50 protein-coding genes, 1 tRNA gene and 1 other RNA gene (2 of these 52 running past the window's edge) are annotated in these 56,920 nt (G+C 72.2%); 38 read left to right on the top strand and 14 right to left on the bottom strand.

Features of this window, described 5'->3' with window-relative positions:
• From WBQ80_RS06130 to WBQ80_RS06110, 5 genes are all read left to right on the top strand, one after another.
• Nucleotides 1-398, top strand: the 3' portion of a protein-coding gene (locus WBQ80_RS06130) for an SDR family NAD(P)-dependent oxidoreductase (RefSeq protein WP_336571320.1). It extends 382 nt beyond the left edge of the window; the window shows 398 of its 780 coding nt (coding positions 383-780); its start codon lies beyond the left edge, outside the window; its stop codon occupies nucleotides 396-398.
• Between the two features lie 34 nt (nucleotides 399-432).
• Nucleotides 433-1,815: a M24 family metallopeptidase gene (locus tag WBQ80_RS06125; RefSeq protein ID WP_337282491.1), complete on the top strand. Its 1,383-nt coding sequence runs from the start codon at nucleotides 433-435 to the stop codon at nucleotides 1,813-1,815.
• An 11-nt stretch (nucleotides 1,816-1,826) separates the two neighbouring features.
• A complete protein-coding gene (locus WBQ80_RS06120) occupies nucleotides 1,827-2,909 on the top strand; it encodes a zinc-dependent alcohol dehydrogenase (RefSeq protein WP_336571322.1) in 1,083 nt (360 codons plus the stop codon).
• Nucleotides 2,910-2,971: 62 nt separating this feature from the next.
• The gene (locus WBQ80_RS06115; protein ID WP_336571323.1) at nucleotides 2,972-4,030 is read left to right on the top strand and encodes a 2,3-butanediol dehydrogenase; all 1,059 of its coding nucleotides are present in this window, start codon (nucleotides 2,972-2,974) and stop codon (nucleotides 4,028-4,030) included.
• Between the two features lie 17 nt (nucleotides 4,031-4,047).
• Nucleotides 4,048-5,022 carry a zinc-dependent alcohol dehydrogenase gene (locus WBQ80_RS06110; protein ID WP_336571324.1) on the top strand — a complete coding sequence of 325 codons (975 nt, stop codon included), beginning with the start codon at nucleotides 4,048-4,050 and terminating at the stop codon, nucleotides 5,020-5,022.
• Between the two features lie 73 nt (nucleotides 5,023-5,095).
• Here the strand turns inward: WBQ80_RS06110 and WBQ80_RS06105 are convergent, their stop codons facing one another.
• On the bottom strand, nucleotides 5,096-6,175 hold the full coding sequence (locus WBQ80_RS06105) for an SDR family oxidoreductase (protein WP_336571325.1): 1,080 nt from the start codon (nucleotides 6,173-6,175) through the stop codon (nucleotides 5,096-5,098).
• 340 nt (nucleotides 6,176-6,515) lie between these two features.
• Between WBQ80_RS06105 and WBQ80_RS06100 the strand changes: the two genes are divergently transcribed.
• The 6 genes from WBQ80_RS06100 to WBQ80_RS06075 all read left to right on the top strand — a co-directional run bounded on the left by WBQ80_RS06100 (nucleotide 6,516) and on the right by WBQ80_RS06075 (nucleotide 14,579).
• A complete protein-coding gene (locus tag WBQ80_RS06100) occupies nucleotides 6,516-7,529 on the top strand; it encodes an ABC transporter permease (protein ID WP_336571326.1) in 1,014 nt (337 codons plus the stop codon).
• 75 nt (nucleotides 7,530-7,604) lie between these two features.
• Nucleotides 7,605-8,708, top strand: a complete 1,104-nt coding sequence (locus WBQ80_RS06095; protein ID WP_336571327.1) for a substrate-binding domain-containing protein — start codon at nucleotides 7,605-7,607, stop codon at nucleotides 8,706-8,708.
• Nucleotides 8,709-8,812: 104 nt separating this feature from the next.
• The gene (locus WBQ80_RS06090) at nucleotides 8,813-11,350 is read left to right on the top strand and encodes an ATP-binding cassette domain-containing protein (protein WP_336571328.1); all 2,538 of its coding nucleotides are present in this window, start codon (nucleotides 8,813-8,815) and stop codon (nucleotides 11,348-11,350) included.
• Between the two features lie 4 nt (nucleotides 11,351-11,354).
• The gene (locus tag WBQ80_RS06085) at nucleotides 11,355-12,392 is read left to right on the top strand and encodes a ketopantoate reductase family protein (protein WP_336571329.1); all 1,038 of its coding nucleotides are present in this window, start codon (nucleotides 11,355-11,357) and stop codon (nucleotides 12,390-12,392) included.
• Nucleotides 12,389-13,468: a ketopantoate reductase family protein gene (locus WBQ80_RS06080; protein WP_336571330.1), complete on the top strand. Its 1,080-nt coding sequence runs from the start codon at nucleotides 12,389-12,391 to the stop codon at nucleotides 13,466-13,468. Before WBQ80_RS06085 ends, WBQ80_RS06080 begins: the two co-directional genes overlap by 4 nt.
• A 37-nt stretch (nucleotides 13,469-13,505) precedes the next feature.
• Nucleotides 13,506-14,579, top strand: coding sequence for a ketopantoate reductase family protein (locus WBQ80_RS06075; protein ID WP_337282490.1), 1,074 nt, complete (start codon nucleotides 13,506-13,508; stop codon nucleotides 14,577-14,579).
• Here WBQ80_RS06075 and WBQ80_RS06070 read toward each other — a convergent pair.
• Both WBQ80_RS06070 and WBQ80_RS06065 read right to left on the bottom strand, forming a co-directional pair.
• Nucleotides 14,564-14,866, bottom strand: a complete 303-nt coding sequence (locus tag WBQ80_RS06070) for a Dabb family protein (RefSeq protein ID WP_336571331.1) — start codon at nucleotides 14,864-14,866, stop codon at nucleotides 14,564-14,566. The two genes, WBQ80_RS06075 and WBQ80_RS06070, sit on opposite strands and share 16 nt — an antisense overlap.
• Entirely contained in the window at nucleotides 14,863-15,765 is a 903-nt protein-coding gene (locus WBQ80_RS06065; protein ID WP_336571332.1) for an NAD(P)-dependent oxidoreductase, read from the bottom strand. Before WBQ80_RS06065 ends, WBQ80_RS06070 begins: the two co-directional genes overlap by 4 nt.
• A gap of 179 nt (nucleotides 15,766-15,944) precedes the next feature.
• Here WBQ80_RS06065 and WBQ80_RS06060 point away from each other — a divergent pair, with 179 nt between their 5' ends.
• A complete protein-coding gene (locus WBQ80_RS06060; RefSeq protein ID WP_336571333.1) occupies nucleotides 15,945-16,688 on the top strand; it encodes a cupin domain-containing protein in 744 nt (247 codons plus the stop codon).
• A 27-nt stretch (nucleotides 16,689-16,715) separates the two neighbouring features.
• Here WBQ80_RS06060 and WBQ80_RS06055 read toward each other — a convergent pair whose 3' ends face one another.
• Together WBQ80_RS06055 and WBQ80_RS06050 are read right to left on the bottom strand one after the other, a co-directional pair.
• The gene (locus tag WBQ80_RS06055) at nucleotides 16,716-17,399 is read right to left on the bottom strand and encodes a GntR family transcriptional regulator (RefSeq protein WP_336571334.1); all 684 of its coding nucleotides are present in this window, start codon (nucleotides 17,397-17,399) and stop codon (nucleotides 16,716-16,718) included.
• Nucleotides 17,396-17,920, bottom strand: a complete 525-nt coding sequence (locus WBQ80_RS06050) for a VOC family protein (protein ID WP_336571335.1) — start codon at nucleotides 17,918-17,920, stop codon at nucleotides 17,396-17,398. The genes WBQ80_RS06055 and WBQ80_RS06050 overlap by 4 nt, the downstream gene beginning before the upstream one ends.
• Nucleotides 17,921-18,082: 162 nt before the next feature.
• Here WBQ80_RS06050 and WBQ80_RS06045 point away from each other — a divergent pair, with 162 nt between their 5' ends.
• Entirely contained in the window at nucleotides 18,083-20,269 is a 2,187-nt protein-coding gene (locus WBQ80_RS06045) for an alpha-ketoacid dehydrogenase subunit alpha/beta (RefSeq protein WP_336571336.1), read from the top strand.
• Nucleotides 20,269-21,630, top strand: coding sequence for a dihydrolipoamide acetyltransferase family protein (locus tag WBQ80_RS06040; RefSeq protein WP_336571337.1), 1,362 nt, complete (start codon nucleotides 20,269-20,271; stop codon nucleotides 21,628-21,630). Before WBQ80_RS06045 ends, WBQ80_RS06040 begins: the two co-directional genes overlap by 1 nt.
• A 359-nt stretch (nucleotides 21,631-21,989) precedes the next feature.
• Here the strand turns inward: WBQ80_RS06040 and WBQ80_RS06035 are convergent, their stop codons facing one another.
• Entirely contained in the window at nucleotides 21,990-23,288 is a 1,299-nt protein-coding gene (locus WBQ80_RS06035; protein ID WP_336571338.1) for a cyanophycinase, read from the bottom strand.
• A gap of 75 nt (nucleotides 23,289-23,363) precedes the next feature.
• Nucleotides 23,364-24,644 (bottom strand): cyanophycinase, encoded by a 1,281-nt coding sequence (locus WBQ80_RS06030; protein ID WP_336571339.1) that lies wholly within the window; start codon nucleotides 24,642-24,644, stop codon nucleotides 23,364-23,366.
• Between the two features lie 122 nt (nucleotides 24,645-24,766).
• On the opposite strand from WBQ80_RS06030, the gene WBQ80_RS06025 reads away from it, so the two are divergent.
• Both WBQ80_RS06025 and WBQ80_RS06020 read left to right on the top strand, forming a co-directional pair.
• Nucleotides 24,767-26,620, top strand: a complete 1,854-nt coding sequence (locus WBQ80_RS06025; protein WP_336571340.1) for a helicase HerA-like domain-containing protein — start codon at nucleotides 24,767-24,769, stop codon at nucleotides 26,618-26,620.
• 7 nt (nucleotides 26,621-26,627) lie between these two features.
• Nucleotides 26,628-27,245 (top strand): GNAT family N-acetyltransferase, encoded by a 618-nt coding sequence (locus tag WBQ80_RS06020; protein ID WP_336571341.1) that lies wholly within the window; start codon nucleotides 26,628-26,630, stop codon nucleotides 27,243-27,245.
• A gap of 18 nt (nucleotides 27,246-27,263) precedes the next feature.
• Here WBQ80_RS06020 and WBQ80_RS06015 read toward each other — a convergent pair whose 3' ends face one another.
• The 3 genes from WBQ80_RS06015 to ffs form a co-directional block, all read right to left on the bottom strand.
• A complete protein-coding gene (locus tag WBQ80_RS06015) occupies nucleotides 27,264-27,866 on the bottom strand; it encodes a hypothetical protein (RefSeq protein ID WP_336571342.1) in 603 nt (200 codons plus the stop codon).
• Between the two features lie 225 nt (nucleotides 27,867-28,091).
• Nucleotides 28,092-28,176 (bottom strand) — tRNA-Ser (locus tag WBQ80_RS06010).
• Nucleotides 28,174-28,270, bottom strand: an RNA gene (gene ffs / locus WBQ80_RS06005) — signal recognition particle sRNA small type. Before ffs ends, WBQ80_RS06010 begins: the two co-directional genes overlap by 3 nt.
• A 93-nt stretch (nucleotides 28,271-28,363) precedes the next feature.
• Between ffs and pta the strand changes: the two genes are divergently transcribed.
• The 4 genes from pta to WBQ80_RS05985 are packed head-to-tail and all read left to right on the top strand — an operon-like array spanning nucleotide 28,364 to nucleotide 33,754.
• Nucleotides 28,364-30,526, top strand: a complete 2,163-nt coding sequence (gene pta / locus WBQ80_RS06000) for a phosphate acetyltransferase (protein WP_336571343.1) — start codon at nucleotides 28,364-28,366, stop codon at nucleotides 30,524-30,526.
• Nucleotides 30,523-31,710 carry an acetate/propionate family kinase gene (locus tag WBQ80_RS05995; RefSeq protein WP_336571344.1) on the top strand — a complete coding sequence of 396 codons (1,188 nt, stop codon included), beginning with the start codon at nucleotides 30,523-30,525 and terminating at the stop codon, nucleotides 31,708-31,710. The genes pta and WBQ80_RS05995 overlap by 4 nt, the downstream gene beginning before the upstream one ends.
• Nucleotides 31,711-31,766: 56 nt before the next feature.
• Nucleotides 31,767-32,354, top strand: coding sequence for a winged helix-turn-helix domain-containing protein (locus tag WBQ80_RS05990; protein WP_336571345.1), 588 nt, complete (start codon nucleotides 31,767-31,769; stop codon nucleotides 32,352-32,354).
• A complete protein-coding gene (locus WBQ80_RS05985; protein WP_336571346.1) occupies nucleotides 32,351-33,754 on the top strand; it encodes an MFS transporter in 1,404 nt (467 codons plus the stop codon). Before WBQ80_RS05990 ends, WBQ80_RS05985 begins: the two co-directional genes overlap by 4 nt.
• A 16-nt stretch (nucleotides 33,755-33,770) precedes the next feature.
• Here the strand turns inward: WBQ80_RS05985 and WBQ80_RS05980 are convergent, their stop codons facing one another.
• Complete coding sequence (locus WBQ80_RS05980; RefSeq protein ID WP_336571347.1) at nucleotides 33,771-34,142, bottom strand: TraR/DksA family transcriptional regulator; 372 nt, start codon at nucleotides 34,140-34,142, stop codon at nucleotides 33,771-33,773.
• Between the two features lie 206 nt (nucleotides 34,143-34,348).
• On the opposite strand from WBQ80_RS05980, the gene WBQ80_RS05975 reads away from it, so the two are divergent.
• From WBQ80_RS05975 to WBQ80_RS05950, 6 genes are all read left to right on the top strand, one after another.
• Nucleotides 34,349-36,769 carry a DNA polymerase III subunit gamma and tau gene (locus WBQ80_RS05975; protein ID WP_336571348.1) on the top strand — a complete coding sequence of 807 codons (2,421 nt, stop codon included), beginning with the start codon at nucleotides 34,349-34,351 and terminating at the stop codon, nucleotides 36,767-36,769.
• Nucleotides 36,770-36,772: 3 nt separating this feature from the next.
• Entirely contained in the window at nucleotides 36,773-37,369 is a 597-nt protein-coding gene (gene recR, locus WBQ80_RS05970) for a recombination mediator RecR (RefSeq protein WP_336571349.1), read from the top strand.
• 76 nt (nucleotides 37,370-37,445) lie between these two features.
• Nucleotides 37,446-37,799, top strand: a complete 354-nt coding sequence (locus WBQ80_RS05965; RefSeq protein ID WP_336571350.1) for a nuclear transport factor 2 family protein — start codon at nucleotides 37,446-37,448, stop codon at nucleotides 37,797-37,799.
• A gap of 153 nt (nucleotides 37,800-37,952) precedes the next feature.
• Nucleotides 37,953-39,227: an aspartate kinase gene (locus tag WBQ80_RS05960; RefSeq protein ID WP_336571351.1), complete on the top strand. Its 1,275-nt coding sequence runs from the start codon at nucleotides 37,953-37,955 to the stop codon at nucleotides 39,225-39,227.
• A gap of 159 nt (nucleotides 39,228-39,386) precedes the next feature.
• The gene (locus WBQ80_RS05955; RefSeq protein WP_336571352.1) at nucleotides 39,387-40,442 is read left to right on the top strand and encodes an aspartate-semialdehyde dehydrogenase; all 1,056 of its coding nucleotides are present in this window, start codon (nucleotides 39,387-39,389) and stop codon (nucleotides 40,440-40,442) included.
• A 203-nt stretch (nucleotides 40,443-40,645) separates the two neighbouring features.
• Nucleotides 40,646-40,855, top strand: a complete 210-nt coding sequence (locus WBQ80_RS05950; RefSeq protein WP_336571353.1) for a hypothetical protein — start codon at nucleotides 40,646-40,648, stop codon at nucleotides 40,853-40,855.
• Nucleotides 40,856-40,878: 23 nt separating this feature from the next.
• On the opposite strand, the gene WBQ80_RS05945 is transcribed toward WBQ80_RS05950, so the two are convergent.
• Nucleotides 40,879-41,499: a MerR family transcriptional regulator gene (locus tag WBQ80_RS05945; protein ID WP_336571354.1), complete on the bottom strand. Its 621-nt coding sequence runs from the start codon at nucleotides 41,497-41,499 to the stop codon at nucleotides 40,879-40,881.
• An 86-nt stretch (nucleotides 41,500-41,585) separates the two neighbouring features.
• On the opposite strand from WBQ80_RS05945, the gene WBQ80_RS05940 reads away from it, so the two are divergent.
• From WBQ80_RS05940 to WBQ80_RS05905, 8 genes are all read left to right on the top strand, one after another.
• Entirely contained in the window at nucleotides 41,586-42,005 is a 420-nt protein-coding gene (locus tag WBQ80_RS05940; RefSeq protein ID WP_336571355.1) for a hypothetical protein, read from the top strand.
• A gap of 112 nt (nucleotides 42,006-42,117) precedes the next feature.
• Nucleotides 42,118-43,617, top strand: coding sequence for a malate:quinone oxidoreductase (locus tag WBQ80_RS05935; protein WP_336571356.1), 1,500 nt, complete (start codon nucleotides 42,118-42,120; stop codon nucleotides 43,615-43,617).
• A gap of 358 nt (nucleotides 43,618-43,975) precedes the next feature.
• Nucleotides 43,976-45,781: an ABC-F family ATP-binding cassette domain-containing protein gene (locus tag WBQ80_RS05930; protein ID WP_336571357.1), complete on the top strand. Its 1,806-nt coding sequence runs from the start codon at nucleotides 43,976-43,978 to the stop codon at nucleotides 45,779-45,781.
• A 139-nt stretch (nucleotides 45,782-45,920) separates the two neighbouring features.
• Nucleotides 45,921-47,543, top strand: a complete 1,623-nt coding sequence (locus WBQ80_RS05925; protein ID WP_336571358.1) for an Rv2578c family radical SAM protein — start codon at nucleotides 45,921-45,923, stop codon at nucleotides 47,541-47,543.
• Nucleotides 47,544-47,601: 58 nt separating this feature from the next.
• Entirely contained in the window at nucleotides 47,602-48,936 is a 1,335-nt protein-coding gene (locus WBQ80_RS05920; protein ID WP_336571359.1) for a sensor histidine kinase, read from the top strand.
• A gap of 14 nt (nucleotides 48,937-48,950) precedes the next feature.
• Nucleotides 48,951-50,075: a hypothetical protein gene (locus WBQ80_RS05915; RefSeq protein WP_336571360.1), complete on the top strand. Its 1,125-nt coding sequence runs from the start codon at nucleotides 48,951-48,953 to the stop codon at nucleotides 50,073-50,075.
• On the top strand, nucleotides 50,065-50,775 hold the full coding sequence (locus WBQ80_RS05910) for a response regulator transcription factor (RefSeq protein WP_336571361.1): 711 nt from the start codon (nucleotides 50,065-50,067) through the stop codon (nucleotides 50,773-50,775). The genes WBQ80_RS05915 and WBQ80_RS05910 overlap by 11 nt, the downstream gene beginning before the upstream one ends.
• Nucleotides 50,776-51,390, top strand: coding sequence for a thymidine kinase (locus WBQ80_RS05905; protein ID WP_336571362.1), 615 nt, complete (start codon nucleotides 50,776-50,778; stop codon nucleotides 51,388-51,390).
• A gap of 97 nt (nucleotides 51,391-51,487) precedes the next feature.
• Here WBQ80_RS05905 and WBQ80_RS05900 read toward each other — a convergent pair whose 3' ends face one another.
• Together WBQ80_RS05900 and WBQ80_RS05895 are read right to left on the bottom strand one after the other, a co-directional pair.
• The gene (locus tag WBQ80_RS05900; protein ID WP_336571363.1) at nucleotides 51,488-52,663 is read right to left on the bottom strand and encodes a hypothetical protein; all 1,176 of its coding nucleotides are present in this window, start codon (nucleotides 52,661-52,663) and stop codon (nucleotides 51,488-51,490) included.
• Nucleotides 52,664-52,745: 82 nt separating this feature from the next.
• On the bottom strand, nucleotides 52,746-53,174 hold the full coding sequence (locus WBQ80_RS05895; RefSeq protein ID WP_336571364.1) for a VanZ family protein: 429 nt from the start codon (nucleotides 53,172-53,174) through the stop codon (nucleotides 52,746-52,748).
• 198 nt (nucleotides 53,175-53,372) lie between these two features.
• On the opposite strand from WBQ80_RS05895, the gene WBQ80_RS05890 reads away from it, so the two are divergent.
• The 4 genes in view from WBQ80_RS05890 to WBQ80_RS05875 are tightly spaced (at most 38 nt apart) and all read left to right on the top strand, a layout consistent with a single transcriptional unit that may run on beyond the window.
• A complete protein-coding gene (locus tag WBQ80_RS05890; RefSeq protein WP_336571365.1) occupies nucleotides 53,373-54,848 on the top strand; it encodes a sugar transferase in 1,476 nt (491 codons plus the stop codon).
• A gap of 38 nt (nucleotides 54,849-54,886) precedes the next feature.
• Nucleotides 54,887-55,762: a glucose-1-phosphate thymidylyltransferase RfbA gene (rfbA, locus tag WBQ80_RS05885; protein ID WP_336571366.1), complete on the top strand. Its 876-nt coding sequence runs from the start codon at nucleotides 54,887-54,889 to the stop codon at nucleotides 55,760-55,762.
• Nucleotides 55,759-56,769 (top strand): dTDP-glucose 4,6-dehydratase, encoded by a 1,011-nt coding sequence (gene rfbB, locus WBQ80_RS05880; protein ID WP_336571367.1) that lies wholly within the window; start codon nucleotides 55,759-55,761, stop codon nucleotides 56,767-56,769. Before rfbA ends, rfbB begins: the two co-directional genes overlap by 4 nt.
• Nucleotides 56,766-56,920, top strand: the 5' end (the start) of a protein-coding gene (locus WBQ80_RS05875) for a sugar nucleotide-binding protein (RefSeq protein WP_336571368.1). It continues 1,282 nt past the right edge of the window; only the first 155 of its 1,437 coding nucleotides appear in the window; it begins with the start codon at nucleotides 56,766-56,768; its stop codon lies beyond the right edge, outside the window. The genes rfbB and WBQ80_RS05875 overlap by 4 nt, the downstream gene beginning before the upstream one ends.

Genomic DNA, 56,920 nt, shown 5'->3' with positions numbered 1-56,920 from the left:
GGCGGTTCATCGAACAGGGCGGCGGCGGCAAGGTGGTCAACACCGCATCCATCGCCGGACGCCAGGGCTTCTCGAGCTTCGCGCCGTACAGCGCGGCCAAGGCCGCGGTCATCTCGCTCACGCAGGCCGGCGCGCGCGCCCTCGCCGAGCACGGCATCACCGTGAACGGATTCGCGCCGGGCGTCGTCGCCACCCCGCTCTGGACCAAGCTCGACAAGGAACTCGAGGAGATCGGCGAGGGCCAGAACGGCTTCGACTCGATGTCGAGCGGCATCCTCCTCGGCCGGCCCGCCGACCCCGAGGACATCGTCCCGACCGGCGTCTTCCTCGCCGCCGCGGACTCCGACTACATCACCGGGCAGATCATCCCCATCGAAGGCGGCATGATCCTCGTCTGACGAGGACCGGCCCTGGACCGAGAGAGCGATCAACATGAAGAGCACGGGCACGACGGGCACCAACGCGGTCGACTGGGAGGCGCGGGTCGACTTCGACCGACTGCGCGACGACCGGCTGGCCCGACTCAAGGCCGAGCTGGAGCGGTCCGACCTGGGCGCGCTGCTGGCCTTCGACTTCTCCAACATCCGGTACATGACCGCCACCCACATCGGCACGTGGGCGATGGACAAGCTGATCCGGTTCAGCCTGCTGACGCGCAACACCGATCCCATCTCGTGGGACTTCGGCTCGGCCGCGAAGCACCACAAGCTCTACAACCCGTGGCTCGACGTCACGACCGCCGAGATGGACGCCGACCCGAACGCGCCGCACGAGGGGGCCAAGCGCCCGCGACTCGAGAGCGGCGCGCGAGCCGGCATCTCGACGCTGCGCGGCGCGTTCCCGCCCGACGCCGAGATCGCCGAGGGCGTCGCCCGCAAGATCAAGCGCGAGCTCGAGAAGTTCGGCCTCGCCGACCAGCCGCTCGGCGTCGACGTCATCGAGCTGCCCATCCTCTTCGCCCTGCAGAAGGAGGGCATCGAGGTCGTCGACGGCCAGCAGGTGTTCATGGAGGCCCGGCGCATCAAGACCGGCGACGAGATCCGGCTGCTGACGCAGGCCGCGTCGATGGTGGATGCCGCATACGAGGACCTTTACCGGTTCCTCCGGCCGGGCGTCCGCGAGAACGAGGCCGTCGGCCTCGTCGCGAAGACGCTGTACGACCTCGGCTCCGAGTACGTCGAGGGCGTGAACGCGATCTCCGGCGAGCGCTGCTCGCCGCATCCGCACGTGTTCTCCGACCGCCTCATCCGACCCGGCGACCCGGCGTTCTTCGACATCCTGCACAGCTTCAACGGCTACCGCACGTGCTACTACCGCACGTTCGCCGTCGGCTCGGCGAGCTCCGCCCAGAAGGACGCGTACACCCGGGCGCGCGAGTACATGGACCGCGCGATCGCGCTCGTGCGCCCCGGTGCGACGACCGCCGACATCGTGTCGGTGTGGCCGAAGGCCGAGGAGTTCGGGTTCCCGGACGAGGAGGCCGCGTTCGCCCTCCAGTACGGGCACGGCGTCGGGCTCTCGATCTGGGAGAAGCCGATCTTCTCGCGCCTGGTCTCCTTCGACCACCCCGAGGTCATCGAGGAGGGCATGGTCTTCGCACTGGAGACCTACTGGCCCTCGGCCGACGGCTGGGGCGCCGCGCGCATCGAGGAGGAGGTCGTCGTGACGGCCGACGGCTGCGAGGTCATCACGAAGTTCCCGGCCGAGGAACTGCTCGTGGCGGGCCAGCGGTACTACGCGGTGGGGGGCCCGCTCAACCTCACCCGCGACTCGCAGTCCCACCTCAACACCGAGTGGGGACGGCCGGAGGCGTGAAGGCGAGGGACATGACGACCCCGATCGGCACGATGGACGCCGTGGTCTACCACGGACGCGGCGACGTGCGCGTCGAGCGGCGCCCGATCCCGATCGCGAGCGAGGGCCAGGCGCTCGTGAAGGTGCTGCGCAGCGGCATCTGCGGCACGGATGCCACGGAGTGGAAGTCCGGGCCCATCATCTTCCCCATCGACCGGGTGCACCCCAACAGCGGCCACACCGGACCGCTCGTCATCGGCCACGAGTTCGTCGGCGAGATCGTCGACCTGCCCGGCGGACCGGTCGACGGACTGCGGGTCGGCGCGCACGTGGCATCCGGCGCCGGGGTCTCGTGCGGGGAGTGCGACCGATGTCGCGAGGGCCGCACGAACCTCTGCGTGCGGTACGTCACCCACGGCCTCAACGCCGACGGCGGGCTCGCGGAGTACGTCGCCGTCGAGACCTCGACGCTCGTCCGGATCCCGGAGGGCTGCTCGCTCGACGATGCGGGCGTCGCCCAGCCGCTCGCGGTCGGCCTGCACGCCGCGCGCCGCGCCGGGGCTCGCGACGGCGACCACGTCATCCTGTTCGGCGCCGGCGCGATCGGCACCTTCATCCTCGCCGGGCTCGTCTCGCTCGTGGACGCCGACATCACCGTCGTCGACTTCGCCGGAGAACGGCTGGAGCGCGCGCAGCGGCTCGGCGCCACGCGGACCGTCCCGGTGGGCGACGACCTCGTCGCGACCCTCCGCTCGGTCGTGGGCCCGGGCGGCGCCGACGTCGTGATCGAGGCGACCGGGGCCCCGGGCCAGCTGTCGGCGGCGCTCGACCTCGTGCGCCAGGGCGGCACGATCCTCGGCGTGGGACTGCCGTCGGCGCACCAGGAGCTCGACGTGCACCGGCTGGTCATGAACGAGGTCACCATCGTGACGACGGTCGCGCACGTCTGCGGCGAGGACATGGCGCCCGCGCTCGAGATCCTGGCGTCGACCGACCTCGGCGACGAGCTCGTCGAGGCGGTGCACCCGCTGCGCGAAGCCCCGCACCAGATCGAGCGGCTCGCGGGGGGCGAGATCCGCGGCAAGGTCCTGTTCGATCCGACCCGCTCCTCCTGATCCCGTCGACGCCGGGCCGGTCCCGGTGCGCGAACCCGAACACAGAAAGGTGGCCGAGCGCCATGAGAGCAGCCGTCTTCCACGATGCCAAGGACATCCGCGTCGAGGACGTCGCCGAGCCGGACTCCGTCGGACCCCGCGAGGTGCGGCTCAAGCCGTACTGGTGCGGCATCTGCGGAACCGACCTGCACGAGTACGCGGTGGGGCCGATCGTCATCCCCACGACGCCGCATCCGCTGAACGGCTCGACCGCGCCGCAGATCCTCGGCCACGAGTTCTCGGGCGAGGTGCTCGAGGTCGGCTCGGAGGTGACGTCCGTGCAGGTGGGCGACCGCGTCTCCGTCATGCCGCTGCTGTTCTGCGGCGCGTGCTACTTCTGCCGCCGCGGGCTCAACCACCTGTGCACGTCGATGGCGTGCGTGGGCCTCAGCGACGCGTGGGGCGGCATCGCCGAGCAGTGCGTCGTGCCCGAGTCGAAGGTCGCGAAGCTGCCCGACTCGATGAGCGACATCGAGGGCGCGCTCGTCGAGCCGACCGCGGTCGCCGCGTACGGCGTGGACCGGGCGGGCGTGCGCCCGGGCGACACCGTGCTCGTGACGGGACTCGGCCCGATCGGCGCGCTCGCCTCGCTCTACGCCGCGTCCCTCGGCGCGACCGTCTACATGTCCGAGGTCAATCCGAAGCGCCAGGAGCTCGCTCGCTCGCTCGACGTGGGCGAACTGCTCGACCCCCGGTCGACGGATGTCGCGGCCGAGCTGAAGGACCGCACGGGAGGCATCGGCGTGGACGCCGTGATCGAGTGCTCCGGCAACGAGATCGCGCTGCAGACCGCGCTCGCCTCGGTGCGCGCCTCGGGGAACGTCTCGCAGACCGGCCTGCACACGCGTCCGGCCGCGATCGACCCGATGGTGCTGTCGGAGCGCGACATCACGCTCCGCGGCACCTGGTGCTACCCGGTCACGGACTGGCCCCGCATCATCGACCTCATCGGCCGCGGGCGCATGGACGTCGAGAAGGTGGTCAGCGCCCGGATCGACATGGCGGACATCGTCGAGAAGGGCTTCGAGACGTTGCTCTCGCCGACCGGCGACCAGGTCAAGGTCCTCGTCCGGGCCGAGTGAACGAAGGAGATCCGAACATGAAGGCACTGCAGTACACCGCCGTCGGCACGCCGTCGGTCGAGGAGCTCCCGGTCCCGGAGATCGCGGACGACGAGGTGCTGGTCGCGGCGCGCTCGGTCGGCGTCTGCCATTCCGACATCGAGCTGCTCGAGGGGCGGTACATCATCCCGTTCGAGTACCCGATCATCCCCGGACACGAGTGGTCGGGTGAGGTCATGGCGGTGGGCTCGAAGGTGACGGGCCTCGCGAAGGGCGACCGGGTGGTGGGGGAGTGCGTCATCGGCGACGACCACTTCGGGTTCTCGATCAGCGGGGCCGCCGCCGAGTTCTTCGTCGCGAAGGAGAGTTGGCTGCACCGGCTGCCAGACGGCGTCTCGTGGACGAACGGCGCCCTCGTGGAGCCGTTCAGCGTGGCCTACTACGCCCTGATGCGGGTCGGGAACGTGAACGCGAGCGACACGCTCGTGGTGCTCGGGGCCGGCCCGATCGGGCTGTGCGTGACGGCCGCGGCCGCGGCGCTCGGCGCGAAGACCATCGTGGCCGAGCCGAGCGCGTCACGGCGCGACCAGGCGCTCGCCCTCGGCGCGCACCGCGCCGTCGATCCCGGCGAGCTCGACGAGGTCCTCGCGTCCGAGAGCGGCGGGCGCGGAGCGGATGTCGTCATCGAGGCCAGCGGTCGCCCCGAGGTCATGGCGCGCGCGCTCGAGATCGCCGCGTTCAAGGGACGCATCGGCTACATCGGCATCGACGTGGGGCGCGAGGCGCCGGCGAAGCTCGGGCTGATCCAGTCCAAGGAGCTGACCATCACCGGATCCATCGGCTCTCCGGGGGTGTGGCCCGAGACGCTGCGCTTCATGGCGCAGGCCGGCATCGACCTCTCGTCGCTCGTGACGCGGCGCTTCGGCGTGGACGAGGCCACGGAGGCGCTCGAGGCGGCGCAGCGCCCCGCCGAGAACATCAAGGCGCACATCGAGTTCACCGCGACGGCCTAGCCGGGAGGCCTCGGACGAACGAGGAGGGGGCGGGACCCGACGGTTCCGCCCCCTCCCGCGCGCCCCGGCCCGCTCAGGGGATCAGGTTCGCCGCCCGGTATCGCTCGACCTTGTCGAAGAAGCTCTTCGGCGTGGACCGGAAGCCGAGGAACCCCGCCTCGCGGCTCTTGGTCATGTCGGTGATGCACTCGACTTCGCGGCCGAGGTCGCTGTCGCTGTGCCACCACGAGGCGAGCTTCGCGACGTCGGGCTCGGCGAGGCCCTCGCGTTCGGCGATCCGGCGCCACACCTCCGGGGCGACGTCGGTCATCGACTCGACGAGGGTGCGCGGGGTCTCGCCCGGTCCCTCCCACTCGACGCCGAAGTACTCGGCGACCTGGGGCCAGAGCCAGCGCCAGCGGAACTGGTCGCCGTTGGCGATGTTGAACGCCTCGTCCTCGCCCTCGGGATGCGTGGACGCCCAGACGAGTTGCTCGCCGAGCAGGTCGGCGTCGGTGACATCCGTCACGAAGTTCCACTGCGCCACCGAGCCGGGGAAGACGAAGGGCCGGCCGAGCTCCTTGCAGATCGTCGCGTAGACCGAGAGGGTCAGCACCATGTTCATGGCGTTGTCGACGGCGAAGCCGAAGATGGTGTGCGACCGGTGCACGCTCCAGGTGAAGCCCATTCGCTCGGCGGCCGCGAACAGCTCGTCCTCCTGCGCGTAGTAGAAGTTGGGGCTCGGCAGGCGCGGCTCGGATTCGTGGAACGGCGTCTCGGCCCTGACCCCGGTGGCGTAGTCCTCGAACGGCCCCAGGTAGTGCTTCAGGCCGGTCAGGAGGGCCACGTGACGCACGCCGCCGTCGGGCTCGAGCGCCGCGAACAGGTTGCGCAGCGTCTGCGTGTTCACCTCGATGTTCTGGGCCTCGGTGTCCTTCCGGATCCACGCCGTGATGATCACGATCTCGGGCCGCAGCCCGGCGAGGGCCGTTCGCGTGGCGTCGGCGTCGAGCAGGTCGGCCTGGACCGGGACGACGCCGTCCGGCAGTCGCCGCGCCCGCCGTGCCAGGCCGTGCACCTCCCATCCCGTCTCGACGAGTTGGCGGGAGACGGTCTGGCCCGCGATCCCGGTGGCACCGACGACCAGCGCCCGGCGCTGCTGCTCCGTGTTCATCAATGAACCTTTCTCGAACGACCTTGTTCAGTTCAGGTAAACATTAGCGCAGGTCGGCCGTGGGAGCGACGGGTCGGCGGGCCGCCGTCTCGCCCCGGCGTCGTCCGGACGCCGGACTTGCCCGGATTCTCGCGACTTTCGGTGCTCGTGCGGCTGGCTCGCGAGGGGCGCACGGGCCCGTGCGCGCCCGCCCGCCACCGCCTCGCATGGCGCGCGACCAGCGGTTCCTCGCGGAATCGTTACCTACAACGCTTGTGAACACGAGCGGAAATCCATAAAGTGTGGCTCAACACTTCGTTCGGTCGCACCGGACGGCGTCATGGCATTCGAAGGGGAGAGCATGACCGACGACACGACATCACGGCGTCTCACGAGCGCCCGGTTCGGCGTCTCGAAGGGCCTCGTGACCATGGCGGTCTCGACCGTCGTGCTGGTGATCCTCGGCTTCGCCATCGCCCCCAGCAGCGTGTCCCAGGGAGCGATCCTGGGCATGCTGCCGTTCGCCTCGGTGCTCGCGATCGTCGGCCTCGGGCAGATGCTCGTGGTGCAGCAGGGCGGCATCGACCTGTCGGTGCCGGGCGCGGTGTCGCTCGCGGTCGTGCTCTCGACCCACATCCCCAACCAGGACGACGCCCTGCTGGTGCCCGCCATCCTTGCCGTCTACGCGTGGGCCGTCGGCGCCGGCGTCCTGAACGGCTTCATGGTCGGTCGCCTCGGGCTCAACCCGATCATCGCGACCCTCGGCACGAACGCGCTCCTGTTCGGCGCCGTGCTCGGCATCTCGGGCGGCATCCCGCGCACGACCACGCGCCTGCTCAGCTCGATCGCCGGCGGGCGGACGGCGGGCATCCCCAATGCGCTGCTCATCGCGCTCGTCGTGCTCCTGCTCGTGACCGTGCTGGTCAAGCGCACGGTCGCCGGACGGCGGTTCGAGGCGGTCGGCGCCAGCCCCGCCGCGGCGCGGGCCACCGGGCTCCGGTACCGCACGCACCGCGGAGCGGCGTACGTGTGGGCGCAGCTGCTCTTCGCGACGGCGGGCATCATGCTCGCCGGCATCACCAACCAGCCCACGGCGTTCCAGGGCAACACGTACCTGCTGACCTCGGTCGCGGTCGTGGTGCTCGGCGGCACGTCGCTGCTCGGCGGCCGGGGGTACCCGGTGGCCACGTTCGTGGCCGCGCTGTTCCTGAGCCAGCTCGACCAGTTCGTGCTCGCGCTGGGCGTGCCGTTCGCGGTCCGCACGCTGGTGCAGGCGGCGGCCCTCGCGATCGGCGTGGCCATCTACACCGTCGACTGGGCCGCGCTCCGGCGCAGGCTCGCCGCGCGATCGGATGCCGCGCCCGCAACACCATGAGACCCCCGCTCCTTCGGAGTGAGGTGCACCAAGAGAGACGTGCGACATAGCGGTCGCGCGGAGATGGAGGACAAGATGATTCGTCGCAGGATCACCACGGCGATCGCCGTCGCCGGCGTCTCGGCACTGGCCCTCGTGGGCTGTTCGTCGGGCGACGGCGGTGGCGGCGACGGAGGCGGCGACGGCGCCTCGGTCGAGGGCGCACCGGCCTGGTGCGGCCCCGAGGAGGCCGTGGTCGGCCTGCTCGACGGCTTCGGCGGCAACAGCTGGCGCCTGGTCACCACCGCGGCCGGCCAGGACGAGGTCGAGAAGTGCCCGAGCGTCGTCGAGTACCTGTACGCCGACGGCCAGGGCGACACGCAGAAGTCGATCTCCGACATCCAGGGCATGGTCGCCTCGGGTGCCGACGCGATCGTCGTGTTCCCGGATGCCGGCGAGGCCATGCTCCCCGCGCTCCGCAGCGCGTACGAGGCGGGCGTCGTGACGGTCCCGTACCGGGTCGACCCCGGCGGCGAGGACGGCGTGGACTACGACATCTGGGTCGGCGCCGACTTCGTGGCCGACGGCGTGGCGTGGGGCGAGTGGATCCAGGAGAACTTCCCCGACGGCGCGAAGATCCTGTTCCTCAGCGGTCCCGCCGGCAACAGCCAGGGCCTCGACGAGCGCGAGGGACTCGAGTCGGTCCTCACCGACCCGAAATACGAGTGGATCGGAGAGCAGCCGTACGAGGTCACCAACTGGGACCCCGCGCTGACGCAGCAGGTCCTCACGGCGGCGATCGCGAAGTACGACCAGATCGACGTGATCGTGTCCGACTTCGGCCCGTCGCTCGTCGGCGCGCTGCCCGAGTTCGAGAAGAGCGGTCGTTCGATCCCGGCGCTCGCCACGTCGGACGGCAACGTGCTCGCCTGCTTCTGGCAGGAGAAGTCGCCGGACAACCCGGACTTCAAGCTCACCACGGTCGCGACCGGCAACGACAACGTCCGACTGGCCGTGCAGCACGCCGTGGCCCGGGCCACGGGCGGCGAGATCCCCGAGGACACCGTCTTCGAGGCGCCGCAGTTCGAGGACTCGGTCGACTCCGACCCCAGCGAGGTGCAGTGCCGCGACGACCTTCCCGGCGACATCTACCTGTCCGCCGAGATGGAGGCCGACGACCAGGCCGCCCTGCTCGAGTAGCGGCACCGCCCACCCGACGGTCTCCCGGCCCGCGTTCCCCCCGCAGCGGGCCGGGAGACCACGAACCACCCACCAGCCCAGAGCCCCGGAGTGAGGATCCTCACGTGAACATCCAAGCCGCCGAAGCACCGACCACCGTCGCCACGCTCGTCATGACCGGCATCTCCAAGAGCTTCGGCGGCGTCGCCGCGCTCACCGACGTGTCGCTCGAGGTGCGACCGGGCGAGGTGCACGCGCTGCTCGGCGAGAACGGCGCAGGCAAGTCCACGCTGATGAACGTCGCGACGGGCACCATCCGGCCGGACACGGGCTCGATGGTCTTCCGGGGCGATCCCATCGACGGGATCGACCCGCGCGACGCGACCCGGCTGGGCATCGCGTTCGTGCACCAGCACCCCGCAGTGCTGCCCGACATGACGGTGTACGAGAACCTGCTCGTCGCCCTGCCGCCGTCGGTCTTCGCCGACGCGCCGTCGCGCGAGGAGTACGCCCGGTCCCTGCTCGACCGCGTGAACCTCCGCGTCCACCTCTCGGACCGCGTCGAGACCCTCACGGTCGCCCAGAAGCACCTGCTCGAGATCGCCAAGGCGATCGCGGTCGAGCCCGCGCTCCTCGTGCTCGACGAGCCGACCGCGCCCCTCGGCGAGGACGCCGTCCGCCTGCTGTTCCGACTCGTCCGCGACTTCGTCGCGGGCGGCACGTCGGTCGTGTACATCACCCACCGCCTCGCCGAGGTGCGCGAGCTCGCCGATCGCGTGACCGTCCTGCGCGACGGTCGCCTGCGGGCCACGGCCGTCGTGGACGAGATCAGCGACCGCGAGCTCCTGGCGCTGATCGTGGGCCGCCAGCTCGACTCGACCTTCCCCCCGAAGTACGACGGGCCCTCCGACGAGCCGCCGAACTTCATCATCGACGGCCTCTCGGGTCCCGGGTTCCGGGACGTCTCGATCACCGCCCGCCGCGGCGAGATCATCGGCGTCGCGGGCGTCGTCGGGAACGGCCAGAGCGACCTGCTGCGTTCGCTCGCGGGGCTGTCGCAGTTCGAGGGCACGGTCTCGATCAACGGCACCCAGGTCACGTCCAAGCACCTGCTCAGCGAGGCGGCGTACCTGCCCGCCGATCGGCTGAGCGAGGGCCTCATGATGCGGCTCACGGTCCGCGAGAACGCCGCGATCTCGGCGCTGCAGCGATTCCGGACCGGTCGGCTGCTGAACCGCAAGCGCGAGCTCGGGATGGTGGGCGACACGCTGGGCTCGCTCTCCGTGAAGGCGGCCTCGCTCGACGCCCCGGTCTCGTCGCTCTCCGGCGGCAACCAGCAGAAGGTCATGGTGGCGCGCGCCCTGCTGTCCGAGCCCGAGCTGGTCCTCGCCGACGAGCCCACCCAGGGCGTCGACGTCGGCGCCCGCGCCGACATCTACGGGATCCTCCGGGAGGTGTCCGCCTCGGGCATCCCCGTCATCGTCGCGTCGTCGGACGCCAAGGAGCTCGAGGGCCTCTGCGACACCGTCATCGTGATGTCGCGCGGCCACGTGGTCGACGTGCTGCGCGGGGACGACCTCACCGAGGAGCGGATGATCCACGCCGCCGTGAGCTCGACCACGTCGACCGTCGGCGTCGAGGACATCATCGATGCCGAGGTGGACGAGCGCACCGCGGTCCGCCGTGCGAAGGTCCGCCGGTTCGTCCAGGGCGACTACGCGCCCGCGGTGCTGCTCGTCGCCGTCATGGTGCTGCTCGGCGCCTTCATCTTCGCCCAGAACGACCGGTACCTCGGCGCCTTCAACATCTCCGCGATGCTGCTGCTCGTCTCGGCACTCGGATTCATCGCGATGGGCCAGACGATCGCGCTGCTGACGGGCGGCATCGACCTCTCCGTCGGCCCGCTCGTGGGGTTCCTCGTCGTGATCGGCTCGTTCTTCATCCTGAACGAGTCGTCGACGGCGTCGATCCTCCTCGGCTTCGCGGCGATGGCCGGCACGTCGATCGTCGTCGGGCTCCTGAACGGCACGCTCATCCGGTACGTGAAGTTCACGGCCATCGCCGCCACCCTGACGGTGTACATCGCGTTGCAGGGCATGAGCTTCATCCTCCGGCCGACGGCCGGCGGGTACATCAACGCCGAGGTGTCGCGCCTCATCACGACCAAGGTCGGCCCGATCCCGGTGGCGTTCATCGTGCTCGTGCTCGTGGTCATCGGCCTGGAGTACGCGCTGCGGCGCACTCCGTGGGGCTGGCGCCTCCGGGCCGCCGGCTCGGACGAGGAGTCCGCACGCCGCGTCGGCGTCGAGATCAACCCGACCATCGTGATGGCCTACGTCGCGACGTCGCTGCTGACCTTCCTCGGCGCCATCATGCTCATGACGCAGATCGGCGTGGGCGACCCCGCGCAGGGCGTCGCGTACACGCTCTCGAGCATCACGGCGGTGGTCCTCGGCGGCACGAGCCTGCTCGGCGGCCGCGGCACGTTCGTCGGCACGCTGTTCGGCGCGATGCTGCTCGTGCAGGTGCTCAACGCGACCGTGTTCCTGCGCCTCGACCAGATGTGGCAGTACATCCTCCAGGGCGTGCTGATCCTCGCTGCGGCGATCCTCTACGCGATCGCACGCTCGAAGCGGCGCCGGCGCGTGGCCCGGAAGGTCTGAACGGATGGCGGGCGCACCGCGCGTCGCCGTCCTCGGCACCGGCGCCAACGGGGCGGCCATCGGAGCGGACCTCGTGCGCGCGGGCCACGCCGTCACCTTCATCGAGCAGTGGCCCGCCCATGTCGACGCCATGCGCGAGCACGGGGTCCGCGTGGAGATGCCGGGGCTCACCGAGACCACGCCGGTCCGCGTCCTCCACCTCTGCCAGGTCGCGGAGCTCCGCGAGCCGTTCGACCTCGTGTTCCTCGTCGTGAAGGCGTACGACACCCGGTGGGCGTGCGAGCTCATCCGGCCGGTGCTGGCCGAGGACGGGCTGGTGGTCGGGGTCCAGAACGGCATGACGATCGACGACGTCGCCGACGTGGTGGGCGCGCACCGCAGCATGGGCGCGGTCATCGAGATCGCGGCGAACCTGTTCCGGCCGGGGGTGGTCGAGCGGCAGAACCGGCGCGAGGAGACGTGGTTCGCGGTCGGCGCGACGCATCCGGCCGCGCACGCTCGCGCCGAGGAGGTCGCCGCCGTGCTGCGTGCCGCGGGCCGGGTGGAGGTCTCCGACGACATCCGCTCGTCGAAGTGGATGAAGCTCGTGGTCAACGCCGCCGAGCTCGTCCCCTCGGCCATCCTCGACCTGCCGCTCGACGAGGCCGTGCGCGTTCCGGGGATGCGCGACGTGATGGCCCGGACCGGCCGCGAGGCCGTGCGCACGTCGCTCGAGGCGGGCAACCGGCTCGTGCCGATCCTCGGCATGACGGAGGACGACCTCGTCGACCCCGAGCGCTACGCCGACCGGCTGCTGGACATCGTGCTCGACGTGTACACCCTGCCGAGCACCCTCACGACCGTCCTCCAGGACTGGCGCAAGGGACGGCGCGCCGAGATCGAGGAGCTGAACGGCCACGTCGCGCGGGAGGCCGAGCGTGCCGGCGCCGCAGCCCCGTGCAACGCCCGGGTGGTGCGGCTCGCGCGCGAGATCGAGTGCGGCGAGCGCGCGGCCGGCGTCCACAACCTCGCCGAGCTGCTCGACGCGGCGGTGGTCGCGTGAACGGCGGGCCGGATGACGCGGCGCTCGCCGGAGTGCGCATCGCCGTGCTCGGAACCGGCGCCAACGGCTCGGGCATCGGCGCCGACCTGGCTCGCGCGGGACTCGACGTCACGTTCGTCGACCAGTGGCCGGCCAACGTCGAGGCGATCCGCGCGCGGGGCGTTCGGGTCGAGCTGCCCACCGGAGCGGAAGTCACCGAGGTTCCGGTCCTCCACCTCTGCGAGGCGGCCGAGCTGCGCGAGCCGTTCGACGTGGTCCTGCTCCTCGTCAAGGCGTACGACACGCGCTGGGCCTGCGAGCTCATCCGCCCGTACGTCGCGGACGACGGGGTGGTGGTCGGCGTGCAGAACGGCATGACGGCGGCCGACATCGCCGACATCATGGGGCCGCACCGGGCGCTCGGCGCCGTCATCGAGGTGACGGCGGCGATGGACGAGCCGGGCGTCGTCCAGCGGCACTCCGGACGGGAACGGTCGTGGTTCGCCGTGGGCGCGCCCGATCCCGCGAGCGCCCACCACGTCGCCACGGCCGCGGCGGTACTCCGGCACGCCGGCGTGGTCGAGGTCGCCGACGACATCGCCTCGGCGAAGTGGATGAAGCTCGTGCTGAACGCGGCCGAACTGGTGCCGTCGGCCATCCTCGACCTGTCGATCGTCGAGTGCGCGCGCCTCGACGGCATGCGCGAGGTCATGCTCGAGGCGGGCGACGAGGCGATCCGGGCGGCCGGGCTTCTGGGCCTGCGCGTCCGACCGATCTTCGGGATGACCGGCGAGGCCGCCTCGTCCCCCGGGACGTTCGTCGCGACCGTCCTCGACGAGCTCCTCGCAGGGTACGTCCTGCCGCACTCCCGCTCGACCGTGCTGCAGGACTGGGCCAAGGGCCGCCGCGCCGAGGTGCACGAGATCAACGGCGCGGTCGTGGAGGTCCTCGCGCGGTCCGGCGAGGCCGCGCCCGTGAACCGGGCCGTGGTCGAGCTCGCCGACGCGATCGAGGCCGGACGAATGACCCGCGGAACGCACCTGCAACCCGTGCTCGCGGCCCGGATCGCCGAGCTCCGCGACGCGGCATCCGCCTGAAGCGCGCCACGGCGCACGTCCCCCGAGGAGGACCACCATGGACCTGAACGCTCTCCGCATCGCCGTCGTCGGCACGGGTGCGAACGGCGCGTCGATCGGCGCCGACCTGATCCGCGCCGGCCTGGACGTCACGTTCATCGAGCAGTGGCCGGCGCACGTCGAGGCCATGCGCGCGGACGGCCTCACGGTGCACCTTCCGGTGGAGACGCAGGTGACCTCGGTCGAGGCCCTCCACCTGTGCCAGGTCGCCGAGCTGCGCACGACGTTCGACCTCGTCTTCACCTCGGTCAAGACGTACGACACGCGCTGGGTGTGCGAGCTCATGAAGCCGGTCATGCGCGACGACTCGGTGATGGTGGGCCTGCAGAACGGCATGACGATCGACGCGGTCGCCGAGATCCTCGGCGCGCACCGATCGATCGGCGCGGTGCTCGGGATCGCGGCGAACATGTTCGAGCCCGGGGTCGTCGTCCGCCAGGTGCCGCCCTCCGGCACGTGGTTCACGGTGGGCACCATGGACGGGCGGCGGACCGAGCGGCTGGAGCAGGTCGCCGCCGCGCTCGGCCATGCGGGCGTGACGGAGGTCAGCGACGACATCCGCTCGTCGAAGTGGATGAAGCTCATCGCCAACATCCCGGAGATGCTGCCCTCCGCGATCCTCGGCGTGCCGCTGCTCACGGCGGTCGGCCTCGAGGGCGTGCGCCCGGTGATGGATGCCGCCTCGCGGGAGGCGTACGCGCTGGCGGTCGACCTCGGCATCCGCATGATGCCCGTGCTCGGCACGACGGCCGACCGGATCCCCGAGTCCGACCGGTACGCGCTCGACCTGCTCGACATCGTGCTCGCCCGCTTCTCGCTCCCCGACACGCGCGTGGCCGTGCTGCAGGACTGGGACAAGGGGCGGCGCGCCGAGCTCGACGCGTTCAGCGGGTACATCGTCGAGAAGCGCGCGGAGCTCGGCGGCCGGGCCCCGGTGAACGAGGCGATCCTCCGGCTGGCGCAGCGGATCGAGGCGGGGGAGCTGTCGCCCTCGCCGGACAACGCGGCGCGGCTCGTCGAGGCGGCGGCCGCGGCATCCGGCTCGGCGAGGGCGGTTCAGGGGAGCTCGTAGTCGACGATCGCCCGGTCGGATACGACCGGGTCGATCGCCTCGATGGCGCGGCGGTGCTCGGGATGCGCCTGGTACGCCGCAAGGTGCTCCCACGACTCGTGCTCGGTCTCGAGCGCGGCGTCCCAATGCGTCTCGATCGTGGTGGGGTCGGCCGAGACCCGCAGGCTGAGCACGCCGGGAACGGAGGACGCGAGCGGCTCGAGCGCCTCGCGCAGTCGCTCCACCTGCCCGGGCTTCGCCCGCGGCGTCCGGTCGGCGACCCTGAACAGCACGATGTGGCGGATCATGCCGTCCCCTCCCCGTGCGTGCGCGAGCGCGCCCTCGTCACCTCGGCCACCGCGGCCCAGTCCAGTTCCCGCAGTCCGGGGTCGGCGAGGGCCGCCTCGAACAGCTCGCGGAGCACCGGGGCGATCGGGAGGGTCACGCCCTGCGCGTCGGCGACGCCCTCGGCGAGCGAGAGGTCCTTCAGCCCGAGCGCCATCGAGAAGCCGACGGGCCGGTACCGACGCCCGGCGATGAGCGGGCCGTACCCGCGGTGCACGGAACCGCTGAACGCGGTGTGCGTGAGGATCTCGACGAACTCCTGCGGGTCGATGCCCGCCGACTCGACGAGCACGACCGATTCGCCGATCGACTGGAGCGCGTTGACGATCGAGTAGTTCACGGCGATCTTCACGATGCTCGCCATCCGGGGGTCGGCACCGAGGTTCCACGTCCGCTGCCCCAGGCGCTCGAGCGTCGGCGTCGCGGCCTCGACGGCGGCCGGGTCGCCGGACACGACGACGAGCAGTGCGCCCGTCGACGCGATGGTCGAGCGCCCGAGCACGGGCGCCTGGACGTACCCGACGCCGTGGGCCGCGTGGCGCTCGGCGAGCTCGCCGGCGGCCGCCGGGCTGATGGTGGCGTGATTGACGTGGACGCGGCCCTCGGGGACGGAGGCCAGCAGCCCGTCGTCGAAGACCGCGAGCACGGCCTCGTCGTCGGCGAGCATCGAGTGCACGACCGGGGCGGCGGCGAAGACGGCCTCGGGCGTGTCGGCGGCGCGAGTGCCGAGCCGGTCGGCGAGCTCCTCCGCGGGCCCGGCGCTGCGGTTCCACGCGGTCACGCGCACGCCCTCGCCCGCCAGGCGCTCCACCATGCCGCGACCCATGGCGCCGAGGCCCAGGAAGCCCGCTTCCGAATCCATGTCGACCTCCTCGCCGTTCGGATGCGGCAGCGCACCCGACCTGTACAGTATCGATGAACAGCGGAACACGCAATCGCGCGAATCCATGGGGATCCGGGGAAGTGCGGCTATCATGTCGGCACGATAGGATGTTCAGCGGCGCTGTAACGGCGCCGCCATCGACAGGCGGAGGAACGGACATGCAGCTCGACGTGGGTTCGGAGCTCCGCCGCGTGCGGGAGTCGCGGAAGCTCAGCCTCCGCAATGTCGCATCGGCCGTCGGCGTGTCCGCGAGCCTGCTCTCCCAGGTCGAGACCGGCAAGACGCAGCCGTCGGTCAGCACCCTCTACGCGCTCGTCAACTACCTGGGCATCTCGCTCGACGGGCTCATGGGCACGACCCGCGAGGGGTCGCCCGCGCTCGGGATCGCGAACCCCGTGGTGGAGCCGTCGTCGGGAACCCGGCTGAGCGACGCCGTCGTCCAGCGCCGCGAGGACAACCCGGTGATCGAGATGGAGAACGGCGTCACCTGGGAACGCCTCGCCGTGGGGGCGAGCTCGGTGGCCGACCCCCTCATCGTGACGTACCAGCCGTCCGCCTCCAGCTCGATGGAGGGCAAGATGATGCGCCACGCGGGGCTCGAGTACGGGGTGCTCCTCGAGGGGCGCCTCACGCTGCGGATCGACTTCGACACCTACGAGCTCGAGCCCGGCGACTCGTTCTGCTTCGACTCCGGTCGCCCGCACCTCTACGTCAACCAGTCCGACCAGCCGGCGCGCGGGATCTGGTTCGTCATCGGCCGCCGCGACGTGTCGTACCAGTCGCTCGCCGACCTGGGCCACGAGCACCCCTCCGAGGCGCGCCCGATCGCGTCGGCCGTCGACGTGCTGCACGCGATGAAGTCCATGCGCAACGCCCCGGGCGCCGAGGCCGCCGAGGCCTGACGCGGTCGTGCCGAGGCGGCGACCGACTCACCCGTTCGCCGAGAAGACCTCCGGATGCCGCGACAGCAGGCGGCGCGTGCGGCGGATGTGCCCCTCGATCGTGCGCTCCGCGCCTTCGACGTCGCCTTCGCGGAGCGCGACCACCATGAGGTGGTGCTCGTCGTGCATGATCCGGCGTGTGTCGGCGTCGGCGAGCATCGTGTAGGCGCGCCGGTACGGCTGCGTCGTGTTCCAGAGCCGCTCGACGAGGTCGCCGAGCATGAGCGTGTCGGCGCGCGAGTAGCTCAGCATGTGGAACTCGCGGTCGAGGCGCAGGAACTCGCCGACGTCGTCGGTCGCGGCCATCGCCGTGGCGAGCGCCTCGAGGCGGTCGAAGTCCGCGGGCTCGAGGTGGGCCGCGGAGTGCCGGAGCAGCAGCGGTTCGAGCCGCTCGCGCGTCTGGTAGACCTCCTCGCATTCCGCGAGCGTGAGCCGCGACACCCAGGCGCCGGTGTTGGCGACGAGCGTGACGAGTCCCTCGGCCTCGAGCGCCTTGAGGGCCTCGCGCACCGGGACGCGGCTCGCACCGAACCGCTCGGCGATCTCCTCCTGCCGCAGTCGCGAACCCGGCGGGTACTCGCCGTGGGCGATGGCGTCGCGGATGCCGGCGGCCACCCTCGAGCTCGCGTTCCCATCGCGGGCCACGGGCGCCTGCAGGTCGGTGGGGGTCATGCGGCCGGATTCCTCGGGTCCCACAGCTTCACCGCGGCATCCGCTTCGTAGGCCTTGCCGTTCGGGAAGCTCACGAGCTCGAGCTGCATGCCCCACGGCGTGAGGAAGTAGACCCACCGCTGCCCCTCGCTGGCGTTGCGGCTCGCAGTGGGCTCGCCCAGCACGCGCACGCCCTGGGCGTGCAGGTACTCGACCGCGGCATCGAGGTCGTCGACGTAGAAGGCGAGGTGGTGCCCCCCGATGTCGCTGTTGCGCGGCGGGCCGGCCTGGCCGTCGGCGGGCTCCCACTGGAAGATCTCGAAGTTGGGGCCGTGCCCGCAGCGGAAGAACCGCAGCTCGCGCATGACCGAGCGCGGGTGCACGTTGAGGTGCTCGGCCATCCAGTCGTCGTCGCGCTCGAAGGGACCGAGCGTGTAGACGTACTCGCACCCGACCACGTCGACGAAGAACCGATGCGCCTCGTCGAGGTCGGGCACCGTGAACCCGATGTGCTCGGTGCCCCTGAGGCCTGGCAGTGCCATGTCGCATCCCTCCATCGCCGCTGACTGGATGCAATCATATCGGAATCCTCGGCCCACATACGGAAGATCGCGGGGATTCGCTTGGATTGGATCCAATCGTGGCGTACGATGGCGCTGACGCCCACCGCACCGCGGCGCTGGGCGGCCCGACGGAGGACACCGATGCCGAGACGACGACGTTTGGAGCCCACGGCCGAGTGGGTCGAGCTCACGACCACCGCAGCCGACTGGAAGGCGGCCGATCCCGCCCTGCTCGAGACGATGCTGGGGCAACTGCACCTCATCCGCGCGTTCGAGGAACGCGTGCTCGAGCTCGCGGCCGACGGCCTCGTGCACGGGCCGGCGCACTCGTCGATCGGCCAGGAGGGCGGCGCGGTCGGCTCGATCGTGGGGCTCCGGTCGACGGATGCCGTGAACGGCTCGCACCGCGGCCACCACCAGTTCCTCGCCAAGGCGATCACCCACGTCTCCGGTGGCCGACTCGCACTCGACGGGCTCGTCACGCCCGAGCTGCAGGCGCTGCTGCAGCGCACGCTCGCCGAGATCCTCGGGCTCGCGCAGGGCTTCTGCCGCGGCCGCGGCGGATCGATGCACCTGCAGTGGTTCGAGGCCGGGGCGCTCGGCACCAACGCGATCGTCGGCGGCGGCGCCCCCATGGCGACGGGCAATGCGTGGGCGCAGAAGCACTCCGGCACGACCGACCTCACCGTCAACTACTTCGGCGACGGCGCCGCGCAGATCGGCTCGGTGCTCGAGTCGATGAACCTCGCGGCGGCGTGGAAGCTGCCCGTCTGCTTCTTCGTCGAGAACAACCTCTACGCCGTCTCGACGCGCATCGAGGAGGCCGTCGCCGACACCCGTCTCTCGGTGCGCGGCCAGGGCTTCGGGATCCCGTCGTGGCGGGTCGACGGCATGGACCCGCTCGCCGTGCACCTCGCCATGGAGGAAGCCGCCGAGGTCATGCGCTCGGGCGGCGGCCCCGCGATCGTCGAGGCCGAGGTCTACCGCTACTTCCACCAGAACGGGCCGTACCCCGGCAGCGCGTTCGGCTACCGCACCAAGCAGGAGGAGGAGGAGTGGCGGGCGCGCGACCCGCTCGAGCGCGTCGCGGCCGAGATGATCCGCCTCGGCCGGCTCACCCCGGAGCAGGTCGAGTCCGTGCGCGCCCAGGCGATCGCCGCGATGGATGCCGCCACGGCCGAGCTGCTCGAGGACGACCCCGAGACGCAGGGTCGCCGCCGCATCCGGCCCGACCTCTGGCCCGACCCCGAGTTCGTCGACGTCGGCGTCCGCGGCGACGGCAGCGAGCTCGACGAGCTCCGCACGCTCGAGCCGATCGCCGACGACCGCGAGCGCGAGGGCGTGAAGTTCGTCGACGCGGTCGCCGCCGTCATGGAGCGCCGCATGGGCGAGGACGACCGGATCATCGTGCTCGGCGAGGACGTGCACCGACTGAAGGGCGGCACCAACGGCGCCACCAAGGGCCTCGCCACGGCGTACCCCGAGCGCGTGCTCGGCACGCCGATCAGCGAGAACGCCTTCGCCGGCCTCGGCGGAGGGCTCGCGCTGGACGGTCGATTCCGGCCCGTCGTCGAGTTCATGTACCCCGACTTCATGTGGGTCGCCGCCGATCAGGTCTTCAACCAGGTCGGCAAGGCCCGCCACATGTTCGGCGGCGACAACCCCGTGCCGCTCGTGCTGCGCACGAAGGTCGCGATGGGGTCCGGCTACGGCTCGCAGCACCTCATGGACCCCGCAGGCGTCTTCGCGACGAGCCCCGGATGGCGCATCGTGGCGCCGTCGACGGCCGAGGACTACGTCGGCCTCATGAACGCGGCCCTCGCCCTGCAGGACCCGGTGCTCGTCATCGAGCACGTCGACCTCTACAACGAGAAGGACACCGTCATCGCGGGCGACCTCGACTACGTCATCCCGCCCGGCACCGCCGCCATCCGTCGCGAGGGGAGTGAGGTCACCGTCATCAGCTACCTCTCGATGGTGCGGCACAGCCTCGAGGCGATCGAGCAGACCGGCGTCGACGCCGAGCTCGTCGACCTGCGCTGGCTCGACCGCGCGTCGATCGACTGGGCGACCGTCGAGGCGTCCGTCAAGAAGACGAACGCGGTCCTCATCGTCGAGCAGGGCGCGCGCGGCACGTCGTACGGCGGATGGCTCGCCGACGAGATCCAGCGGCGCCTGTTCGACTGGCTCGACCAGCCGGTGCAGCGGGTGACCGGTTCGGAGTCGTCGCCGTCGATCTCGCGCGTGCTCGAACGCGCGGCGATCGCCCGCACCGAGGGGGTCGCCGCCGCCCTCGAAGCCGTGCGCCGCGACGCGGGAGGTGCGTGATGGCCACGACCGTGCGCATGCCCGAGGTGCTCGCGAACACGACCGAGGCCGCGATCCAGTCGTGGTCCGTCGCGGTCGGCGATGCGATCGCGGTGGGCCAGCCGCTCGCCGAGATCGAGACCGACAAGGCCGTCGTCGAGTACGCGGCGGAGGTGTCGGGCACGGTGCTCGAGCTGCTCGTCGCCGAGGGCGACCTGGTCGACGTCGGCGCGCCGATCGCGGTCGTCGGCGAGCCGGGCGAGGCGACCACGTCGACGGATGCCGCGCCGGCACCCTCCGCGGCCACCGGCGCCGTCGAGTCCGATCCCGAGTCGGGCGCGCCCGTGGCCGACGCCGAGCCCGCGTTCGACGAGTCGGCCGACGGGGTGTCGCAGCACGACCTCGCGGCTCCCGGAGCCGAGGAGGGGGGCGGCGGCGGCCCGGCGCCGAGCGCTGCGGGACGACGCTTCATGAGCCCGCTGGTCCGTCGACTCGCTCGCGAGCACGATCTCGACCTGTCCGGCGTCGCCGGTTCGGGTCCCGAGGGCCGGATCGTCCGGAAGGACCTCGAGCCGCTCATCGCGGCGGCGGCCCCGGCGCCCCAGGCCGCGCCCGCCCCGCCGGCCGCAGCGCCCGAGGCGCCGACCGTTCAGCCGACGCAGCCGGCGGCCCCCGCGGCATCCGCCCCCGCCGCCGTGACGGCCGAGGCCGAGCTGGTCCCGCACACGCGCATGCGACGCACGATCGCGCGGCGACTCGTCGAGTCGAAGACGCAGGTGCCGCACTTCTACCTCACGGCCGAATGCCGCGTCGACCGGCTGCTCGAGCTCCGCCGCGAGCTCAACGCGACGGGCGCGATCAAGGTCTCGGTCAACGACCTCGTCGTGAAGGCCGTCGCGGGCGCGTTCGCCGACGTCCCCGAGGCGAACCGCACGTGGACCGACGAGGGCGTGCTGCAGCACCGGACGGCCGACATCGCCATCGCGGTCGCCCTGGACGACGGCCTCGTGACCCCCGTGGTACGCGGCGTCGAGACGCTGAGCGTCTCGGAGCTGGGTCGGCGCATCGCCGACCTCGCCGAGCGCGCGCGGAGCGGCGGGCTCCGCCAGCACGAGATCGAGGGCGGCAGCTTCTCGGTGTCGAACCTCGGCATGTACGGCACCCGTGAGTTCAGCGCGATCATCAACCCGCCGCACGTGGGCATCCTCGCGGTCGGGGCGGCACGGCAGGCGCCGGTGGTCGTCGACGGTGCGCTCGAGGTCGGCACGGTCATGAACGTGACCCTGTCGGCCGATCATCGCGTGCTCGACGGCGCCCTCGCGGCGCGGTGGCTCGCGGCGTTCGTCGCGCGGATCGAGCGTCCGCTCGCCATCCTCGCCTGATCCCGCCTCCAGCCGACGCGACGACACGTCGACGGTGCCCGGGCGCGGGCGCGGGCGCGGGCGTTGCGCGCTGCGAGCTCCGCGCTCCGCGCTGAGTCCGCAGGATCAGCGGCTTCGAGAGCCCGGCGCGGACCACATGGCGCGGTTCATCCTGCGAAGTGCTCCGGCCCCTCGGTCCACCCCCGAGCGGACTTCGCAGGATGAGCGGCGCCGGACGCCCGCTCCCGACGCTCTGTCGCGCGCCATCCTGCGAAGTCGGCGCGCGGCATCCCCGGCGGTCGGCGACCGCAGCCGGACACGGCGATGGCCGGACCCGATCGGGTCCGGCCATCGCCGTCGACGGAGGGTGCGACCTCCGGTCAGCCGACCGGGGTGATCGAGATCGCGAGGTCCTCGAACCCGCCGTCCCACCAGGAGGTGGCGTCGGTGCGCTCGAGCACGGTGCGGTACTGCGGGTCGGTCTCGAACGTCGTCCCCTCGGCGCGGTCGGCGACGGATGCCACGAGCGCGACGCCGAGGTCGACGAGCGAGTACACGCCCGCGTCGGGGTTGTCGATCGAGTCCCAGACGTCCGCGACCGGTGCCGGAGCGGCATCAGTGCCCGCACCGCTGTTGCGCTCGGAGCCGGGCGTGATCGCGCCGGTGGCGAAGTCGACCCGGTCGCCGGCGACGAGGTACGACCAGCGCGTGCCGGTGCCGACCGCGCCGTCGATGACGGTGCCGGACGTGTCGAGCAGCGAGACGCCGTTGCGGCCGATGACCTCGCCCTCGCGGGTGGCACGGTCGTAGACGAGCGCGGTGGTCTCGTCGACGCCGACGACGAGGTCGTGGCCGGTCTGGTCGGCGAGCCTGATCATGCGCGCCTGGCGGCCCCACGTGCCGAAGTGGCTATCGAGCTGGCCCTCGGGGAAGAACCCGAATCCGCCGTAGGGCAGGTGCGCGAGCGCCGTCGCGTCGTCGAGGTAGCCCGGCGTGGTGCCGTCGCGCCACGCCTGGTAGGGCTCGCCGCCGGTGACCATGTCGGCGCCCTGCTGGATGGTGGTGCCCGCGCTCACTCCCGAGACGACGCCGCCGCCGTCGAGCACTCCTCGCACGGCCGTCATGACCTTGGTATCGGCGCACGAGGCGAACGCCTCGTCGGCCGCCTGCTTGCAGTCGAACAGCGTGCGCACGTAGCGCATCTGGTCGCCGCCGCCGAAGAAGACGCCGGTCGACCTGGCGATCTCCCGCGCGACCTTGGGGTCGTTCGCGTTCGCGGGCTTGTAGGCGTCGCCGGCGAAGTTGACGGCGGTGTCGACGGGCACGGCGTACGTCTCGGCGCCGAACCGCTCGAACAGCGCGGAGTAGTACAGGCCGTTGGCCGAGGCGTTGTTCAGCGTGTCGTCGGCCGCCTCCTCGGCGGTCCGGGCGGCGGATGACGCGGCCGTCACGATCGCGATGCGCGCCTTCGCGGGCCCCTCGCCGTCGGGGTCGGCGAGGTCGACGATGCGCTGGAGGATGGTCGCGTCCTCCCTGAGGTTGCCGCCGATGAGCACGAGGCTGCCGTCGGGCGCGGCCGGGGCGGTGCGGACGGGGGCGGCGGCGGCCGGGCTCGCGACGAGCAGGCATGCGGTCGCGGCGGTGGCCGCGACGATCGCGGCGGTGGTGCGGGGGATCATGTGGTCCTCTCGGTGGGTGGTGCGGGCCGCGCCGGGCGGCGCGGCCCGCGGGTGGCGGGGTGACAGGGTCGCGGGCTACTCGCGGATGAAGGACACCTCCAGCGCCTCGAACCCGCCCGTGGTCCACCAGCGGGTGGCGCTCACGCGGTCGAGGTAGGTGCGGTAGCGCGGGTTGCGCTCGAACGTGGTGCCCTGGGCGACGGACGCCGAGCTCTTCACGAGCGCCTTCGCCTGGTTCACCATCGAGTACGTCCCGCCGGAGCCCGCGGGGGAGTCCCAGATGTCGCGTCGGACCGCCGGGCCGGTGCCGGATCCCGCGCCGGCGCGCTCGGTGGCGGCCGCGGTGACGGCGAGCGTCGCGAAGTCGATGCGGTCGCCGTTCACCAGGTGGTGCCAGCGCACGCCCTCGGCCCGGTCGCCCGTGACGGTCGCGCCGTGGAGGTCGAGCACCGAGACGCCGTTCACGCCGATCACCGTGCCCTGCCGGGTGGTCCGGTCGTACACGAGCGCGGTGGTCTCGTCGACGCCCACCACGAGGTCGTGGAGGGTCTCGTCGGCGAGCGCGATCATCCTGGCCTGGCGACCCCAGGTGCCGAAGTGGCTGTCGAGCAGGCCCTCGGTGAAGAAGCCGAAGCCGCCGTACGGCGAGTAGGTGAGGTCGTCGGGCCCGACGCCCGTGCCGGCGTACGCGCCGTACCGCCAGGCCTCGTACGACTCGCCGCCGGTGACCATGTCGGCGCCGTTCTGGATCGTGAGCCCCGCGCTCGATCCCGCGACGACGCCGCCGCGGTCGAGGACCGCCCGGATGGCGGTGAGCACCGGCGTGTCGGCGCACGAGGTGTAGGCGTCGCCGGGCGCCGGGTCGCAGTCGAGCAGCGTGTCGACGTATCGGGACTGGTCGCCGCCCGAGAGGAACACCCCGGTCGAGGCCCGGACCTGGTCGGCGACGGCGGTGCTGTCCGCGTTCCCGGGCACGTAGGGGTCGCCCGGGTAGTCCGTCCCGATGTCGATCGGGACGAGGTAGGCGTCCGCGCCGTGGCGCGCGAACAGGTCGGCGTAGTAGAGCCCGTTCGCGGCGGCGTTGCTCTGCGTCGGGTCGGCGGCCTCGGCGGCGTCGGCGGCGGGCACGGATGCCGCGGTGACGACGGCGATCCGCGCCCTTGCGGGCCCGCTTCCGTCCGGGTCGGCGTCGGCGACGATCCGCTGCAGGATCTGGGCGTTCTCGTCCAGTGCCCCGCCGATCAGGATGAGGTTCCCGGAGCTGCCCGCGGCGGCGGCGGGGGCCGCCGCGCCGAGGGTGGGGATCAGGATCGCGCTCGCGACCGCGATGGTCGCGGCGGCCCGCGGTGTGCGCATCGGCACTCCTCTCGTCATTGAGTGCTCGTCACGTTACAACGTGCATTACAACAGCGCTAGATGTAATGCACGTAACAAACTCGTTTCCCCTGCGTGACGTCCGTCGCGGATAGGATCCGGACATGGCGGATGACGCGGCGACGCAGGCCCAGCAGGCGGCGGAGGAGGCGGCCAGGGCCGCCGAGGAACTGCAGCGGCAGGCGGCCGAGGCGATACGCAAGGCCGAGGAGGCCGCCGCGCTCGCGAAGGCCGCCCTCGAGGCGCAGCAGGCCGGCCCTGCGGCCGAGGCCGCGGCCGCGCCGCAGGCGCCCGGGCCCGCGGCCGGGTCGGCGGCTCCCGCCGCCGCGTCCGGCCCGCTCGACGAGGCCGCCGTCGCGGCGATCCGCGACGGGTACGCCTTCGAGGGGGCCGCGCTCGAGATGGGCGCGCTCGTGAACGGCGAGGCGATGCCGGACGTGCCCGTGCGCATCCCCCTCGCGATGACGAACCGGCACGGGCTCGTGGCCGGTGCCACCGGCACGGGGAAGACCCGCACGCTCCAGGTGCTCGCCGAGCAGCTCTCCGCCAACGGCGTCGCGGTCTTCGCGGCCGACATCAAGGGCGACCTGTCCGGCGTCGCCACTGCCGGCGAAGGCAACGAGAAGCTCCTGAAGCGCACGGCCGGCATCGGCCAGGAGTGGACCCCGGCGAGCTTCCCGACGGAGTTCTTCTCCCTCGGCGGCGTCGGCACGGGCGTGCCCATCCGTGCGACGATCTCGGGCTTCGGCCCCCTCCTGCTGAGCAAGGTGCTCGGCCTCAACGACACCCAGGAGTCGAGCCTCGGCCTGGTCTTCCACTACGCCAACAAGAACGGGCTCGCCCTCCTCGACCTCGACGACCTGCGCGCGGTGCTGGCCTACCTGGTGAGCGACGACGGCAAGGCCGAGCTCGAAGGCCTCGGCGGCCTGTCGAAGGCCACGGTGGGCGTCATCCTGCGCGAGCTCATCGCCTTCGCCGACCAGGGCGCCGACGTCTTCTTCGGTGAGCCCGAGATCGACACCGCCGAGTTCCTGCGGACCGCACCCGACGGTCGCGGCGTCATCAGCATGCTCGAGGTGCCCGGTGTCGCCGACAAGCCCGCGCTCTACTCGACCTTCCTCATGTGGCTGCTCGCCGACCTGTTCCAGGCGCTGCCCGAGGTCGGCGACCTCGACAAGCCCAAGCTCGTGTTCTTCTTCGACGAGGCGCACCTGCTCTTCAAGGACGCGTCGAAGGAGTTCCTCGCCCAGGTCGTGCAGACCGTGCGCCTCATCCGTTCCAAGGGCGTGGGGGTGTTCTTCGTGACGCAGACCCCGAAGGACGTGCCCGGCGACGTCCTCGCCCAGCTCGGCTCGCGCGTGCAGCACCAGCTGCGCGCGTTCACGCCCGACGACGCCAAGGCGCTCCGCGCGACCGTCTCGACGTACCCGAAGTCGGGCTACGACCTCGAGGAGACGCTCACCGTCCTCGGCACCGGCGAGGCGATCGTCACCGTCATGAACGAGAAGGGGGCCCCGAGCCCCGTGGCGTGGACCCGTCTCCGAGCGCCGCAGGCCTCCATGTCGCCGAGCCCCCACGACGTGGTCGCGGGCGCCGTGGCGGCATCCCCGCTCACCGCGAAGTACGGCACCGCGATCGATCGCGAGTCCGCGCACGAGCTCCTGACCAAGCGCATGGCGGATGCCGCGGCGGCCGCCGACGCGGAGGAGGCGGCTGCTGCGCAGGCCGAGGCGGCGGCCGAGTACGAGAAGATGCAGGCGAAGATCCGCGCCGAGGAGGAGAAGGCGCAGAAGAAGGCGCAGGCCGAGTACGACCGGCTGCTGAAGCGCACCTCCGGGTCCTCGCGATCCCGCTCGCCGCAGCGTTCGACCCTCGAGCAGGTGCTCGGCTCGAAGTCGACGCAGAAGGTCATCACGCAGGTCCTCACCGGCCTCTTCGGCATGGCCAAGCGTCGCTGAGGCCGGCGTGCCGTCGATCCGTCCGTACCGGCCCGACGATCGGGACGCCGTCGGCGCGGTGTGCCTCCGGACCGCGGCGGCCGGCGGCGACGCGACCGGCGTCTACAGCGACGACGCGCTCATGCCCGAGGTCTACGCGCTGCCCTACGTCGAGTACGCGCCCGACCTCGCGTTCGTCGCGGTCGACGACGCGGGGCGGGTCGGCGGGTACGTGCTCGGCGTGGCCGACACCGCCGCCTTCATCGACTGGTACGCACGCGAATGGGCGCCGGGCTTCCGCGCGCGGCATCCGTCCCCCGGTGCCCCGACCGCCCGCACTCCCGCCTACACCGAGCGGCAGCTCCTCGCCGACGGCGGAGACCCCGAGCGCATGCGGATCGCCGAGCTCGACGACTACCCGGCGCACCTCCACATCGACCTGCTGCCCGGCCTCCAGGGGCGCGGGCTCGGGCGCCGTCTCATCGACACGCTCCGCGCCGCGCTCGCCGAGCGCGGGGTGGCCGCCGTCCACCTCGGCCTCGACCCCGCGAACACGGGGGCACGCGCGTTCTACGAGCGGCTCGGGTTCCACGAGCTGCCGTCCAGCCGGCCCGACGCGCCGCTGCTCGGCATCGCCACGCGGTGACCGCGTGCCGGCCCGGCCTCACGGGCGCGGCAGCCCTCGTCCCTCGAACCAGTAGAGGAGCCGCGGGTCCGACGCCCGGAGCTCCGCCAGGGTCACGGGTTCGTAGCGAACCGTCTGCTCGACGCCGAGCGTCGGTGCCACGGCATCCATCGCCGCGTCGTCCCAGAACGTGCCGCGCATGCGCACGAGGCACCGCCCGGCCGGATCGACCACGAACAGCTGGTGCACGGTCTCGAGCGTGTCGCCACGGTACGTGTCGATCCGCAGCACGCCCGCGACCTCGTCGTGCGGGACGCGCTGCATGCGACCGAAGAACCCGCGTTCGACCAGCCCCTGCCGGCTCACCTGGATCCGGGTGCGCCGGTACCGGTGCCACGCGAGCCCAGCGAGGCCGAGGAACACCGCCGCACCCGCCGCGGTCGCCGCGAGCCCCGTCGGTCCGAGCGGGCGCAGCACCCATACGACCGTGACGAAGAGCGGGAGCGCGAGCGCGAGCACGGGGAGGCCGATCGACCTCGCGAGCGTCGGACGGGGCCTCAGGATGATCACCCCGAGGCCCCGGTCCGCGGTCGATGCGGCACCGGCGGACGAGTCCCCCGCGTCCCCACGCGTCGTGCTCACCCGTGCCGTAGACATCGCACTCCATGATCCGACGTTCCGGCGCTCGCCGGTATCGGCATTAAGGGGGACCGATATCGGAGGGGGCCCTCCGATCGGGGCTCGGCCGGGATCAGCGAGGACCGGGAGACCGTCGGTCGGGCTCCGCCCTCCCTCCTCCCCGGGTCGCAGCGCCCGTTCATGCGAATGAGCGCCGCACCCGTCGGGCGCGACGCTCATCGGCATCAGCGGAGGATGGGGGATTCGAACCCCCGAGGGCTTTCACCCAACACGCTTTCCAAGCGTGCGCCATAGGCCACTAGGCGAATCCTCCTGGGACCCCTCACGCACCCGCCAGAGCCCGGTTGCCCTTGCTGCGTTTCCGCCCTGGGGGAGTTGGCCTGGATGGCGCCACGTGAGGAGCCTGGGACAGTCTACCCGAGCGAGCGCCGACCGCGAACCGCACGCACTCGCCCGCGATTCCCAGTGTGCCGTCCGACCCGACCAATAGGCTGGCTGCCGTGGCGCACAGCATCTACATCTGCTCCGCCGAGGGCAACACGGGCAAGTCCACCGTCGCGCTCGGCACGGTCGACACGCTGAGCCGCCGAGCCACGCGCGTGGGGGTGTTCCGCCCGATCGCGAGGTCGACCCAGGAGCGCGACTACGTGCTCGAGCTGCTGCTCGCGCACGACGGCGTCATCGAGCTCGGCTACGACGAGGCGATCGGCGTCACCTACGAGGACGTGCACGCCGATCCCGAGGTCGCGCTCGCGACGATCGTCCGGCGCTTCAAGGCGATCGAGTCGCGCTGCGACGTGGTCGTCGTCATCGGCTCCGACTACACGGACGTCGGGAGCCCGACCGAGCTCGCCTACAACGCGCGCATCGCCGCGAACTTGGGTGCGCCCGTGCTCCTCGCGGTCGGCGGCCGGGTGCCGCAGGGCCGCGGGGCGAGCGAGCGCCTCGGCTACACCGACTCGCGCACGCCCGACGAGCTCGCGCAGCTGACCGAGCTCGCGGTCGAGGAGCTCGAACGCGAGCACGCGACGCTCCTCGGGATCGTGGCGAACCGCGCCGACCCCGACCGACTCGACGACGTCGTGGCGGCGCTCCGCGCGGCGGTGGGGCGAGCAGCGGATGCCGCGGCATCCGGCCGTTCGCCCCTCGATGCGGCATCCGTCGCCGTGTGGGCCGTGCCGGAGGACCCCTTCCTTGTCGCACCGTCCATGCGGACCGTGATGCACGCGGTCGGCGGCGAGCTCTACGCGGGCGATCCCGAGCTGCTCGAGCGCGAGGCGCTCGGCGTGGTCATCGCGGCCATGTCGATGGAGAACGTGCTGACGCGGCTCATCGAGGGCTCGGTCGTCGTCGTGCCGGGAGATCGGAGCGAGGTGCTCCTCGGAGTGCTGACGGCGCACGCGTCGGCCACCTTCCCGTCGATCTCCGGCATCGTGCTGAACGGCGGCTTCCCGGTGTCCGAGACGGTCGAGCGACTCGTCGAGGGCCTGAAGTCGGGGCTGCCGATCATCCGCACCGAGCTGACGACGTACGACACCGCCCTCGCCATCACGCACACGCGCGGGCGCCTCGCGGCCGAGTCGCAGCGCAAGCGCGACACGGCGCTGGCCCTGTTCGAGAAGCACGTCGACGGGCACGAGCTGCTCGACCGGCTCGACGTCGCCCGCACCGACGTGGTGACGCCCCTCATGTTCGAGTACGGGCTGCTCGCCCGGGCCCGCGAGGTGCGCAAGCACATCGTGCTGCCCGAGGGCTACGACGATCGCATCCTCCGCGCCGCGGCGACGCTGCTCGCGCGCGACGTCGCCGACCTGACCATCCTCGGCGAGGAGATCGAGATCCGCTCGCGAGCCATCGGGCTCGGCCTCGACATCTCGAAGGCGACCGTGCTCTCGAACCACGACCACGTGCTGGTCTACCGGTTCGCCGACGAGTACCAGCGCCGCCGCGCGCACAAGGGCATCTCGCTCGAGCAGGCCCGCGACACCGTGCAGGACGTCTCGTACTTCGGCACGATGATGGTCGAGCTGGGCCTCGCCGACGGGATGGTCTCCGGGGCGATGCACACCACGGCGCACACCATCCGGCCGGCGTTCGAGATCATCAAGACCCGGCCGGGCGTCGAGGTGGTCTCGAGCGTGTTCCTCATGGCGCTCGCCGACCGGGTGCTCGTGTACGGCGACTGCGCGATCGTGCCCGACCCGACGGCCGAGCAGCTCGCCGACATCGCGATCTCGTCGGCGCAGACCGCGGCGCAGTTCGGCATCGAACCGCGCGTGGCGATGCTCTCGTACTCGACGGGCGAGTCGGGCTCGGGGGCGGATGTCGACAAGGTGCGCCTCGCGACCGAGCTCGTGCGGCAGCGCGCGCCCGAACTGCCCGTCGCGGGCCCGATCCAGTACGACGCGGCCGCCGATGCGGCGGTGGCGCGCACGAAGATGCCCGAGTCGGATGTCGCGGGGCGCGCGACCGTCTTCGTGTTCCCCGACCTCAACACGGGCAACAACACGTACAAGGCGGTGCAGCGCTCGGCCGGTGCGGTCGCGATCGGGCCGGTGCTGCAGGGCCTCCGCAAGCCCGTCAACGACCTGTCCCGCGGGGCGCTCGTGCAGGACATCGTGAACACGGTCGCGATCACGGCGATCCAGGCGGCAGCCTCGTGAGCCTCGTCCTCGTCGTCAACTCCGGCTCGTCCTCGCTCAAGTACCAGCTGGTCGACGTCGAGGCGGGCGAGGCCCTCGCGACGGGCCTGGTCGAACGCATCGGCCGGTCCGCGGGCCGGGCGACGCACACGGACGCCGCAGGGGAGTCCTTCCGCGAGGAGCTGGCGGTGCCCGACCACGACGCCGCGTTCGCCTGGATGCTGCGCGCGTTCGCCGAGCGCGGCCCGGCGCTCGAATCGCACGCGCCGGTCGCCGTCGGACATCGCGTCGTGCAGGGCGGCGCCCGCTTCTTCGAGCCCACGGTGATCTCCGAGCTCGTGAGGATCAACATCGACGAGCTGTCGGTGCTCGCGCCGCTGCACAACCCCGCGAACCTCGCGGGCATCGTCGCCGCGGAGCGCGCCTTCCCGTCGGTGCCGCACGTGGCGGTGTTCGACACCGCCTTCCACCAGACCATGCCGCCCGCGGCCTACACGTACGCGATCGACGCCGAGGTCGCGGCACGCCACCGGGTGCGCCGCTACGGATTCCACGGCACCTCGCATCGGTACGTCTCGCGTGCGGCGGCCGACTTCCTCGACCGGCCGCTCGAGGAGCTGAAGGTCATCGTCCTGCACCTCGGCAACGGCGCGTCGGCGTGCGCGGTCGACGGCGGACGCTCGGTCGAGACGAGCATGGGCATGACGCCGCTCGAGGGCCTGGTGATGGGGACGCGCTCGGGCGACCTCGACCCGGCGGTCCTCCTGCACCTCCAGCGGCGGGCGTCGCTCGACGTCGACGGCGTGGACGACCTGCTCAACAAGCGGAGCGGGATCCTGGGACTCGGCGGGCACGGCGACATGCGCGACCTGGTGGCTGCGACGGAGTCGGGCGACGCGCGCGCCGAGCTCGCGCTCGACGTGTACTGCCACCGGATCCGCTCGTACGTCGGCGCGTACGCCGCCCAGCTCGGGCGGGTCGACGCGATCGCGTTCACCGCCGGGGTGGGGGAGAACGCCGCGCCGGTGCGGGCGCGCGCGCTCGCCGGGCTGGAGTGGTTCGGCATCGAGGTCGACGCCGAGCGCAACGCGGCGCGCGGCGGCGCCCGCCGGATCTCGCCGGACGGCGCTCGGGTCGAGGTGGTCGTGATCCCCACGAACGAGGAGCTCGAGATCGCCCGGCAGACGCTCGAGGTCGTCGGCTGACCCCGAGGTCCGCAAGAACCATTGCACAAGAAGTCTTGTGGATGTACGTTGGGGCCATGGAGAACGCCCGCCCGGAGCCGAACCGGGTCCAGCTGCACGACGCGGGCCCGATGCGCGCGATGGCCCATCCCATGCGCCTGCGCCTGCTCGGCCTGCTGCGCGTCGACGGCCCGGCGACCGTCGGCATGCTCGCCGACCGCACCGGCGAGGCGCCGGGCTCGATCAGCTACCACCTCGCGACGCTGGCGAAGCACGGGTTCGTCGAGGAGGCCCCCGAACTCGCCCGCGATCGTCGTGAGCGCTGGTGGCGCGCCGCGCACGAGGTGACGAGCTGGCGGACCGAGGAGTTCATCGGCGACCCCGACCGGCACGCGGCATCCGACGCGCTTCGCCGTGCCGTGCTCGAGACCTACCACCGCGAACTGCTCGACGCCCTCTCCGCCGAGGCAGGCCTCGAGCCCGAGTGGGTCGCCGCATCCGACTCGAGCGACGGCGCCGCGCACCTCACGCTCGCAGAGTTCCGCGAGCTCTCGGCCGACCTCGCCGCCGTGCGCGAGAAGTGGTGGGCTCGAGGTCGCGAGCCGCGCGAGGGCGCCCGCGCGGTGCGGTGGATGACGCACGTCTTCCCGAGGGCCGACGCATGAGCGCGGGTGCGGCGCGTGCCGCGTCGCCGGTGCCGGTCCCGCGGCGCCGGATGCCGCTCATCGCGCTGTACGCGGCGCAGCTGTGCTCGCTCGCCGGCAACGCGATCGCCCTCGTGGCCATCCCGATCATCGTGCTGCAGCAGACGGGCTCGCCGCTCGCGGCCGGCGTCGCGGGCATCTTCGCCACCGTGCCGCTCGTGATCGGCGGAGCGCTCGGCGGCGTGCTCGTCGACCGCTTCGGGTACCGCGCGTCGAGCATCGCGGCCGACCTCGCCAGCGGCCTCACCGTCCTCGCGATCCCGCTGCTGGATGCCGCGGGGATGCTCTCGTTCGGCGCGCTGCTCGCACTCGTCTTCCTGGGCGGACTGCTCGACGCGCCGGGCGACACGGCCAAGACCGTCCTGATGCCCGACCTCGCCGCCCTCGCCCGGACCCCGCTCGCGCGCGCGGCCGGCGCCCAGTCGGCCGTGCAGCGGACGGCGACGATGGTCGGCGCGGGAACGGCCGGCGCCCTCGTCGCGCTCGCCGGGCCGATGACGGCGCTCGTCGTGGACGCCGCGGGGTTCGCCCTCTCGGCGCTGCTCGTCGCGCTCCTCGTGCCGCGGCCCGCAGCCCTGCGGGGCGGCGACGGACAGGCGGGGTCGGAGTCGACGCCCGAGTCCGGATCGGAGGGGGCGGGCGAGTCGGCGGGGTCGAGCGTGCAGGCGTTCGTCGCCGGCATCCGCTTCGTCATGCGCACCCCGCTCGCGCGCGGGGTCGTCCTGCTCGTCACGCTCACCAACGCGATCGACGCGGCCGGCATGACCGTGCTGAAGCCCGTGTACGCGTCGCAGGTGCTCGGCGACCCGGCAACCCTCGGCTTCATGGTCGGCTGCTTCGCCGCGGGCGCGCTCACCGGCTCGGCGCTGTTCGGGATCGTCGGGCACCGAGCATCGGGACGCACCATGTTCGCGATCTGCTTCGTGCTGGCCGGCGCGCCGCCCTACGCCGCGATGGCGCTCGGCGCGCCCGTCGAGGTGCTCTTCCCGGTCCTGGCGCTGTCGGGGCTCGCGGCCGGCGCCATCAACCCGATGATCGCGACGGCGCTGTACTCCGTGGTGCCCGACGGCATGCGGGCCCGCGTCTTCGGGGCGCTGACGGCGGGCGTCGCCGCGTCGATGCCGGTGGGGGCGTTCCTCGCCGGCGTGCTCGTCGAGGCGTTCGGACTGCCTGCGGTGCTCGCGGGTGCGTCGGTCCTCTACGCCGTGCTCGGTGCGAGTCCGCTGCTGCTGCGCTCGTTCGACGGACTGTCGCATGCCGGGCGCGCGGCATCCGACGGTGTGAAGGACCGAGCCGGCGACGACGCCGACGCCGACCCGGCGGACGGCGGAACCCGCGCGGCAGCCGGATCGGCACGCTGATCGGCCGCGGTCGAGCTCAGCGGACCTTGCGCGCGCAGTCGATGCAGAGCGTGGCCGTGGGTCGGGCCTCGAGCCGGCCGACCGAGATCTTCTGCCCGCACTTCTCGCAGACCCCGTAGGTGCCGTCGTCGATGCGCGCGAGTGCGCGGTCGACGTCGACGAGCTCGTGCTCGACGTCGTGCAGCACCGCGGTGCGCTGCGACCATTCCTGGCTCATCGTCGGGCCGTCGGGGTCGTGCTCGTCGTCGACGGTGCCGTCGGCTCTCGCCTCGCGCACCGCCAGGATGCCCTCGCTCTGCTCGGCGAGGCGCTCCTCCGCCTGCTGCCGCTCGGCCAGCAGCAACTCGCGGAAGCGCTCGAGCTGCTCCGCGCTGCGGATCCCCGTCACGTGACCACCTCCGTCGTCGTCCACCGTTCGGGCGGATGTGCGGGCCGCGCCGATGCGGTCCACCGATCCTATGCCCGCCCGCCGTCACGGTGGCCGATCGGCGCGGCCCGACGCGGCGGCGCGCCGCCGTCGAGGGGGCTGCCCCCGCCCGGACCGGGTGCCGGAACGCGGGCCGCGCTGTCGGGGGCCGCGACTAGCATTGAGCCGTGGTCACCGCCCTCTACCGCCGATACCGGCCCGAGACCTTCGCCGAGATGATCGGCCAGTCGCAGGTCACCGAGCCGCTCATGACGGCGCTGCGCACCGACCGGGTGAATCACGCCTACCTCTTCAGCGGCCCGCGCGGGTGCGGCAAGACCACCTCGGCGCGCATCCTCGCCCGATGCCTCAACTGCGCCGAGGGCCCGACCGACACGCCCTGCGGCACGTGCCCGAGCTGCGTCGAGCTCTCCCGCGCCGGCGGCGGGTCGCTCGACGTCGTCGAGATCGACGCCGCGAGCCACAACGGCGTCGACGACGCACGCGACCTCCGCGAGCGGGCCGTCTTCGCACCCGCGCGCGACCGATACAAGATCTTCATCCTCGACGAGGCCCACATGGTCACGCCGCAGGGCTTCAACGCGCTGCTGAAGCTCGTCGAGGAGCCGCCCGAGCACGTCAAGTTCATCTTCGCGACGACCGAACCCGACAAGGTGCTCGGCACCATCCGCTCGCGCACCCATCACTACCCGTTCCGCCTCGTGCCGCCCGCGCCGATGCTCGACTACGTGCAGCAGCTGTGCGACGAAGAAGGGGTCGCCGTCGAGCCGGGCGTGCTGTCGCTCGTCGTGCGGGCGGGCGGCGGCTCGCCGCGCGACACGCTCTCGCTGCTCGACCAGCTCATCGCGGGGTCCGAGGGGTCGACCGTCGGCTACGAGCGCGCGGTCGCGCTGCTCGGCTACACGCACGGCGCCCTGCTCGACGAGGTGGTCGACGCCATCGGCGCGGCCGACGCCGCCGCGGCGTTCGCCGCCGCCGACCGGGTCATGCAGACCGGCCAGGACCCGAGGCGATTCGTCGAAGACCTGCTCGAGCGGCTGCGCGACCTCATCGTCGTCGCCGCGACGAGCCCCGAGGCCGCCGCCGCGGTGCTGCGCGGGGTCCCCGCCGACGAGCTCACGCGCATGGCGGGGCAGGCGGCCGCGTTCGGCCCGGCCGAGCTCTCCCGCGTCGCCGACCTCGTCAACCAGACCCTCACCGAGATGACCGGCGCCACGTCGCCGCGGCTGCACCTCGAGCTCATGCTCGCACGCGTGCTCGTCCCGGCGAGCGACGAGACCGAGCGTGGAGCGCTGGCACGGGTCGAGCGGCTCGAGCGCCGCGTGGGCGTGACGGATGCCACGGCGCCCGCCGGCGGGCCCGAGTCCGCGCCGGCCCCGGCGGCCCCGGCGTCGTCCGCACCGCCGACGAGCGACCTCCCGCCCCGCGCGGCGGAGCCGGCTCGCGCGGCGGAGCCGGTCGTGGTCGCCGCATCGGTCGGCGAGGTGCCGCCGACCCCCGTCCCGCCCGCCGACCGGTCGAGCGCCGGCGGCGAGGCCACGCCCGAAGCGCCCGCTGCGCGCGCGATGCCCGTCGGGCCCGTGACGCTCGAGCAGCTCCGCGACGCGTGGCCCGAGATCCTGGGCGTGCTCGAGCGCACCAAGCGCACCGCGTGGATGGCGGCGCTCACGGCGAAGGTCATCGACTACCGCACCGACGACTCGGTGCTGGTGCTGGGCTTCCCGAGCCAGAACGACGTGAACGAACTGCGCGGCGCGACCGGCCTGCAGAGCCCGGCCGAACTGCTGCGCGGCGCCATCGCCGAGGTCCTCGGCGTGCAGGTGAAGTTCATCCCCCGCGTCATGGGCGACCGCACCCCGCCACCCGAGGGCGCCGAGCGCCCCGCGGGCGGCGCCGCTCCCGCACCGGGCGGTGCGGGGTCGACGCCGCCGGGGTCCGCCGAGCCGCAGGCGTCACCGGGTCGCGGCGGCGGCGCCGGGGCCGGCACCGACGCGCCCTCGGCCGCCCGGACGGACCGAGCGACCGGAGGCTCCGCACGGTCGCAGGCACCCTCCGCGACCGCCCGCGCGGCGGCAGCGCCGGCCGCGTCCGCGACGGCGCCGCCGGCGGCTGCGGGCCCCGTCGACTCCTGGGCGACGGTCGCCATCCCGGCATCCGACCCGACCGGCGAGGTCGCCGCGACCGAGGCTCCCGTCCGTCGCCGGGCCGCCGCGGACCCGGCGTCCGGTCTCGCGGGGGCGGCCGCCGGTCGTCCTTCCGCGACCGCCGTCGCCGAGCGGCCCGGCGAGGCCGACGCCGCGCCGACCGACGAGGTTCCGCCGCCCGACGACGCCGATGCGCCTCCGCTCGACGAGGAGCCGCCCTTCGACCCGGCGCCCGGACCCGCATCCGCGCCGGCCGCATCCGCGCCCGTCGAGGCGGCGCCGTCCGCCGCTCGCGGTGCGCGTCGTCCTCCCGCCCCTCGCGCGTCCGGCGGCACGGCGCCGATCCAGCGCTACGGCGAGGCCGTCGTGCGCGACCTGCTCGGCGCGACGTTCCTCGAAGAGGTCGAGGCGCCGCCGCCCGCCCGGTTCGGCGAGCGGGGGTAACGCGTGTACGAGGGCATCGTCCAGGAGCTGATCGACGAGCTCGGCCGGCTGCCGGGCATCGGGCCGAAGTCGGCGCAGCGCATCGCGTTCCACATCGTCCAGACCGAGCAGTTCGACGTGTCGCGGCTCGCCGAGATCCTGCTCGAGGTGCGCGACAAGGTGAAGTTCTGCGAGATCTGCGGCAACGTGGCCGAGCAGGCGACGTGCTCGATCTGCCGCGATCCTCGCCGGGACGCCTCGCTCATCTGCGTCGTCGAAGAGGCGAAGGACGTCGTCGCGATCGAGCGCACGCGCGAGTTCCGCGGCCTCTACCACGTGCTCGGCGGCGCCATCAGCCCCATCGACGGCATCGGTCCCGACGAGCTGCGCATCCGCCAGCTCATGCAGCGGCTGGCCGACGGCACGGTCACCGAGGTCATCATCGCCACCGACCCGAACCTCGAGGGCGAGGCGACCGCGACCTACCTCAGCCGACTGCTGACCACGCTCGAGATCCGCGTCACGCGACTCGCCTCGGGACTGCCCGTCGGCGGCGACCTCGAGTACGCCGACGAGGTCACGCTCGGTCGCGCGTTCGAGGGTCGCCGCGTCGTCGGCTGAGCCCGCGCGACGGGCGCGGCTCGTCCGCCGCGTCGACCCATTGACGGCCGGATGCCGCGCCGATAGAACGGACCACATGAGCGCAGGCAGCGAGTGGGTCGAGGGATACGTCCGAGCCTGGGAGACCAACGACCCCGACGACATCTCCGCGCTGTTCACCGACGACGCCGTGTACGAGTTCAGCCCGGACGACCCCGACGCCATGCGCGGCCGAGAGGCCATCATCGCCGGCTGGATCGACTCGAAGGACGAGCCCGACGACTGGACGTTCGACTGGGAGGTCCTCGTCGAGACCGACGACCTCGCCGTCGTGCAGGGCCGCACCGACTACCCGGCCGCGAAGCTCTACGACAACCTGTGGGTCATCCGCCTCGCGGCCGACGGTCGCGCCACCCGCTTCACCGAGTGGTACATGGAGCGCGACCGCTGACCGTCCCGGCCGGGCCGCACCGCCGACGACGCCGCCGGTGCGCGCCGCGGGCGCCCCGTCACATGGCAGGGCCGGAATGCGGCCCGCCGTATGATGGACGTTCCGGCGCCGGGTGAACGTTTCCCCGGCCCAGACACCCCCGGGAGCGCCCACGTGAGCTTGATCGTGCAGAAATACGGCGGATCGTCCGTCGCCGATGCGGAGAGCATCAAGCGGGTCGCGAAGCGCATCGTGGACACCCGCGCGGCGGGCAACGACGTCGTGGTCGCGGTCTCGGCGATGGGCGACACGACCGACGAGCTGCTCGATCTCGCGCACGAGGTCAGCCCCATGCCGGCGCCGCGCGAGCTCGACATGCTCCTCACCTCGGGCGAGCGCATCTCGATGGCCCTGCTCGCCATGGCGATCAAGAGCATGGGCCACGAGGCCCGGTCGTTCACCGGCAGCCAGGCCGGCATGATCACGGATGCCACGCACGGTGCCGCACGCATCGTCGAGGTCACCCCGGTGCGCCTGCGCGAGGCGCTCGACGAGGGCGCGATCGTCATCGTCGCGGGGTTCCAGGGCTTCAGCCGCGAATCGCGCGACATCACCACGCTCGGACGCGGCGGCAGCGACACCACCGCGGTCGCGCTCGCGGCGGCGCTGGACGCCGACGTGTGCGAGATCTACACCGATGTCGACGGCGTCTTCACGTCCGACCCGCGCGTCGTGAAGAAGGCCCGCAAGCTCGACCGCATCACGAGCGAGGAGATGCTCGAGCTCGCGGCATCCGGAGCCAAGGTGCTGCACATCAGGGCCGTCGAGTACGCGCGCCGCCACGGGGTGACCCTGCATGTGCGATCGTCGTTCAACAACAGCGAGGGGACCGTCGTCTACGACCCCGAGCGCCTTCCCGAAGGAGAAGCTGTGGAAGAGTCCGTCATCGCCGGTGTGGCGGTCGACCTGGGCCAGGTGAAGATCACCGTCGTCGGCGTTCCCGACGTGCCCGGCGCCGCCGCCAAGATCTTCAAGATCGTCGCGAACACCGATGCGAACGTCGACATGATCGTGCAGAACGTGTCGGCGGCGGCCACCGGTCGCACCGACATCTCGTTCACCGTGCCGAAGTCCGACGGCGAGCGCGCGCTCACGGCGCTGTCCGAGGCGCAGGCGTCGCTCGGCTTCGAGTCGCTGCAGTACGACGACCGGATCGGCAAGCTGTCGCTGGTCGGCGCCGCGATGCGCTCGGCCGCCGGCATCTCGGCGAAGCTGTTCGAGGCGCTCTACGACGCGGGCATCAACATCGAGATGATCTCGACGTCCGAGATCCGCATCTCGGTGGTCACGCGCGCCGACTCGGTCAACGCGGCGGCTCGCGCGGTGCACACCGCGTTCGAGCTCGACGGCGACGCCGACGCGGTCGTCTACGCGGGCACGGGGCGCTAGGCGCGAGACGAGCGGATGCCGCGCCGCCGCGTTCCGCGCGGCATCCGTCGACCGACTGCCAGCGAACCCGGCAACCCTGCCAATACCGGACGAACAGCCGCCCCGGAGCCGTGCATCGCGGTATCTCCGGCAGACTTGGAAGGCACGAGAGGGAGCACCATGCCACAGGGAGTGAACATCGGCGTCGTCGGCGCCACCGGCCAGGTCGGCGCGGTCGTGCGCCGTCTCCTCGAGGAACGCGACTTCCCGGTCGCGTCGATCCGCTACTTCGCGTCGGCGCGCTCGGCGGGCACGACGCTGCCGTTCCGCGGCGAGGACGTCGTCGTCGAGGACGCCTCGACCGCCGACCCGACGGGACTCGACATCGCGATCTTCTCGGCGGGCGCGACCCTGTCGAAGGCGCAGGCTCCGCGCTTCGCGGCCGCCGGCGTGACGGTCATCGACAACTCCAGCGGATGGCGCATGGACCCCGACGTGCCGCTCGTGGTCAGCGAGGTGAACCCGCACGCGATCGCCGAGGCGCGCAAGGGCATCATCGCCAATCCGAACTGCACGACCATGGCGGCGATGCCCGTGCTGAAGGTGCTGCACGACGAGGCCGGCCTCGAGCGCCTCGTGGTCGCCACGTACCAGGCCGTCTCCGGGGCCGGCCTCGCCGGTGGCGAGGAGCTGCTCGAGCAGGCGAAGGCGGCCGTCGAGCAGGACGCGATCGACCTCGTCCACGACGGCTCCGCGGTCAGGATGCCCGAGCCGAGGAAGTTCCCGCGGCCGATCGCGTTCGACGTCATCCCGCTCGCGGGCTCGATCGTGGACGACGGCGACCTCGAGACCGACGAGGAGAAGAAGCTGCGCAACGAGAGCCGCAAGATCCTCGAGCTGCCGGGCCTGCGCGTCGCGGGCACGTGCGTGCGCGTGCCGGTCTTCACGGGCCACTCGCTGTCGATCCACGCCGAGTTCGCCAACGACATCACGCCCGAGCGCGCGACCGAGCTCCTCGCGGACGCGCCGGGGGTGCAGCTCAGCGACATCCCGACTCCGCTGCAGGCGGCCGGCACCGACCCGAGCTACGTCGGCCGCATCCGCCGCGACCAGTCGGCGCCCGAGGGCCGCGGCCTCGTGCTCTTCGTGTCGAACGACAACCTGCGCAAGGGTGCCGCGCTGAACGCGGTGCAGATCGCCGAGCTCGTCGCCGCCGAACTGCCCGCGAAGGTCTAGCCGCGCCCGGCACGCTCGACCCCGGCGCGGGGGTCTCGGCGGACGGATGGGCGGAGGCCGAGCCGCCCCCGAGGGGCGGGGCGGCCGAGGTCGTCGCGTTCCACGGCGACTCCGACACGCGCGGCACCGGCACCAGCGACCTCTCGCCGCGCTGGTCGACGACCGTCTCGCGCGACCGCGGCTGGGCCGAGTACGACCCGAGCGTGGACGGGCTCGGCTTCGTGAACCACCGCGAGGTCGTCGCCGGCGACGACCTCGGGCGCCTGCGCGACGCGCTGCCCGACGCGAGCCTGGTCGTGGTCGAGCCGTTCTGGTACACCGACGAGCGGCCGCCATCGGTCGATCGCATCATCGGGTGGGTGGCGGATGCCGCCGCCGAGGTGGGCGCCGAGCTCGACGAGCCGGGGCTCTGAGTCGCGCGTCGGGCGCCGCCCGCTCAGCCGCGCAGGTCGCGGCCCGCGGCGACGTCCTGGTGCGCCAGCCGGCGCAGGGCGAGGATGACGGGCTCGTACAGTGCGGTGCCGAGTACGGTGTACTCGACGGCGGCGTGCGGTTCGCCGGGCAGGCGCTCGAGGTCGTACTCGGCGATCTCGTGGAGGCGCCGTCCGTACGCGAGCAGGCGGTCGCTCGTCATCGGCATGCCGGCCGCCTCGGTCGCCGCGAGCGCCGCCTCGAGCTGGGCGACGGCGGCGTAGTCGGGGTCGTACACCTGGCCGAGGGCTTCGAGCGCCGCACGCGCGCGGGGGAACGGATCGAGGTCGCCGGCGTCCGGCCGCTCGGTCGCCGGCGGCAAGTGCGACACCGCGCGACCGAGCGTCGCGTAGAGGTCGTCGCCCGGGTCGTCCACGAGCCGCAGGATGGCACGGACCTGCTGGACGCCGAGGCCCACCGACCCGATCAGCGCACGGACCAGGAGCAGGCGTCGCACGTGCGTCTCGTCGTACGTCGCCTGCGTCGCCGAGGTCGCGACGCCCGGATGGAGCAGGCCCTCGCGCAGGTAGTACTTCACGGTCGCGAGGGGAAGTCCCGTCTCGGCGGCGAGGGCGGAGATGCGCATGCCGACTCCTTGCATTGGATAGTGACGCTCCCTAATATTGGGAAGTATCACTATCCAATCACATCCGATCGACTCGAGGAGCCGCCATGCCCGCACCCCACGACCTCATCCTCATCGGCATCCTGCTGCTCGCCCTCGTGACCGTCGAGAGCGGGGGATACTTCCTCACCCGCGTGGTGCGGGGGCACGTCGAGGCGAACGCGCTGCAGCAGTCCTTCTTCCGCGCGGGCCACGCGCACGCCGCCGTGCTCCTCGTGCTCTCGGTCGCCATCCTCGCCGTCGTCTCGCACGCCTCACTCGACGGGTTCTGGATGCAGCTGGCGCGCCTCGGCGTGCCCGTCGCGGCGATCCTCATGCCGGCCGGCTTCTTCCTCTCCGTAATCGGCGCCGACCCGAAGCGGCCCAACCGGCTCATCGCGCTGCTCTGGGCGGGCGCGATCGTACTCACCGCGGCCCTCGTGACGGCCGGTGTCGGCCTGATCGCCGGCGGAGCGGCCGCGCTCTGAGGCGCTGCATCCCCGCGGGCGCGGCCACCGCCGAGCGTGGCTGGCCCGCGTGGCGCCTGCGGGAGTCGGGGCTGGTCAACGCGTACATCCGCGCCCACCTACACTGGAACCCGTGACTTCCGAGGAGACCGTCGACGTCGTGCTGATCGGCGGGGGCATCATGAGCGCCACGCTCGGCTCCCTGCTCTCGAGGCTGCAGCCCGATTGGAGCATCCGGCTCTACGAGCGGCTGGGCCGCGTGGCGCAGGAGTCGTCGAACCCCTGGAACAACGCCGGCACCGGGCACGCGGCGCTCTGCGAGCTCAACTACATGCCCGAGGCGCCCGACGGCAGCGTGAGCGCCGCGAAGGCCGTGCAGATCAACGAGCAGTTCCAGGTCAGCCGGCAGTACTGGGCGCACCTCGTCGAGCAGGGCGCGCTGCCCGACCCCCGGAGCTTCATCAACTCGACCCCGCACATGACCTTCGTGCGCGGCAAGGCCAACATCGAGTACCTCAGGAAGCGCGTGAAGGCCCTCGAGGGCCAGCCCCTGTTCGCCGGCATCGAGTACACCGAGGACCTCGACACGATCGCCCAGTGGGCGCCGCTGCTCGCGAAGAAGCGCAACCCGCGCGCGAAGGTCGCCGCGACCCGCATCGAGTCGGGCACGGACGTCGACTACGGCTCCCTGACCGTGCAGCTGCTCCGCGACCTCGAATCGCGTGGCGGCTCGATCCGGACCGACCACCAGGTCACGTGGCTGAAGCGCCAGCAGGACGGCACCTGGCGGCTCCGGATCCGCAACCTCGTCGGCGGCAACGTCGAGACCGTGCGCGCGCGCTTCGTCTTCGTGGGCGCGGGCGGCGGCGCGCTGGCGTTGCTGCAGCACTCGGGCATCCCCGAGATCAAGGGGTACGGCGGCTTCCCGATCTCCGGGCAGTTCCTGCGCACCACCGACCCGAAGCTCGTCGCACAGCACCAGGCGAAGGTCTACGGCAAGGCCGCCGTGGGCGCACCGCCCATGTCGGTGCCGCACCTCGACACGCGCGTGGTCGACGGAGAGACGTCCCTGCTGTTCGGGCCCTACGCGGGCTTCACGCCGAAGTTCCTCAAGTCCAGCACGTGGTTCGACCTGCCGTTCTCGATCCGGACCCACAACCTCGGGCCGATGCTGCAGGTGGGGCTGCGCAACTTCGACCTCGTGAAGTACCTGATCTCCGAACTGCTCGCGTCGCGCGACAAGAAGATGGCGGCGCTTCGCGAGTTCATGCCCACCGCGAAGTCCGAGGACTGGGAGCTCATCACGGCCGGACAGCGCGTCCAGGTCATGAAGAAGGACCCCGAGAAGGGCGGCATCCTGCAGTTCGGCACCGAGGTGATCTCGGGCGCCGACGGCACGATCGCGGGCCTGCTCGGCGCCTCGCCCGGTGCGTCGGTGTCGGTGCCGATCATGATCGAGGTCATGCAGAAGTGCTTCCCCGAGCGCATGGGCGGGTGGGAGTCGAAGCTCCGCGAGATGATCCCGTCGCTCGGCACGACGCTCTCCGACGACCCGGATGCCGCGGCGGCCTCGCTCGAGCGCACCGCGGCCGCGCTGCAGCTCACGCCGAGCACGGCGCTCGTCTCGAGGTGATCCGTCCGCCGGCCGAGCACGGCGCGAAGCGCCCGTCCCGAGACGCCGGCGCCGGACCGCCCTCTCGACCGATCGCGGCGGCTCTGCTACAGTCGACCCCGCTATGAAGTGAGCACATCCCATCGTCCCGCGCCCGAGGCGCCGTTGATACCGGGGTGTGCTCCCTGCACTGATCGCGACAGTGTTCGCGCGCACCCGGGCCACGGCAGATGCCCGGCGGGATCCACCATCCGCTCCCGGGTCGTCGTCGCCGTCCACGCGTGACGTCGGGCCGTGTCCGACGCGTCGTCCGCGCCCGCTGAAGCGCGCGTTCGCACGCCGGCGACCCGGGGGCCTCCTCGGTAAGGGGTTCGACCTCATGTCAGTCATCCATTCCCACTCCGCTCACCTGCGCGTCGACGGGCTGTCGGTCGCGTTCGCCGATCGTCGCGTGCTGTCCGATCTCGACCTCGCGGTCGCCCCGGGTCGTCGCCTGGGCCTCATCGGCGAGAACGGCGCCGGCAAGTCGACGCTGCTCCGCGTCGTCTCCGGCGACCCGTTGCCGGACGCCGTCGTCGCCGGCCGCGTCTCGCGCCCCGTGCGGACGGGCATGCTCTTCCAGGAGCTGCCGTTCGCACCCGACGACCTCGTGGACCAGGTGCTCGAGGCATCCGTCGCCGAGGTGCGGTCGATCGAGCGGGAGCTCGATCAGGCCGCGCTCGCCCTCGCCGGGTCCGATCCCATGGTCGCACCGGCCTCTCCGGATGCCTCGGGTCCCGTCGCCGAGGCGGCCGCCGAGCGGTACGCCGCCGCCCTCGAGGCGGCCGAGCGCGCCGACGTGTGGTCGGTCGATCGTCGCCGCGACGAGCTGCTCGACGGGCTCGGCCTGTCCGGACTCGGTCGCGACCGCCGCATCGACGAGCTGTCGGGCGGGCAGCGCAGCAGGTTCGCGCTCGCCGCGCTGCTGCTGTCCTCGCCGGACGCGTTGCTCCTCGACGAGCCGACGAACCACCTCGACGACGACGCGGCCGCCTTCCTCGAGGAGCGGCTTCGCGACTGGCGCGGGCCGGTGCTGTTCGCCAGCCACGATCGCGCCTTCCTCGACCGCGTCGCGACGGGGCTCCTCGACCTCGACCCGGGGCGAGCGGGCGCGACCGCGCTCGCGCGCTCGGGTGCGGCGAGCGGTGCGGGCCTGCACACGCGCGACGCGATCCTCGCGGCATCCGTCGGCACGGTCTTCGGCGGCTCGTTCAGCGAGTACCTCGCCGTCCGGGCCGACGAGCGGGCGCGGTGGGTGCGTCAGCACGCCGACGAGCAGTCGGAGCTGAAGCGCGTGCGGCTCGTCGTCGCGGAGTCCGCCCGCGACGTGGCGCACGGTCGTGCGGCGCGCGACAACGACAAGTTCCTCAAGCACTTCAAGCGCGAGAACGTCGAGCAGGCGGTCTCGCGCCGGGTGCGCAACGCCGAGCTGCGGCTCGCCGAGCTCGAGCGCACGCAGGTCGCGAGGCCGCCGTCGCCGGTGTCGTTCGGCGGCATCCCGTCGGGCTCGCACGCGCTCGACGGCGACGGCGGCCAGTTGCTCCAGCTGTCGGATGTCGCGGTGGACGGACGCCTCGAGTTGAGAGCGCTCCGCATCGGGGCGATGACCCGGCTGCTCGTCACGGGCGCGAACGGCGCCGGCAAGTCGACGCTGCTCGCGCTGCTGGCGGGCCGCCTCGCGCCGGAGCGCGGGACCGTGCACCGGCGGCGCGGTCTGCGCGTCGGCCTGCTCGAGCAGGACGTGCGCTTCGCCGATCCGGCTGCCACGCCACGGGAGGTGTACGAGCGCGTGCTGGGGGAGCGACGTGCCGAACGCGTGCCGCTCGCGGACCTCGGCCTGATCGCCGCGCGCGACCTCGACCGCCCGGTGGGCCGGTTGTCGATCGGACAGCAGCGGCGGCTCGCGCTCGCCCTCGTGATCGCGGCGCCGCCGCACGTGTTCCTGCTCGACGAGCCCACGAACCACCTCTCGCTCGCCCTCGCGGGCGAGCTGGAGGAGGCGCTGGGCGCGTACCCGGGCGCCGTGGTCGTGGCGAGCCACGACCGGTGGCTGCGCCGCCGATGGGAGGGGGAGGAGCTCGCGCTCGAGCCGGCCCGGAGCGGTGCAGCCGTCGTCCTCGGCTCCCGTGCGCAGGACTCCTGCTGATGTCCAGGCGCGTCCGCTGGAACGCGCGTCCTCCTGCGGGCGGAGCGGGTCTCGGCCGAGGGACGGGCTGAGCGGATGCCGCGGCGACGCGCCGCGGCATCCGCTTGCCCTCGATTCGAACATGTGTTCGAATGTCGTGGTGAGGTGGAACGGGCAGGAACTCGGCGTCGAGCAGCAGGGCACGCTGCCCGGGCTCGCGCGACTGAACAACCTGGTGCGGTCGGTTCAGACGCCCGAGTTCGCGGGGGTGACCTTTCACGAAGTGCTCGCGAAGTCCGCGCTGAACAAGGTGCCGGGCCAGTCGTACGTGCCCTTCGGCTGGACCATCAACCCGTACCGGGGGTGTTCGCACGCCTGCGTCTACTGCCTGGACCCGAGCACCTCGATCACCCTGGCCGACGGCTCCGTTCGGTCCCTGCGCGAGCTCCGAGTGGGCGACGTGGTGGTCGGGACGACACGCGCCGGTCCCTCCCGCACGTACACGGCGTCGATGGTGCTCGCGAAGTGGTCGACGCGGAAACGGGGGCTCCGCATCACGCTCGCCGACGGCACGAGCATCATCGCCAGCGGCGACCACCGCTTCCTCACCGAGGGCGGCTGGAAGCACGTGACCGGAGCGATGGACGGCTCGGGCAGGCCGTACCTGACCACCGCGGACTCGCTCATCGGATTGGGACCGGATGCCGGCCGGACGCGCCTGCGCGGAGGATCGGCACCGCGCGAGCCGTTCGCCGGCATCGGGAACCCGGCGATCGTTCGCCGGCCCGAGATCATCGGATCGACGGCGACGACCCATGCCGACCTCCGGGTCGTGTCGATCGAGCCGCTCGGCGCGGAGCTCGACCTGCTCGACATCACGACCAGCACGGGTGACTTCATCGCCAACGGAGTGGTGAGCCACAACTGCTTCGCGCGGCCCACCCACGAGTACCTCGACCTCGACGCCGGCGACGACTTCGATCGCGAGATCGTGGTGAAGATCAACGTGGCGGAGGTGCTGCAGCGCGAACTCGCGCGTCCCTCGTGGCGGCACGAGCCCGTCGCGCTCGGCACGAACACCGACCCCTATCAGCGCGCCGAGGGGCGGTACGCACTCATGCCGGGCATCATCGACGCGCTCGCGTCGAGCGGCACGCCGTTCAGCATCCTGACCAAGGGCACGCTGCTGCGGCGCGACCTGCCGCTGCTGCAGGCGGCGCGCGAGCACGTGCCCGTCGACCTCGCGATGTCGATCGCCGTCTACGACGACGAGGTGCAGCGATCGATCGAACCCGGCACGCCGACGACGGCGGCCCGTCTCGCCACGGTGACCGCGGCTCGCGAGGCGGGCTTCGACTGCTCGGTGTTCCTCATGCCGATCCTCCCGTACCTGACCGACACGAAGGCGCATCTCGACGAGGCGGTGCGGCGCGCCGAGGCGGCGGGAGCGACGAGCCTCGTGTACTCGGCGCTGCACCTGCGCGGCTCGGTGAAGCCGTGGTTCTTCGACTGGCTCGGGCGGGAGCATCCGGAACTCGTCGACCGCTATCGGGCCATGTACCCGGGGTCGAGCGCGTACGCGCCGAAGGAGTACCGCGCCTGGCTCGCCGAGCGCATGCGGCCGCTGCTGCGGGCGCACCGGATGCAGCGGGGGCGGGAGGACGTCGTCACCGGCGGGGTCGCCTCCTCGGCACCCTCGCGGTGGGCGGCGCCGCGCCGGCCCGCCCCGTTGCGATCCGAAGCACCCGGTCTCACCGCAGCTTCACCCACCATGCTCTTCTGACAACTGGGATAATCCTCACGGGGCGGGCGCGTGGCCCCGCCGACGGATGGGAGCGGCGATGACCCTGGGCCTTCCCGAGCATCTCGCGGGAGCCTCCCTGAATCGGGCGCTCACGCGCGCCGGCCACAGCGCCGCGGCCGTCTGCCTCCTCGCCGCCATGGTGCTCGCCGCCGCGTCCGTCATCGACGGGCGCGCGTGGGGCCTCGCCGACCCGCGTGCCTCCGCGACGCTCGTCCTCGCGCTGTTCGCGGCCCAGGCGCTCGCGCAGGCCGCACTCGCACGTTGGCCCACCGTGACCCTCACCGTGCTCACGCTCATGGTCGGGGCGGCGGTCGCGTTCGCACTGACCACGCTGATCGTCATGGCGGGCAGCGACTTCGAGAGCACCGACAACGTGCTGCTCGCGCTGCCCCGGATCGCACTCGTGCTCCTCGGCGGCGCGGGCTTCGGCTCCCGCATCGCCATCACGTGGGCGGCGCTCGGGTGGGGCATGGGCGAGGCGGCGACGCTGCTCGCCGTCGCGCTCGCCGGCGCGTCCCTCGACGGTCCCGCCGGGGTCGCCGTGTGGGCGCCCAACCTCAGCGCGACCGCCGCCTTCCTCATCGTCGCGGTCGTGCGCACCTTCGACGCCGTCTCCCGTCGCACCGCGACCCGGCGCGAGGCCGGGCTGTACCGGGCCACCCAGCAGACCCGTGAACTCGAGATCCGGCACGACTACGAACTGCGCGCCATCGCCCGGCTCCACGACACCGCCCTGAGCCACCTCATCGCGATCGCCACGGCCGGTTCCGGTCCGGTCGCCGAACGGCTCCGGTCCGACATCCGCCACGACCTCGCGCTCATCGTCGGCCGGGACTGGGCGATCGACCACGCGGACCACGCCGAGCACCGCACCCCCGCCGTCCGCGGGGGCGGCGCGGTCGCCGGCGGCCCTGTCGACCGCGGTGCGCACGCCGGCGCCCGCATCGCCCCGGCGCCGCACTCGACGGTCACGGCCGGCGCGGCGCCCCTCGCCGACGCGATCGACGTCGCCCGGCACGCCGGGCTCGAGGTCCGGCTCTCGGGCGACCCCGAAGCCCTCGCGCGCATCGACCCGCGACGGCGCGAGGCGCTCGAGGCCGCCGTGACGCAGTGCCTCATGAACGTGGTCCGCCACGCGGGCGTCGACGAGGTCGAGATCGCCGTGGGCCCGGGCGAGCACGACGTCACCGTCGCGGTGATCGACGGCGGCGCAGGGTTCGACGTCGAGGGGATCGCCGAGGACCGAATCGGGCTGCGCACGTCGATCCGGGGCCGCATCGAGCAGGAGGGCGGCACCGTCCAGGTCTGGTCGCGTCCGGGCGTGGGCACGACCGTGCTCCTCACCGTCCCCACGGGTGGAGGCGACCGATGAGGGGCACCATCCGGATGACACAGCAGGAGGTCGACCCGCTCGGCGGGATCGCCGCCGTGCCCCTCGTGGGCGCCGGGGCCGTCGGCGCGACGGGCCTCGCGGTCGCGCTGAGCTGGTGGCACGCCGACGAGATCGGCTCGCCGTTCGCCGCGCTCCTCGCCGTCGCCCTCGTCGCGGCCGCGGCCGCCGTCGCCTGGCTGTCCACCCTGCCGAGCCGTGCTCCGTTCACGGTCGAGCGACTCGGGCTCGTGGTGCTCCTCGCCCTGGGCGGCGCCGTCGCCGAGTACGTGAGCACCGTCAACGCGAACCGCTACCTGTACGACGACTTCGGGTCGCTCGCGCTCGGCCTCCTGCTGCTCGCCCTCGCGCCGTTCTGCTCGTGGGGGGCGCTGCTCGTCGCCGGCGCGCTCGGTGCGGCGGTCGTCGCGATCCTCGGCATCGGCACCGCCGGTTCGGCGGCGACGGCGGCGCCGTCGTTCTCGTTCGCGGTCGTGAACGCGGTGGCGGTGTTCGCGCCCGCGGCGGCCGCGGCGGCGTACTCCGCCACGGTCGTGTCCGAGACGCTCGCGTGGCAGCGCCGCACCAATGCCGCGGCCCTCGAGCACGAGGCGGCGATGCGAACGGGCATCGCCCGTTCGGTGCAGCAGGGTCGCGTCTCCGTACTGAGCCGCGAGGTGCTGCCGTTCCTCGCGCAGGTCATGACGGCCGACCGCATCTCGGTGGCCGACGCCGATCGGGCCCGCGGGCTCGCCGACGCCCTGCGGCGCGCGCTCAAGGCCGGCATCGAGTCCACGTGGCTCGACGAGCTCGCCGCCACGGTCTCGAGCAGTCGGGGGATCCCGGTCACCGTGCACGACGACGAGGCGGCGGCGTCGCTGCTGCGGGACGAGCAGCGCGCCACCATCACGGCGCTCATCGCCTGGCTGACCGACGAGCGACGGGCCTCGTCGGTCACGATCGCCTTCTCGGGCGGGGCTCGAAGCGGGTCCCGGATCACCCTCGCGGCCCGCGAGGGAGCGGGTCCGCTGGGTCGTCGCGACATCGAGCGGTTCACGGCGGTCGCGCGCGCGGTGGGCATGCGCGGCGAGGTGTCGTCGGCGGGAGAGAATATACGCGTGGAGTTCCGACATGACGGCTGAGCGCGTGTCCGACGGAGGGCACGACGACGGCGCGGATGCGGCCGTCCCCGTCCGCGTCGGCATCCTCGACGACCATGCCGTCATCGTCGACGGCATCGCGTTCTGGATCGCCGAGAACGCCCCCGACGTGAAGGTCATCCTGCGCGCGACGCGCTGGCTCGACCTCATCCGCGATCCCGGCTTCCCCGTCGACATCGTGCTGATGGACCTGCAGCTGCCCGAGTCGGTGTCGATCGAGTCCCGCATCCGCGCCTGCCGGGCCGCCGGCAGCGAGGTCGTCGTCGTGACCGCGCTCGACGACGCCGAGTCGCGCGAGCGGTCGCTCAAGGCGGGTGCTGCGGCCTTCGTGCCGAAGACGCTGCCGGTGAGCGAGGTCATCGACGTGGTGCGTCGCGTCGCCCGGGGCGAGCGCATCCCGAAGCGGCCGGCGCAGCGCGACGGCGCCGTCGCCGCGGCATCCGCTTCCGACGTTCCGACGGATGTCGCGGACGCGGCCCTGAGCGCCGCCGAACGCCGGGCCGTCGCGCTGTACGTCCAGGGCCTGTCGACCATGGAGGTCGCCCGCCGCATGGGCGTCGGCTACGAGAGCGCGAAGACCTACCTGCGCCGCGCGCGCGACAAGTACGCGAAGGCCGGCCGGCCGGCCGGGCGTCGCGCCGACCTGATCCGCCGCGCGGCGGAGGACGGAATGCTCGAATAGATGGCGAAGCTGTACTTCCGCTACGGCGCGATGAACTCCGGCAAGTCGACGGCGCTGCTCCAGGCGGCGTTCAACTACGAGGAGCGCGGGCACCGGGTGCTCCTCGCGAAGCCCGCGGTCGACACGAAGGGCGACCGAGACATCGTCTCGCGCCTCGGGGTCGTGCGCGAGGTCGACTTCACGATCGCACCCGACGACACGGTGCTCGACCTGTTCCAGCGATACCGGACGCCGGTGATCGAGGCGCACGGGCGCGACGTGAGCTGCTTGCTCGTCGACGAGGCCCAGTTCCTCACGGCCGACCAGGTCGACGACCTCCTGCGCATCGCACTGCTCGACGGCGTGCCCGTCCTCGCCTACGGCATCCGCACCGACTTCCAGACCGTCGCGTTCCAGGGCAGCCGACGACTGCTCGAGGTCGCGCACAGCCTGGAGGAGCTCAAGACGATCTGCCGCTGCGGGCGCAAGGCCATCTTCAACGGCCGACGCGTCGGCGGAGAGTACATCTTCGACGGCGACCAGGTCGCGATCGACGGGGTCGAGGTGACGTACGAGTCGCTCTGCGGCGTCTGCTACCTGCAGGAGAGCGGCGGCGTGCTGAACGGGCGGCACTGAAGGGTCGCGACTCGAGCTTGCGCCGCGTTCACGTCGCGCGGCAGCGACCCGCCCTCGCTCGGCAACGGAGGGTGCGCCCTGTCGGTGCTCGATCTCGCTAGTTCGGTCCTCGGAAGGTCGGCGAGCCGGAGCTCCCCAGCGTGATCGAGACCGATGCCGTCCCGTGCTCGATGCCTGCCGCGATGGTGTGCCCCGCAGATGCTGCGATCATGTACGGCACGCTCACCGACGCGAATCCATCGATCTTGTCCTTCCCGAGCCGCTCCTCGGTGTCCCGCGCGGCGTCGGCTGTCGGCTTCCCGACATAGAACAGGCATGTGTCGGTGCGCGAACCGTCGCGCCCGACAAGAGCCTCGTGAAGCAACGCCCGCCCGAGCGGGCTCGCGCCGGCGTCGACGGAGGTCGAAGCGACGCGGAGAAACGTGACGATCGCCTCGATGAGCGCATCGTTGGCCTTCCTTGCACTCGCGCGCCTCGCCTTCTGGTCGTCCGGCTCCGTGCGTTCCGTGAGATCCGAGGCAGCCGCCGACGCGGCGCGGAGACGGTCCTGAAGGGCGCGGTATTCGTCGACGAGCCCGTCCGCGGCGGGCAATCTGAATCGCTCGAGCGTGACGTTGCGATGGTTGGCGTTCCGGAGCGCTGCGAGCATCGCCAGCATCGCGGTATCACGGTCGACTTCCTGCGGACCGCTCTCGAAGCTGCGCGTCACCGTGAACAGCGAGGTCACGGCACCGATGATGCTCGACGCGACCCCGATACCGGCGGCGATGCCGTCCATCATCGTGCCGACATCCCCGTCCCCACCGGCACCGTCGCCGCCTGAGCCCTCCTCCGGAAGCGTCTCGCCGGTGAACTCGGCCCGAAGCCTGAGGGCTCGGCCGGCCGACGCAACGAGTGCCTGCATCTCGGAGGCGATGCTCGCGTGATCGACAGCCTGCTGAAGGAGGTCGTCGTTCGAGGTGATGATGATGGACCTGCCGTCCAGCAGGTCCCTGGTCTTCGTCGCGATGTTCGCGCACGCTCCCTCAAGCGCATCCGCCACCAACCTGGCACGATATGGCGCGCCGCCGGATACCGTGGCGGAGCCCTTCAATCCCGAGACATCCGGGACCATGCTCTTGGCGACATCGACCTGCGACTTCAGGAGTGAAGTCGACTTCTCATCGATCTCCGCCTGTGCCTTGGATCTGCGCATCGCCCGAGCCCAGCCGGAGGACCACTCCTCGAGTTCGGCTTCGATCTTCTTGGCTTCGGCGTCGTCCTTCGCGGTCATCTCGGCCCCCTACCTCGTGACTTGGCGGGATCATAGCGATGAGCACGATCGATCGAGGCCGCCCGTTCGGGGGCTCTTTCCGTCAGGCGGCCGCCTGCGTTCGCCGCGCCCTCAGGATGAGGATGAGGCATCCCGCCGCGACACCGAGGGTCGTGCCCAGGGCGTTCGCGACCACGTCCGAGGTCGACGGCATGCGTTCCGGCAGGAGCAGTTCCTGGCCGGTCTCGATGACCACCGACGCGGTGACGCCGAGGACGAGGGCGACCCACCAGAAGCGCAGCCCGACGACGAGGAGGCCGAGCAGGCCGAACGGGACGAACAGCAGCACGTTCGCCGAGAACTCGAGCAGCTCGTACGAGTACCACTCGAAGCCGAGCCGCCGCACCCCCCTGATGAACCACCAGATCGCCGGGCTGGCCTCCCGATCCACCGGCGTGGGGAAGAATCCGACCACGGCGAGCAGCACCGTGTAGCCGGCGAAGAGCAGGCGGAGCACGGCGCGGGAGGACATCCCTCCACGGTACGTCGCGGGCGGAGTGCCGCCGAGGCCTCGCGTGGTATTGCGCGAGAGTTCCCCAGTTCGGGGGTGACTTGACCTCCGGCCCTCTGTCGTTCCACGGTGTGGCGAGTAACCTGTGGATGCCCCTGTACCCGCGGGGGCGTGCGCCGCGCTCGTACCCGACTCGAGAGCCGACGCAGGAGGTGACGGATGACACTCACTCGGCATTCGCAGACGCGAACCCCGGCCGAGGCAGTCGCAGAATGGCAGCGCGCCTACGCCCGCCGGCTTCTCGTCACCGATCTGGTGATCATCGTCTTCGCCGTGTACGGCTCGCAGTTCATCCGGTTCGGCACCAGCGGCACCTCCCTGCGCATCCCCGGCGAGGGCGAACGCCCCGACGTCCTCATCAGCTACGCGATCGTGTCCGCCATCCTCGCCGCCGGATGGTTCGCCGCGCTCGCGATGTTCGGCACGCGCGACCGCACGATCATCGGTGCCGGAACCTCCGAGTACAGGCGCGTGGCGGATGCCAGCATCCGCGTGTTCGCCGTGCTCGCCATCCTCGCGTTCCTGCTCCGTTCCGAGGTCGGCCGCGCCTACGTGCTCGTCGCGCTCCCGTTCGGACTCGCCCTGATCGTCATGGGTCGGTGGATGTGGCGGAAGTGGCTGCTGCGCAAGCGTGCGCAGGGCGCGTACGTGCACCGCGTGATCCTGATGGGGGAGCGGCAGAAGTCGGCTCACGTCGCACGCCAGATCGAGCGTGACGCGGTCTCCGGACTCGAGATCGTCGGAGCTCTCACCGAGCACGGCGGCGCCCGGGAGATCGCGCCAGGCATCCCCGTGCTCGGCGACTACAGCGACCTCGACACGGCATTGACCCAGGCGCGGGCCGACACGGTCGTCTTCACCGGCGCCGACACGATCGACCCGCGCGGCATGCGCGAACTCGGCTGGCAGCTCGAGCGCACGTCGACCGACCTCGTCGTGGCCCCGGCGCTGACGGATGTCGCGGGCCCGCGCATCCACGCCCGCCCCGTCGCCGGCCTGCCCCTCATCCAGGTCGACTACCCGATGTTCACCGGCCGCAAGTATGCGGCGAAGCGCGCCTTCGACCTCGTCGTCGGCACGGTCCTGCTCGTCGTCCTGGCGCCCGTGTTCGCACTCATCGCCCTGGCGATCCGACGCGACAGTCCGGGTCCTGCCGTCTTCGCGCAGGAGCGCGTCGGCCTGAACGGCCGGACGTTCCACATGCTGAAGTTCCGCTCGATGGTCGTCGACGCCGAGGCCCAGCTGCCGACGCTCCTCGACCGCACCGACGGCAACGGCGTGCTCTTCAAGATGCGGAACGACCCGAGGGTCACGCGGATCGGGGCGGTGCTGCGGCGGTACAGCCTCGACGAGCTGCCGCAGCTCGTGAACGTCATCCGCGGCGACATGTCGCTCGTCGGCCCCCGGCCGCCGCTCGCGGCCGAGGTCGAGCGCTACGACGAGTGGGCGCACCGCCGGCTGCTCGTCCGTCCCGGAGTGACCGGGTTGTGGCAGACGCAGGGGCGCTCCGACCTCTCGTGGGAGGACAGCGTGCGCCTCGACCTCTACTACGTGGAGAACTGGTCGCTGACGGGCGACATCATCATCCTGTACCGCACCGCCCGGGCCGTCGCGCGCGCGCACGGCGCGTACTGACGCGACGCGACGCCCCTCCGTCGGGCAGAATCGACCTGATGAAGGGCATCATTCTCGCTGGCGGATCGGGCACGCGACTGCACCCGATCACGCTCGGGATCTCCAAGCAGTTGCTGCCGATCTACGACAAGCCGATGATCTACTACCCGTTGAGCACCCTCATGCTCGCCGGGATCCGCGACATCCTCGTCATCACGACGCCGCACGATGCCCCGCAGTTCCACCGGCTCCTCGGCGACGGGTCCCAGTTCGGCATCCGCATCGAGTACGCCGAGCAGCCGAGTCCGGACGGGCTCGCGCAGGCGTTCGTGATCGGTGCCGAGTTCATCGGCGACTCCGACGTCTGCCTCGCCCTCGGCGACAACGTCTTCTACGGACCCGGCATGGGCACCCGACTCGCCCGCTTCCACGGTCTCGAGGGCGCGGCCGTGTTCGCGTATCGGGTCGCCGAACCGAGCGCCTACGGCGTCGTCGAGTTCGACGACGACGGCCGCGTGCGGTCCATCGAAGAGAAACCGGCCGAGCCGAAGAGCGCCTATGCCGTACCGGGCATCTACTTCTACGACAATCGGGTGGTCTCCATCGCGGCGTCGCTGGAGCCCTCGGCGCGCGGGGAGTACGAGATCTCCGACGTCAACGCCGCGTACCTCGCCGACGGTCGGCTCCGCGTCGAGGTGCTGCCGCGGGGAACCGCCTGGCTCGACACGGGCACGGTGGATTCCCTCTCCGATGCGACCGAGTTCGTGCGCACGATCGAGCGTCGCCAGAACCTGAAGGTCGGCGCCCCGGAAGAGGTCGCCTGGCGGCAGGGCTGGCTCGACGATGACGAGCTGCGCGAGCGCGCGCTCGCGCTCCGCAAGTCCGGGTACGGCGAGTACCTCCTCGGCCTCCTCGCCCAGGGGAGGGACGCATGAGCACCCTGCTCGTCACCGGCGGCGCCGGATTCATCGGCGCGAACTTCGTTCGCCACGCGCTCGGCCGCACGGAGCACGACGTCATCGTGCTCGACAAGCTCACCTACGCCGGCAACCTCGCGTCCCTCGAGGGGCTCCCGCCCGATCGGTTCCGGTTCGTGCGGGGCGACATCGCCGATGCCCGGCTCGTCGGCGACCTGGTCGCCGAGCTCGATCCGGCGACGGACGCGATCGTGCACTTCGCGGCCGAATCGCACAACGACAACTCGCTCGAGGGGCCGAGGCCGTTCGTCGACACCAACGTGGTCGGCACGTTCACGCTCATCGAGGCGGCGCGGCACCGCGACCTCCGCTTCCACCACATCTCGACCGACGAGGTCTACGGCGACCTGGAGCTCGACGACGCCGCGAAGTTCACCGAGCTCACCGCGTACCGGCCGTCGAGCCCGTACTCCTCGACGAAGGCGGCATCCGACCTGCTCGTGGCGGCCTGGGTGCGAAGCTTCGGCCTCCGCGCGACGATCAGCGGCTGCTCCAACAACTACGGGCCGTACCAGCACGTCGAGAAGTTCATCCCGCGGCAGATCACCAACGTGCTGCGCGGCGAGCGGCCCAAGCTGTACGGCACCGGGAGCAACGTGCGCGACTGGATCCACGTCGACGACCACGACAGCGCCGTGCTCGCCATCCTCGAGCGCGGCCGCATCGGCGAGACCTACCTGATCGGCGCGGACGGCGAGCGGAACAACCTCGAGGTCGTCGAGACGATCCTCGAGCTGCTCGGGCGGCCGCGCGACGCGTACGACCTCGTGAGCGATCGGCCCGGCCACGACCTCCGCTACGCGATCGACGCCACCAAGCTCCGCACCGAGACGGGGTGGAGGCCGCGGTACACCGACTTCCGCGACGGACTCGCGCGCACCATCGAGTGGTACCGCGCGAACGAGGCGTGGTGGGCGCCGCAGAAGGACGCGACCGAGGCGCGCTACGCGGAGATCGGGCGGTGACGCGCGCGTCCGGGTCGCCCGCGCCGCTCGCCGTCCGGCGGACCGACATCCCCGGACTGCTCGTCGTCGACGTGCCCGTGCACGGCGACGCGCGAGGATGGTTCACGGAGCAGTGGCAGCGCGCGAAGATGACCGCGCTCGGCCTGCCGGA

The sequence above is a fragment of the Agromyces sp. CCNWLW213 genome (genome assembly GCF_037199545.1).
In the GTDB taxonomy this organism is placed as follows: Bacteria; Actinomycetota; Actinomycetes; order Actinomycetales; family Microbacteriaceae; genus Agromyces.
Note: the sequence above shows the minus strand (reverse complement) of the source record. Positions and strands in the feature narration are given on the sequence as shown.

Coding starts and splice junctions, on each gene's coding strand:
- WBQ80_RS06120 (WP_336571322.1), top strand. CDS start 1,827: ATGACGACCCCGATCGGCACGATGGACGCCGTGGTCTACCACGGACGC.
- WBQ80_RS05940 (WP_336571355.1), top strand. CDS start 41,586: ATGCCCGCACCCCACGACCTCATCCTCATCGGCATCCTGCTGCTCGCC.
- WBQ80_RS06025 (WP_336571340.1), top strand. CDS start 24,767: ATGGCGGATGACGCGGCGACGCAGGCCCAGCAGGCGGCGGAGGAGGCG.
- WBQ80_RS05905 (WP_336571362.1), top strand. CDS start 50,776: ATGGCGAAGCTGTACTTCCGCTACGGCGCGATGAACTCCGGCAAGTCG.
- WBQ80_RS05945 (WP_336571354.1), bottom strand. CDS start 41,499: ATGCGCATCTCCGCCCTCGCCGCCGAGACGGGACTTCCCCTCGCGACC.
- WBQ80_RS06100 (WP_336571326.1), top strand. CDS start 6,516: ATGACCGACGACACGACATCACGGCGTCTCACGAGCGCCCGGTTCGGC.
- WBQ80_RS06065 (WP_336571332.1), bottom strand. CDS start 15,765: ATGGATTCGGAAGCGGGCTTCCTGGGCCTCGGCGCCATGGGTCGCGGC.
- WBQ80_RS05955 (WP_336571352.1), top strand. CDS start 39,387: ATGCCACAGGGAGTGAACATCGGCGTCGTCGGCGCCACCGGCCAGGTC.
- WBQ80_RS05890 (WP_336571365.1), top strand. CDS start 53,373: ATGACACTCACTCGGCATTCGCAGACGCGAACCCCGGCCGAGGCAGTC.
- WBQ80_RS05900 (WP_336571363.1), bottom strand. CDS start 52,663: ATGACCGCGAAGGACGACGCCGAAGCCAAGAAGATCGAAGCCGAACTC.
- WBQ80_RS05920 (WP_336571359.1), top strand. CDS start 47,602: ATGACCCTGGGCCTTCCCGAGCATCTCGCGGGAGCCTCCCTGAATCGG.
- WBQ80_RS06050 (WP_336571335.1), bottom strand. CDS start 17,920: ATGGCACTGCCAGGCCTCAGGGGCACCGAGCACATCGGGTTCACGGTG.
- WBQ80_RS06045 (WP_336571336.1), top strand. CDS start 18,083: ATGCCGAGACGACGACGTTTGGAGCCCACGGCCGAGTGGGTCGAGCTC.
- WBQ80_RS05915 (WP_336571360.1), top strand. CDS start 48,951: ATGACACAGCAGGAGGTCGACCCGCTCGGCGGGATCGCCGCCGTGCCC.
- WBQ80_RS06070 (WP_336571331.1), bottom strand. CDS start 14,866: ATGATCCGCCACATCGTGCTGTTCAGGGTCGCCGACCGGACGCCGCGG.
- WBQ80_RS06110 (WP_336571324.1), top strand. CDS start 4,048: ATGAAGGCACTGCAGTACACCGCCGTCGGCACGCCGTCGGTCGAGGAG.
- WBQ80_RS06085 (WP_336571329.1), top strand. CDS start 11,355: ATGGCGGGCGCACCGCGCGTCGCCGTCCTCGGCACCGGCGCCAACGGG.
- WBQ80_RS05910 (WP_336571361.1), top strand. CDS start 50,065: ATGACGGCTGAGCGCGTGTCCGACGGAGGGCACGACGACGGCGCGGAT.
- WBQ80_RS06060 (WP_336571333.1), top strand. CDS start 15,945: ATGCAGCTCGACGTGGGTTCGGAGCTCCGCCGCGTGCGGGAGTCGCGG.
- WBQ80_RS05965 (WP_336571350.1), top strand. CDS start 37,446: ATGAGCGCAGGCAGCGAGTGGGTCGAGGGATACGTCCGAGCCTGGGAG.
- WBQ80_RS05985 (WP_336571346.1), top strand. CDS start 32,351: ATGAGCGCGGGTGCGGCGCGTGCCGCGTCGCCGGTGCCGGTCCCGCGG.
- WBQ80_RS06125 (WP_337282491.1), top strand. CDS start 433: ATGAAGAGCACGGGCACGACGGGCACCAACGCGGTCGACTGGGAGGCG.
- WBQ80_RS05895 (WP_336571364.1), bottom strand. CDS start 53,174: ATGTCCTCCCGCGCCGTGCTCCGCCTGCTCTTCGCCGGCTACACGGTG.
- WBQ80_RS05930 (WP_336571357.1), top strand. CDS start 43,976: ATGTCAGTCATCCATTCCCACTCCGCTCACCTGCGCGTCGACGGGCTG.
- WBQ80_RS06055 (WP_336571334.1), bottom strand. CDS start 17,399: ATGACCCCCACCGACCTGCAGGCGCCCGTGGCCCGCGATGGGAACGCG.
- WBQ80_RS06115 (WP_336571323.1), top strand. CDS start 2,972: ATGAGAGCAGCCGTCTTCCACGATGCCAAGGACATCCGCGTCGAGGAC.
- WBQ80_RS06030 (WP_336571339.1), bottom strand. CDS start 24,644: ATGCGCACACCGCGGGCCGCCGCGACCATCGCGGTCGCGAGCGCGATC.
- WBQ80_RS06105 (WP_336571325.1), bottom strand. CDS start 6,175: ATGAACACGGAGCAGCAGCGCCGGGCGCTGGTCGTCGGTGCCACCGGG.
- WBQ80_RS05990 (WP_336571345.1), top strand. CDS start 31,767: ATGGAGAACGCCCGCCCGGAGCCGAACCGGGTCCAGCTGCACGACGCG.
- rfbA (WP_336571366.1), top strand. CDS start 54,887: ATGAAGGGCATCATTCTCGCTGGCGGATCGGGCACGCGACTGCACCCG.
- WBQ80_RS06040 (WP_336571337.1), top strand. CDS start 20,269: ATGGCCACGACCGTGCGCATGCCCGAGGTGCTCGCGAACACGACCGAG.
- WBQ80_RS06095 (WP_336571327.1), top strand. CDS start 7,605: ATGATTCGTCGCAGGATCACCACGGCGATCGCCGTCGCCGGCGTCTCG.
- WBQ80_RS06035 (WP_336571338.1), bottom strand. CDS start 23,288: ATGATCCCCCGCACCACCGCCGCGATCGTCGCGGCCACCGCCGCGACC.
- rfbB (WP_336571367.1), top strand. CDS start 55,759: ATGAGCACCCTGCTCGTCACCGGCGGCGCCGGATTCATCGGCGCGAAC.
- WBQ80_RS06075 (WP_337282490.1), top strand. CDS start 13,506: ATGGACCTGAACGCTCTCCGCATCGCCGTCGTCGGCACGGGTGCGAAC.